Raw genomic sequence first — 45,529 nt, 5'->3', positions numbered from 1 at the left:
GCGGGATATCAGCCATTTTTTGATGCACCGGTACAACTGGATTCGACCGCACCAATTTAATGGTGGGCTGCCACCGGCTCAGGCCGAGAAAAAACTTAATGCAGTGTCCGGGATTAGTTGACCACTACACTGAGCGATCAGGGCAGTCCATTCAACGCAATTCGATAGAGCAAGAACAAAGGACCTTCGGGTCCTTTTTTCGTTTCTCTGATATCCATCTCGGCCCCCCCGTAGCGGGGGGCTTAAGCCCAGAGTCCTGCCCCCAGCGCCATGCCAAGCGCTGCTAAAAGGCTGTATGGCGCCGTCGGGAAAAAGTCAGGGCCTTGATTCGGGTCTGCAAATAGCTGTGCTCGGCAGTGGTTGGCAAGCCGGTCATGACCAGGATATTCAACTGTTCGTCTGCAAGTTCGAGAGTCCCTGACAGCGACTGCACTTTAGAGCCCGCAAACCCTGCCGTTGAGAGGCTGACTGATTGCAATGACAGCCCGCAGGCCCGGGCCTTGATGTCGGTAAAACCGCATACGTCAACTTCTGCGCCAGCCGATGAAAATCGACCCAGAACACAGCCAAAAGCACCGTGGCGGGCGGCGTGGATACGCAGGCTCAAGCAGCTGCCATCGGTGGCCAGCCAGTCACCGCTCAGGGGGGCTGATATCGCGGGCAACGCTGTGGAGGTGGCAGGCGCTGTCCTGGCTGGCTCCAAGGCAACCCGGCGGTACGTCAACTTGTCAGCGTAGGTTCCTTGGTCAACAAGCCCCGGGAAGTCACTGCTGGCCACCAGCAAGTGCGATAGCACCAACGTGTCTTCGCCCTTCACCCGATGGAGCTGCCCGCACAGCCCTGAAGACCAGTTCCAGCTGGGGTCGGCAGCACCCTCGCCCAGGGAGTGCCATTGGATGGCCAGGGCTAGCGGCAGGCCGTGATCGTGCAGGTCGGTGGGCTGCGTTTGATAGCCGGTTACTGCGTATTTGCCCGTCGACCCCGTAGACGATTGATAGGTGCCTGATATCCGCTGCTCTTCGACCGTGAGCGTCATGACTGAACCATAGTCATTCTGCCAGGTGCCCGCAGCCGACAGTGGCAGGGACGGGGTTTCAAGCCCGGTCACAGGGTTGATGATGAACTTGCCGTGGGCTATCGCTCGCGGTTCCAGGTCGAAGTGTTGCGAAGACGGGCGCGTGATGATCTGCGGCCCGTCCGGTCGATTGAATAGCCAGACGCCAACGGGCGCCAATGAGTACGCGCCAGGGCCGCACTGCACAACGCGGTATTCGTAGACGGTGTAGCAGTGCTCCATCACCAGAGAACCCGCCAGCACCATGTCGGGAATGCCCAGTGGTTCGAACTGAGGCAGTGTCTGGCCTTTGCAGGGGCCCTGGTCGATTAATACGTTGTAGGCGTCGGCCCCGAGCGTGATCTCGCCATCGGCAAAGCCAAGTACCACTGGCGGGCAGTCACCTTGGGCGATGCGCGCCAGGGTTTGGCGCATCAGCCGGTCATCGCCCTTGAACCGGGATGAGCCGGAGTCCAGGGCAAAGGTCAGGTCCTTCGCCAGTATTTCGCCGCCGACGGCAAAGGTCGTCAGCGGCGTGGACCAGATGTACTCGACGCCCGCCATTTTGCCGTAGACCGCCCATGGCAAAAACAGATGAGGACCTTGGGTCTTGCTGGCATCTACGGCTCCCAACTGGCAGCTGCCGCGCCCCGACCCGGCGTCCCAGTCGAAGGCGATGAAGGGCTGGTGCGGATCAACCTTGCCGGCGTTCATCAACTCCTGGAACACGAACGAGCTGCGGCCGTCGATACAGGCACTGCTGCAGGGCAGGCCAATACCGCCGTCCCAGTCCAGCTGGCGAAATTGCGCGCCAGTGTAGTCCGTCGCCAGTAGCAGCTGGGTGGGCAGCGTCGTCTGGTCGAGGGTCATTACGTCCGACCCCGACTCGACCTGCATTGTCCCCCATGGGCCAAAGCTGTAGGGTCGTTGCAGGCAGTCGGTGAAGGCGAAGCTGGCGGACGCCCGGTAGTCGAACCGGCCGGCACTGTAATGCCGGCAACCCTCGGGGGCGCAGAGGCTGGACGTCACCCAGGCAATGTTGGTTCCGGTGTCCAGTGCCAGCTTTAACGGTTGCCCCGGAGTGCCGATTTGAACGGTCGAGTACCACGGTGTGGCGCCGTTGTTCTGGAAGGGTCCGCGGTGCATGGCGAGGGTAATACCCCCCGCCAGAGGTTGATTGCTCATGCTGAATTCCATTTCTGATGATTGTGGAGGCTACCCGTGCGGGTGACGCCTTGAGGCAGTGGATGCGGCAGGCATCCATGCGCCTGGCGCCATTCAAGCGCAGTGAGCGGTGGGGTGATGCCAGCCACTGCAGCTCGCATGCGTCTGAAAGCGCTAAAGGAGTCGTGTCAGTTCAGCGTTTTGCCCTCGGTTTCTGGAATGAACAGTGCCAGCAGCACTGCGGCCAGCATGAAGGCATTGATTAGCGTGGTGGTGATGTTGAATGACGCGCCATAGGCCACCAGCGCACCGATCAAGGACGGTGCCAGGATGTTGGCGATGCGCTGGGCCAGAATCGCCCAGCTGTAGCCGATGGTGCGCAGCGGGGTCGGGTACAGTTCGGCGATCCAGGTTCCCCATACACCCCAGGCGCCGAGACTGAAGAAGGCAAGGGCGAAGTTGCTCAGGTAGAGCATTTCCAGGGTCTGGGCATTGGCAAAGCCGTAGCCGGCGATCACCGAGGCACCGATGAAACCGACGATGATTTTTTTGCGCCCGTAACGATGGGTCAGCCATGACGCGGCCATGTACCCGGGGATCATGCACAGCGCCGACAATGCGATAAAGCCATAGCTTTGTGGCAGGCTAAGGCCGCGCTGTTGCAGCAGGGTTGGCAGCCAGGTTTGCAGGCCCCAATAGCCCCAGGAGAAGGTGAAATTGACCAGAATCTGCAGCACGCTGATTTTCAACAGCGCCGGGGCGAACAACTCCCGTTGCCGGCCCCGGCTGGCCTGATCCACTTGCAATTGGCAGGTGTGCGGCACCTGGACGGCGCCACGGCTCAGGCGGGCGATCACTTCGCGGGCCTGGGGCTGGCGCCCGGCACTGGCCAGCCAGTACGGCGACTCCGGCACCCAGCGCGCGACCACCAGCGCCCACAGGCCACCCAGCGAGCTGACCGCGATAATCGTGCGCCAGCCATAGGGCATCAGCCACACGGTGGCACCGAGTGCCAGCAGCATGCCGATCGGCCAGCCCGATGCCAGGTACACCGTCAGCGCGCCTCGATAGCGCACCGGTAGCAGCTCCTGATAGTGGGCAAAGGTGACCACCATCATGCCCACTGCGGCCACGCCCGACAGCAGCCGCAGTGCGTACAGGCTGGTGTAGTCCGGGGCGAATGCGCTGGCCAGCGATATCACCCCGTAACTGGCCAGGCTCCAGATCACCGCGCCCTTGCGGCCGATTCGTTCGGCCAGCTTGCCCCAGAGCAATGAGCCCAGCAGCATGCCGATAAACATGGCGCCAATCAGATGGCCCACGGCCAGGGCATCCAGGGTGAAGTCCTGGGCGATCAGTGGCGCGGTGTAGACGATGATCATCATCTCCCACGCTTCGATGGCGAATACAAAGAACAACGCGAGGCACGCTTTGAGGTGCTCACGGGTCAAGGGCACATGGTTGAAAATATCGCCCACTTGCCGGGGTGGGCTGGCGTCTGTTTCGGGCATGGGCATGGTTTCGCTCATGGGGGATCTCCTAGGCGTTTACGCGATTGCCGATCGGCACCGGGCCCTGGAACAGGCCAAAGGCCTTGATCTCGGTTTCGGGGGGTGGCTCGCAACTGCCGACGCGGCTTGGGGCCCAGCCGAAGCGTCGCTTCATGCCGGCCAGGGCCTCGGCCATCTTGAAGGCCGCCACGACCGGGTCGATGACAGGCACGCCGACCTCGCGCTGCACCTGCTCAAAAAAGCCGAACTCAATGGTGCAGCCCAGAATGACGGCTTCCGCGCCGTCCTCCTCAACGGCCAGCAAGGCCTGTTCAATGATGCGGCGGCGGGTGAGGGCGTGGTCTTTCTGGAACTCATCGACACCCATGCCCAGTGAGCGCAGCGAAGCGAGCCGGTCTGCGGCACCATAGCCGCCTACCCGCTCGCGCATCTGCTCCATCCACTTGTCGCGCCCGACGATGATCGAGTAGCGGTTGGCCAGTTGCGCCGCGACTTGCAGGCTCGCCTGGCAGGGCGCAACCACCAGGCAGTCGCCGGAGATTTCCCGGGCGTCCTCCAGGGCCGGGTCGTAGAAGCAGCCAATCACCAGGGCATCGATGTTCTGCTGCGCGCAATCGCGCGCGATGCGCACTGTCCGTTCATAGGTCAGTGCCTCATAGGCCCGGTACTCCAGGTGCGTCGGGCTGGGCTTCATATCAAAGGACACGACTTCGACCCGGGTCGCGGGTTGTTTGATGCCGTGCAGTAAATCGGCGATCGGCGCATCGAACGTGGGGTGGCCAATCGGGTTGAGCCAACGTACCGACACCGGTACATCCTGTGGCTGGGCGGGGGGTGTGGTTGCAGTATCCATGGAGGTTTCCTTGAATGGAGTGTGCCGGCAGCGCTAGAAAAACTTCACCAGCGCCATGGTCAGTTCATTGGAACGGCGCAGGTTGGCGCTGTGGTAGTAGTCGAAATTCACGTTGGCGGACAGGTAGAGACCCTGCTGGGAAAAACCGGTGTAGGTCATGGACGGCCCTATCTTTCCCACGCGCGATTCCTCAAAACTGGAGGCCGCACGGTTATTGAGGTGGTAGACGTGGTGCACGCCCAGCCACAGGTCGTCGCGCACCAGGTAGCCCGCCGCAATGTCGGCGAACCAATAGCTGAGGCCACCGCGCAGTTTTTGCGGATCGCCGTTGCCCAGGTCGGTGCTGTTGCGATTGCGCGCGGCGTAGTGCACGCCGACGGGGGTGAAGGTGGCGGCAAACTTGCCCACCTGCAGGTAGTTGGCCACGCTGAAACTGGCGGCGTAACGGTTGGCAAAGGCACCGTGGCCGGCGGTGTCAGTGTTGCCATTGGGGAACTCGACCATCAGCGTCGGGTTGGTCCAGAAGCTGACGTAGCCCGCAGAGGCGTAGGCGCTTTTGGGTTGGACCACGTTGTAGTAGTAGGCAAAACCCAGGTTGGGTGACGCGACACCCCAGGGGCTGGCGTCCTTTGCGCCATTGGTGCTGGTGTAGCCGGGCACCGCTCCGACCCAAAATTGCAACTGGTCACGGGTGGTGCCGGTAAAGCCGGTTTGCGAAAAGTACGCCAGCACGGTATTGCCCCCCGCCCGCAGGTTGCCGTCGGCAGTGCGGTTGAATACGGGGAAGGTTTCCACGGCCCAGCGCCCGGGCAACCCGGGTTGAGCAAAGCCGATGAATTGTTCTGCCCGGGTCGAAGTGCTTACACCCAGGGTCATGGCCAGCGTGAACGCAAAACCGCAGCGAGATAGCGGATGTTGCAACATGACGGTTCCCTCTTATTGTTATTAGGTGAACGCGTGGAGACCGCCGAGCGGCGGCAGGTCGGGGTCAGGGCTGGACGCCATACACGGCACGGGCGGTGTCCGGGTCGAGATAGCCGTTTTTCAGGTCGTCGCGCACCGCGTTGTGCTCGCGGTCGGCGGGCGGGCCGTAGCCACCGCCAGCCCCTGTGCGCACCCGCACCAGATCACCGGCTTGCAGCTCGATGTTGCTGGCCATGGCGTAACGCTCCGGCGCGCAGCCATTGCGCAGGACTTCGACGTAGTTGGGAGTCCCGTCCAGCCCCCGCTGCAGGCCCCAGGGCGGCACCACCGAACGGGTGTAGCCGCAGGTCAGGAAGCTGGCGTCGCAGCGCACGCGGTAGTCGATGCAGATACCGCGACCACCCCGGTACTGGCCATGCCCGCCGGGCTCATCGTTCAATGCCATGCGCTCGACATACAGGCCGTAGCGGGCCTCGCAGACTTCTACCGGGCAGTTGTAGGTTTCGCCATGCAGCCCGGAGTAAACGGCGTTATTGCCATCGCGCCCGGCCTGGGCGCCCCAGCCGCCGATTTCCGGCTCCACCAGGGTGAAGGCCCGACCGGTGTCCGGGTGCCGGCCGCCGATGATGGTGGCGCAGACCGAGGCGAAGTTGCCGGCAGGCAAACGGTCGGGGAACTGCTGGGCCAGGCAGCGCAGGATCAGGTCGTGCACGCGGATCAGGTTCTCGAAATAGAACCCTTCGGCCGCCGGTGAAAGGGCATCGAACAGGGAGCCGGGGCGAGTCAATACCGTGAGCGGGCGGAAGGTCCCGCCGTTGGTGATGCCCCGGGGGGCGGTCAGTGCCTTGAAGGCCATTTGCGCGGCGACCACCGCGCCGTCCCGGCTCAAGTTGGTCGGGCCCAGGCACTGGTCGGGGTTGTCGCACAGGTCGACGGTCAGCGCGCGGTCATGGATCTGTACCGATACCTTGAATACGCTGCCATCGTCCTGGGGCTCCTGCAGTGACAGGCGGGTATTGGGCAGCTCGGCCAGGGCCATGCGCGATACTTTTTCCCCCAGGTCCATGAAGTCCTGCATCGCCAGCAGGAACAGATCAGTGCCGTATTTGGCGGTCAATTCGCGCAGGCGCAAGGCCCCGCCGCGCACCGCCGCCACCCCGGCCCACAGGTCGCCTTCCATGAAGTCCGGCATGCGCGTGTTGGCGCGCAGGATTTGCAATACCGAACGGATCGGCTGGCCGCGGCTGATCAGCTTGACCGGGTACAGGCGCAGGCCTTCCTGGAAAATATCGCTGGCCTGGGTCGACAGCGACCCGGGCACCATGCCGCCGACGTCGTTCCAGTGGGCGATGTTGGCGGTCCAGGCCACGCGCCGTCCCTCGGCGAACACGGGCATCGCCAGCACCACATCGTTGAGGTGGGTCACTGCGCCGCTATGGGGATCGTTGCAGATGAACACGTCGCCGTCTTCGATGTCGCCGGGGCCGGGATGCTGGAGCAGGATCTGTTTGACCGCCTTGTCCAGCACCCCGACAAAGGCCGGGATGCCGGCACCGGAGCTGGCGATCTCGCCGTCGGCGTCGGTGATGCCGGTGCCCATGTCCAGCACCTCATAAATAACCGGGCTCATCGCCGCCTTGCGCATGGCGGCGAACATCTCGTCGGCAATGGCCTGCAGTGAGTTCTGGATGATGTCGCGGGTGAAGATGTCGAGGGTATGCATGGCGCGGCTCCGGTCATCCGTTAATCATGATGTGCAGGTTGCCCAGGGTGTCGACGCAAACCTGGTTGTACGGGTGGACGAGCACAGTGGTGCCGGCGTCTTCGATAACCGCCGGGCCGTCAAAATTCATGCCCGGCTCAAGCAGCGCGTAGTCGTAGATGGCCGCGTCATGCAGACCGTCAGTGGCGTAGTCCACCTGCCGCCGGCCCTTGCTCGCGGCTTCCAGCGTGCGCCCGCTTGTGGGCAGCGCCTTGGGGACCCACTTGTCGATTTGAGCGATGGCTGCCAGATGGAAACCGACGATTTCCAGCGGCGCATCCAGGCGGTAGGTGTAATGCAGTTCGTAGAGGGTGTGAAAGCGCTGTGCGATTTGCACCCAGTCGCGGTCGAGCAGCTCATCGGCGTTCAATGGCACCTCCACCGAATGCTCCTGGTTCTGATAGCGCAGCTTGCAATGCACGTGCAGTTCAACCCGCTCCGGGGGTACGGCTTGGGCCACGAACTGCTCGCGGGCCGAGGTCATCAGCTCGTCGAGGAACGCCTGAGCCCGGGTAATTGCCTGGGGTTGCGAGGTCTCGACGAAGCGGTTGACGAACAGGTCGCGGCGCAGGTCCGAGAGCGTCATGCCCCATGCTGAAAAGACCGCGGCCGCACGCGGCACTATGACCTTCCTGACCCCCAGTTCCTGGGCCAGCGCGACCGCATGCAGGGCACCGCCACCGCCGAAGGCCATCAGGGTCAGCTCGCGCGGGTCATGGCCACGGCTCAGCGACACCAGTTTCAGGGCGTTGACCATATTGTTGTTGGCCAGGCGCACCACCCCCCGTGCGACCTCATGGGGGGGCAGTTGTAAGCGCTCGCTCAGGGCACTGAAACCGCGATCGAGGGCCTTGAGATCGGCAATCACTTCGCCGCCACAGAAGTACTGCGGATTGATCCGGCCCAGGGCCAGGTTGGCATCGGTGGTGGTGATGTCGGTGCCGCCATGGCCATAGGCGGCCGGGCCGGGCAGGGCGCCAGCGGACTGCGGGCCGACATGCAGTTTGTCGAAGGCATCGACCCAGGCGATGGAGCCGCCGCCGTTGCCGATTTCCACCAGGTCCACCACCGGCACCATGATCGGGTAACCGGCATTGACCCGGTCGCGCTCGATCCAGTAGTCGGTCTTGATCGAGACCTGGCCGTTACGGATCAGCGCGCACTTGGCGGTGGTGCCGCCGATGTCCAGGCCCAGCAGGTTCGGTTCGTCGATCAACCGGCCCAGCTCGGCGGCCGCCCAGAAGCCGCTGGCCGGGCCGGACTCGACCATGGTGATGGGGATGTCCCGCGCATGGGCAACGCTGTCGACCCCGCAATTGGATTGCATGATGTACAGCGGCGCCCGGTAGCCGCCGCTGCAGAGGCCGGCCTCCAGTTCATCCAGGTAACGCGCGGCGATCGGTTGCACATACGCCGACAGCACGGTGGTGCTGGAGCGTTCGTACTCCCGCCATTCGCGGGTGATCTGGTGCGAGGCAACCACCGAAACTTGCGGCCACAGGCGCTTGACCTCGGCCAGTACGGCCTGTTCGTGGCAGGGGTTGGCATAGGCGTGGAGCAGGCAGATGGCGATGGCTTGCACGCCATCGGCTTTAAAGTCCGTGATCATCGCGGGCAGTTCGTCCAGCACCAACGGCTCGCGCTCGTGGCCGTCGGTGTGCAGGCGCCCCGGGATCTCCCGGCGCAGATAGCGCGGTACAAAGGGCGCCGGTTTGGCCCACTTCAAGTTGAAGTAGTCGGGGCGGTTGGCCCGGGCGATTTCGAGGATGTCGCGAAAGCCGGCGGTGGTGATCAGCGCGGTCTTGACGCCACGGCGTTCAGTCAGCGCATTGATCACTACCGTTGTGCCGTGGGCAAGAAAGTCGACCTCTGACAGCACCACCCGGGCCTTTTTGATGACATTGAGGATGCCTTGGGCAAAGTTCGGTGGCGTTGTATCCACCTTGGCGCTGCGCAATGTTTGCTGACCGGTGGCCGGGTCGTGTTCGAAATAGACCAGGTCGGTAAAGGTGCCACCCACATCGGTGGCCACGCGCACGGTTTTGCGGGTTGGTTGCACAGTGCATCTCCTGGACATTGTTGTTCTTGCACGGAGCCGGAGATGGCCGCCATCGCGACCATCTTTGCTGATGGTCACGATGCTAGGCAGTACGCGGGATGGGGTGCTACAGGAGGCAAGGGTAGTAAGCAGGGCGATCAAGCATTGCGCCTACCCGGTCGGGTAGGTTATTGCCTCAGATGCCCCTGGCGTAGTGCCGCGCTGGCGGCTGCGGTGCGGTTGTCCACCCCGAGCTTGGCGAACAGGTGCTTGAGGTGGAACTTCACCGTGTTTTCGGAGATATCCAGTGCGAGGGCAATGGACTTGTTGGATTGCCCGCTGGCGAGCAGGCCCAGTACCTGGGTCTCCTTTGCACTCAGCGTTGTCCGTGCGGGTATCGGGTGTGCCCGCCAGCCTCGCAGCCGCTTGATAATCGTGGCGAGCATGGGTGACGGCTGCGGGTAGCCTGACAATGCGGGGAGCAGTACCGGGCCGACTTCCAGCAGCAGGCCCGGCAGGGCATGTTGCATGACCGGGGCCAAGGCCTGCGCGGTGTCCTCGGGTTCAAGCGTCCGAGCCTTGCTGCGAGCGGCCAGGGCCATCAGTTTCAGGCGCCAGGCAGGCAGCAGCAGGCCTTTAGTCTCCATCTCGGCAGCCGCACGTTGCAGGCGTAACAGCGCCGGCCCTGAGGCGCCGCTGTGCAACTGCACCCGGGCCAAGGCCAGCGTGGCGGCTTCCTGGCTGCGCCAGTCCCCTGTACACCTGGCGGTCTTCTCCAGATCTGATTGCAAGAGGGCCTGGCGGGCGGAGGGCAGTTGCCCGCCCTGCACCAGTGCATCTACACGCCAGGCTTGCACCAGGCCGGACAGTCGTGGCCATTGACGGGCCTTTGCCAGGCCCGCCACATGGTCCAGTTCCAGCAATGCGGCCTGCAGCCCGTGGCTGCGCAACCGGGTGCGCCACTCCACCTCAGCCGTTACCGCAACCACATCCAGCCAGCCATCGGCATGGTCCAGCGTCGCCCAGCCGTCTTCGAGCCAGGGCCGGGTCTGCGCCCATTCACCTTGCCAGTACAGAAGCCGGGCCTTGAAGCAGCCCGCCAGTGCCCACAACGAACTCTCCTGGCCAAAGTGGTTGCTGGCGAATGCCAGGGCCTCTTCAAGCAGATGAGCAGCGTCGTCGATGCACCCTGAAAGGGCCAGCGCTTGTGCCTCGTGGATATGGCAATAGTTCTCGCCGCGTGGGCTGGCGATTACCCGCATCTTGACGTGCGCATCCCTGATGGTGCGAAGGCTTAGCGCCATGTCGCCGCGAGTCAGGGCCGCCAGGGCATGCACGCACTCCAGCGTGGCTTGTCCGAGGGTCTGCTCCAGCGGGTATGGGCTGCTGTGCAAGGTCAGGCTTTCGGCATCGAGATGCTCAAAACGGTCCTGATAGGCATTCGCCAAAGTCTGGATGACGTGGAAATCCCTAGTCAGCCGAGCGTCCCCGGCCACCGCACTGCGGGCACGATGCAGCAGTTGGGTCGACAGCAGGTGATCGCCCAGCTTGGCGTGCAGATAGGCCTGGAGCAGCAAGAGATCAGGCTGAGTGTTGCAAGTGGCTGCATCGAACTGGCCCAGCAGGCTTTGGGCGTAGCGAATGCCATGGTGCAGCACGAGCTCCCAGCCACCTGCGCTGACCACCAGGCTCACCCCCAGGGGGATGTCTTGAGCCTTGAGTGCATGGTGGACGGCCTGGCTCCAGTCTTTCTGCTGCGCCAGCCAGTGTGCAGCGGCGCGATGGATGGTGCGGGCCTGCTGGCTGTCGACCCGCAGCCGCAGAAAATCACGCAGAAGGGCGTGATAGCGGAACCATTGGTGCTCGGGGTCCAGCGGGATGAGTAACGTATCGAGGTGGGCAAGTTGCCTCAAGTGCTCGGCACTGTCATGACGGCCACGCACCGCATCTGCCAGATCGGCGTTGAAGCGTTGCAACAGGGAGGTTTGCAGCAGCAGTGACTGGCAGTCCCCGGACAAGCTCGTGAATATGTGTGTGGTGAGGTAATTGGCGACATCGGCCACACCGCCGGAGAAGGCGCTCAAGCCGTAGATCGCCCCATCGTTGCCGGTACGCCACAGCCGTGCCAGTTGAACCGCCACGGCCCAGCCTTCGGTGGCCGCGTGTACCCGCGACAAATCGTTGGCGTCCAGCTCATCGCCGAGGATGCCGCGGGCTTCCTGGAGGGACAGGGTCAAGTCCCGGGCATTGACTTCGTGTACCCGGCCCATGGCTTTCCAGCGTGACAGTGGCCAGTCCGGGCAGGTCCGGCTGGCAATCACCCAGTGCAGCCACGGTGCTGCCTGTTCCAGCAGGTGGCCCAGAATGGCACCCACCTCAGGGCTGGCCGCGAGGTGATAGTCATCCAGTAACAGGGTGATTGAACGGTTCTCCCGGGCAAGTGCCTGCAACAAGTTATGCATTGTCCGTTGCGGCTGTACATCCAGTGTTTGCAAGATGGCCAGGCGTGGCAGGTGCGTCAGTTCAATGCCGGCATGGTCCAGGGCCAGAATCAGGTAGGCCAGGAAGCGGTTCGGTTCGGCATCAGCTTCATCCAGCGACAACCAGGCCACTACCGCCTCGGGTGTTTGCTGCTGCAATACCGCGTGCCACTGCATCAGCAAAGTGGTTTTGCCGTAGCCGGCCGGAGCGGTCAACAGCGTCAGCGGAACCTGTGCGTTGGCCTTCATGGATGTCAGCAAGGCTTCGCGCGGGACTGAGGTCGGCAAGGCCTGAGGGGGTGTGAGCTTGCCCATCCAGTACCAGGCGTTCGATGAATGGGCTCGGGATTTCTGAGTCATGGTGCGGGCCACCAGTGAAGTGGTTTTTTGGTGCTGTTGTAACAACAAATTCGCAGGCACGCTGATTGACTGTGTTACAGCTTTTGCATTCGGCGGGTATCTTGCCGGCCGTGCAGATTCGAGGGCGAATAGCACAAGGCGGTGAAGGGCGAATGACAAAGGAATAGTGAACGTGATAAGTGGCGCAGTGTCATGTTCAGGGGAAGTAAGCAGGGCGGTCATGTTTAAAGTATTAGCGATGCACTGGATATTCCAGGCCCTGACTTATATGCAGGCCAAACTCCACAGGCTTGTGTATTTGCTGAAGTATGTTTTGGCGAAGGCAGAGGGCTGGAGGCGCCGTCTTCAATGCCTTGGGTCAGCCAGCGTTGTGAGTGTTCCGGCAACTTGAAAGTGGGTTTGTTACAGCGAATAAGAATGCATGAAGTGTTTAAAAAGTCAGGTTCAATGGGCCGCGCGGATTACCCGGTATTTGCGATCTGAATAAGATGCTCGTCTTGTAGAATTGTCCTACATGTTTAAGTTTGTTTATAGATAACAGTCTGTGGCGCGATGATAAAAAAATTGGTAGTTTCCGCCCCCGTTGATCACAGGAAACTCTAATAATGAAAAAAGTATTGCCCAAGACCGGCCTTGCGCTTGCCGTTGCACTTTCGTCTTCACCGCTACTGGCCAGCGGTCTTGCTATTAATGAACAAAGCATCAGCGGGATGGGTACCGGTTTCGCAGGCCGATCGTCCTCTGCCGATGACGCCAGCACCGTGTATGGCAACCCTGCCGGCATGGCGCGCCTGAAGCAGGAACAGGTCAGCGGGGGGGCTGCTGTCCTCGTCGCGAAATCCGATATCAGCCACACCCGCAGTACCTTCGGCGGCAAGGAAGACGGCGATATGGTTCCGCTCACTGCGGTGCCCATGGGCTACTACGTCAAACCGATAGATGAGCACTGGGCCTTCGGCGTCGGTTTCTACGTGCCCTACGGTTTGATCACCGACTATGACAGCGGTTTTGCCGGTCGTTATTTCGCCAACAAAAGCCTGATCCGGGTGATGACGTTCCAGCCAACGGTCAGCTACGCCTTTAACGACAAGGTGTCTATCGGCTTTGGCCCGACCATCAACCGCATCGACGGCGAATTGACTTCGCAGGTGCCAAACGCGCTCACCCCTGGCAGCAACGACGGCAAGGTGAAGATCAAGGGCGATGACACTGCCTTCGGTTTCAATGCCGGCATTCTGGTGCAGGCCACTGACCGGACGCGTGTGGGCCTGACGTACCACTCCAGGGTCAGCTATCACCTCAAGGGCGACACCAAGGTCACCGGCGGCACGTTCGGCCTGCTGGGCCTGAGCGGGCAGAGCTACGATGCCAGGCTGGATCTGGACACCCCGGAGTCGGTGGACTTCTCGGTCACTCATCAGCTCAATGATGACTGGACCCTGTACATGGGCAGTACCTGGACACGCTGGAGCCGCCTGAAGGACATCACCGTCGAGAACAGCGGTGTCAGCCCGCGCCTGGGGGGCTCGCTGAATACCATCACCGAAGAACAGAACTGGCATGACACCTGGGCCCACGCCATCGGTGCCGCGTATCAGCTGAACGCCAAGTGGGTACTGCGCACAGGTCTGTCGGTCGACCAGTCGCCGACCAACAACACCAACCGCTCACCCCGCATTCCAACCGGGGACCGCACGGCCATCAGCTTTGGTGCCGGCTGGACGCCGGTCAGTAATATCACGGTCGATCTGGCCTACTCCTACCTGTGGGAAGAGAGCGTCAAGATAAACGACAGCTCAGCCACCAAGGGGGCTTACAGCTCCAGCTTCAGGAACAGCGCCAGCGGTTTTGGTTCGTCGATTACCTACCGTTTCTGATCCGTTACCTGCAGCGACTCCGATCCGGGCTGCTGCGCTTCGGGGCAGCCGTACCGGCGTGTTCAAGTCTGTGGCTCTGCGCTCTTGTGATGTGCCAGCAGGTTGTTGATCAGGGCCCGGGTCACCGTGGGCAGCGCTTGCAGGTCACGCACCAGCACACTTCGCTCACGGACCCGCCAGGGTTCGTCCAGCTCGATTACCGCCAACCCCATGGTGCGTTGATGACGCCGGGCTGAAGACTCCGGCAGTACGGCCAGGCCCACTCCCGCTTCGACCATCCGGCACATGGCCTCGAAACTGTAGACCTTGATCCGCATGTTCAGGCTCATGCCGTGCAGGGCGACCTGTTCATTCAAAAAACGCAGCAGGGTGGTGCCTTCGTGCAAACCGATATGGGGGTAGGCCAGGGTCTCGGCCAGTTTGACCGCTTTGCGCCCGGCCAGCGGGTGGTCGAGGGGCGTGACCAGTACCAGCTGGTCGGTACTGAAGTGGATGACCTGCAAGCTGTCGGCCTCGACCGGGCCGGCGATGATGCCCATGTCCGTTGAGCCATCCATGACGCCACGCACAATGTCGCGGCTCAGTCGCTCCTGCAGGTCCACCGTCACCCCCGGTCGTTCGGCGAGAAAACCGGCAAGGATTTCAGGCAGGAACTCGGTGGCCGCCGTGGTGTTGGCAAAGATCCTGATATGCCCGCTGGCCTCGGCGCCATACTCGGTGAACTCGCTTTTCATATAGTCCACCTGGCGCATGATGACCCGCGCATGGTGCAGAAACAGCTGGCCCGCAGGGGTCAGTTCTACGCCCCGGCTATCACGGTACAACAGGCGACTGGCGAGGTTTTCTTCCAGGCTCTTGATCCGGGCACTGGCCGCAGCCGGCGAAATGAACGCCTTGCGCGCACCCTGGGTCATGCTGGGGGACTCGGCGATATGAATGAACAGACGCAGGTCGACTAAATCCAGGTGCATGGCTGATGTCCGTTAGATGTGCCCGGCGTTAAGCAAAACCGAACGCCCCCTTACCGAAACGCAGATTCACAGATCGCCCCGCTTTTGGCAATCATGGCCAAAATAACAAGCCACGGGGACATCACCGATGAGCGATAACACACCGGCCGCCTGGATCGGTCGTACCGAAGAGATCCATGAACATCTGAGCCTTGACCATGTAACCCGTATTGCCGCCACCCTGGGGGAGAGTGCGCCACAGGCCGGTGAGCCCTTGCCGGCGCTGTGGCAGTGGTGTTTTTTCCAGCCGGCGGTGGAGGAAAGCGGCCTGGGAGGCGATGGTCATCCGGCCCGTGGGGGTTTCCTGCCGCCTGCCGACAACCGCAACCGCATGTGGGCGGGTGGCCGTATCGAGTTTCATACCGCGCTCAAGGTGGGCGCCCGGGCGACGCGGGTTTCCACCATCACCGATGTTCAGCAAAAGCAGGGCAAGACCGGCTCGTTGCTGTTCGTCACTGTGCAGCATGACTACCTGCAGGCCGGGCAACTGGCGATCCGCGAAGAGCAGGACATCGTCTATCGCGAGCCGACGCCGCCCAGGCTGGCGGGCGGCGCGCCGTTACCCGAGGGCGCCTGGCGGGAGTCCGTCACGCCCACCCCCACTTTGTTGTTCCGCTATTCGGCAGTGACCTTCAACGGCCACCGCATCCACTACGACTGGCCTTACGCAACCGGGACCGAGGGCTACCCGGGGCTGGTGGTCCATGGGCCGCTGATGGCCACGCTCAGTCTGCGCGCGTTTTGCCGCGCCAACCCCCGGGCGCGGCTACGGCGTTTTGCTTACCGCGGCGTGCGCCCGTTGATTGCGCCGCATCCCTTCGAGGTGGGCGGCCGTGTCGCAGTGGCGGGCAAGGCCGAGCTGTGGGCCGGTAATGCAGAAGGTGTCGCCCAGCAGGCCGAAGTGACATTCGACTGACGGGCCCCCGGTGGCATTGAGCACGATACCGACAACAAGGATCTGAAATGAATCCGTATCTGAACGAAGACTACAACGCCATTCGCGAAGGCGTGCGCGCCCTGTGCGCCGAGTTCCCTGCGCAATACTGGCGCAAGATCGACGAAGAAAAGGGCTTCCCTGAAGCCTTTGTCGCGGCCATGACCGAAGCCGGCTGGCTGTCGGCGATGATCCCTGAAGCGTACGGCGGCTCCGGCCTCGGGCTGGCCGAAGCGTCGGTGATTCTGGAAGAGGTGAACCACTGCGGCGGCAACTCCGGTACCGTGCATGGCCAGATGTACAACATGTTTACGTTGCTGCGCCACGGCAGTGAGGAGCAGAAGCGCTACTACCTGCCCAGACTGGCCAGCGGCGAGTTGCGCCTGCAGTCCATGGGCGTGACCGAGCCGACCACCGGCACCGACACCACCAGGATCAAGACCACCGCCGTGCGCCAGGGCGACAGTTACGTGATCAACGGCCAGAAGGTCTGGATCTCGCGGGTTCAGCACTCGGACCTGATGATCCTGCTGGCCCGCACCACGCCGCTGGCGCAGGTGGAGAAAAAAGTCGACGGCATGTCGATCTTCCTGGTCGATCTGCGCGAGGCCATCGGCAACGGCATGACCGTGCAGCCGATTGCCAACATGGTCAATCACGAGACCAACGAGCTGTTCTTCGACAACCTGCACATCCCGGCCAGCAGCCTTATCGGCGAAGAGGGCAAGGGCTTTCGCTACATTCTCGACGGGCTCAATGCCGAGCGTACGCTGATCGCTGCCGAGTGCATCGGTGACGGTCGCTGGTTCAATGAAAAGTCCGCGCAGTACGCCCGTGAACGGGTGGTGTTCGGGCGCCCGATCGGGCAGAACCAGGGTGTGCAGTTCCCGATCGCCGAAGCCCACATCGAGCTGGAGGCCGCCGACCTGATGCGCTGGCGCGCCTGCGAGGAATACGACAGCGGGCGCAGCGCCGGCGCGGCGGCCAATATGGCCAAGTACCTGGCGGCCAAAGCCAGCTGGGAGGCGGCCAACGCCTGCCTGCAGACCCACGGCGGCTTCGGCTTTGCCACTGAATACGACGTGGAACGCAAGTTCCGCGAGACCCGTCTGTACCAGGTGGCGCCCATTTCCACCAACCTGATCCTGTCCTACGTGGCCGAGCATCTGCTCGAGTTGCCGCGTTCTTTCTAAGCATTGATCCGGATTCAAGTCCGGCACCCAAACGGAGATTGAGCATGCAGATCAGTCATCTCGACCACCTGGTTCTCACGGTGCGTGACATCCCCCAAAGTCTTGATTTCTACAGCCGTGTACTGGGCATGAAGACGCTGGTGTTCGGTCAGGGGCGCCACGCCCTTGCGTTCGGCCAGCAAAAAATCAACCTGCACCAGGTTGGAGCCGAATTCGAGCCCAAAGCAACGCATCCGCTGCCGGGTTCGGCGGATTTGTGCTTTATCGTCAATACCCCGCTGGCAACCGTGATCGAGCTACTGCACGCCCAGGGCGTGGACATTCTCGAAGGCCCGGTCATGCGCACGGGAGCCCAAGGGCCGATCCGCTCGATTTACCTGCATGACCCGGACCTCAATCTGATCGAGCTTTCCAACGCAATGGAGAACGCTGCATGAGTCAGCACACTCAAGCGCTCACGGCTTTTCTGGCCAGCCTGCATTACGAGCAGTTGCCCGAAGCCGTTGTCAGCCGTACCGAAGAGCTGTTTCTTGACTGGCTGGGCTCGGCCCTGGCCAGCCAGGGTTCGCATCCGATCCCGTTGTTCGAGCGTTATGCGGCGAAGATGGGCCCGGCCAGCGGGCCGGCCGGCATCCTGGTCAACGGCACGTCCAGCTCGGCGTATTTCGCTGCGTTGGTCAATGGTGCCAGCTCGCATCTGGTGGAGCAGGACGACCTGCACAACAGCTCCGTGCTGCACCCGGCGACGGTGGTGTTCCCGGCCGTGCTGGCTGCCGCCCAGGACCTGGGCAAAACCGGCCGCGAACTGATCGTTGCCGCCGTTGCCGGGTACGAAGCCGGTATTCGCATCGGCGAGTTCCTTGGCCGCTCGCACTACCGCATTTTCCACACCACCGCCACGGTGGGCACCCTGGCGGCGGCGGTCGGGGTCGGCAAACTGATGGACTTCAACCAGGAGCAGTTCACCAATGTGCTCGGCAGCGCGGGCACCCAGGCCGCCGGCCTGTGGGAGTTTCTGCGGGATGCGGCCGATTCCAAGCAGTTGCATACCGCCAAGGCCGCCGCCGATGGTCTGCTGGCCGCCTACCTGACCGCCGAAGGGTTGAGCGGCGCGAAAAACATTCTGGAAGGCGAGCAGGGCATGGCCGCCGGCATGTCCAGCGACGCTACTGCGGCCTGCCTGTCCGACCGCCTGGGCAGTCGCTGGGCGCTGACTGAAACCTCGTTCAAGTTTCACGCTTCGTGCCGCCACACGCACCCGGCGGCGGACGCTTTGCTGGAATTGATGCAGCGCGGGCAACTGCGGGCCCAGGACATTGCAAGCGTCACCACACGGGTCCATCAGGGCGCCATCGACGTGTTGGGGCGCGTGCAGGTGCCGCAGACCGTCCACCAGGCCAAGTTCTCCATGGGCACCGTACTGGGCCTGATCGCCGTTTACGGCAAGGCCGGCTTGCCCGAGTTCCACCAGCATGCGCTGACCGATCCGCGCATCGCCGATTTTTGCTCAAAGGTGCGCATGGTGCTGGACGAGGAAGTCGACGGCGCGTATCCGCAGCGCTGGCTGGGGCGCGTGGAGGTGAGCACGGTGCAGGGCCGCACCTTGCACGGGCGCATCGATGAGCCCAAGGGCGACCCGGGCAATACCCTGAGCCGCACCGAGCTGGAAGACAAGTTTCGTCGCCTGCTGGCCTTCTCGGGTGCGCGCAATGACGAACAGGCCACTGGCCTCATCGAGCGGGTCTGGCAACTGCGCCACCTTGACGACCTTGGTGTCCTGACCCGCCTCCCGGCCTCTGTGGAGAACGCATCATGACCGACACCATCGCCAAACCCCGCCCGCTGGACGGCATTACCGTTGTCAGCCTGGAGCACGCCATTGCTGCGCCGTTTTGCACCCGCCAGCTGGCCGACCTGGGCGCGCGGGTGATCAAGATCGAACGCCCCGGCTCCGGTGACTTCGCCCGTGACTATGATGAGCGGGTCAATGGTCTGGCCTCGCACTTTGTGTGGACCAACCGTTCCAAGGAAAGCCTGACCCTGAACGTCAAGCAGCCGCCCGCGGGGGAGGTGCTCCACAAGCTGCTGGCCACGGCCGACGTGTTGGTGCAGAACCTTGCACCGGGCGCGGCAGAGCGCATGGGGCTGTCTTTTGCGGCGCTGCATGAGCGCTTCCCGCGGTTGATCGTCTGCGATATTTCCGGCTACGGAGAGGGAGGGCCCTATGAGCAGAAAAAGGCTTACGACCTGCTGATCCAGAGCGAAGGCGGGTTTCTGTCCGTCACCGGCGGGCCGGGGGAACACGACATGGCCAAAGCCGGTTGTTCCATTGCCGATATCGCGGCGGGCATGTATGCCTACACCGGCGTGCTGTCGGCACTGTTGCTGCGCGACAAGACCGGTGAGGGCAGCCGCATCGATGTATCGATGCTGGAAAGCCTGGTGGAGTGGATGACCTACCCGTTGTATTACGCTTACGACGGTGCTGCGCCGCCTCCCAGAGCCGGTGCCGCACACGCCACTATCTATCCCTATGGCCCGTTCCCGGCAGGTGACGGCGGCACGGTGATGCTCGGCCTGCAGAACGAACGTGAATGGCAGCAGTTCTGCAACAAGGTGTTGCTACAGCCGGGGCTGGCGCAAGACATACGCTTTAATGCAAACGCGCGGCGTTCGCAGAACCGTGCCGAGTTGCGGGCCATCATCGTTGATGCCTTTGCGCAGATGAGCGCCGATGAGGTCATCGCGCGGCTCGACGCGGCGTCGATTGCCAACGCCCATGTCAACGACATGGCAGGGGTTTGGGCGCATCCGCAACTTCAGGCCCGCGATCGCTGGCGCGAGGTGGACAGCCCCGCGGGCAAGCTGCCGGCGCTGCTGCCTCCGGGTCGCAACAACGCTTTTGAACCGCGTATGGATGCGGTGCCGCATTTGGGGGAACACACCGACAGCCTGCTGACCGAACTGGGTTATGGGGCGGATGTCATCCAGCGTCTTCACCAACAGGGAGCGGTGTGAGGCTTTTGCCTCGCCTGCCGGCACGGAGCATTTTCATGGATCAAACCATTATTCGTTCAGCGCTGTTTGTCCCGGCTACCCGGCCCGAGCGGATTGCCAAGGCACTGGGCAGCGGTGCCGATGCGGTCATTGTCGACCTTGAGGACGCCGTCGCAGAAAACCTCAAGGTGCAGGCGCGGGCCAATCTGGACGCCTTCCTGGATGCCAACCCCCAGGCGCGGGTGCTGGTACGTATCAATGCACCGGATCACCCACAGCAGGCGGCTGATCTGGCGTTATGCGGTCGTCAGCCGGGGGTGGTGGCCGTGTTGCTGCCCAAGGCCCAAAGCGCCGCTCAGGTCGGGCTGGCTTCGGCGTGCGGCAAGCCCGTCTGGCCGATCATCGAAAGCGCCAGAGGCCTGCTGGAGTTGCCGGCCATTGCCCAGGCGGCCGGGGTCGGGCGTCTGACGTTCGGCGCACTTGATCTGGGGCTGGATCTGGGGCTGGCCAGCGGCACTGACGCTTCGCAACGGATTCTCGACCAGGCGCGCTACGCGATTCTCCTGCATAGCACGCTGGCACATTTGGCGCCGCCGCTGGACAGCGTATTCCCGGACATCAAGAACATGGAAGGCATGACCCGCATGGCTGCCGATGCCAGGGATATGGGGTTTGGCGGCCTGTTGTGTATCCACCCCGGTCAGGTTGCACTGATTCACGACACCTTCATGCCCGGTCATGAAGAGCTCGACCGGGCCCGGCGGGTTCTGGCGGCGGTCGCCAGCGGGGACGGGGTGTTCGTGGTCGACGGGCAAATGGTCGATGCGCCAGTGATCGAACATGCCCGACGAGTTTTGCGACGAGCCGGTTCGCCGTATGCCTGAGTCGTGAGGCGCGGGGCATTTGCATCAAGCGAAGTGAAGGCAACACCAGGCACTACCAAACTTATAACAACAAGAGGTATGTACCCATGTTCAAGCACACCCTAAAGGCGTTGGTCTGCGCATTCCCGTTATTCGCAGGTTTTGCGAGCGCTGCCGATCCCATCAGTATCAAGTTCGCCCACGTCGTCGCCGAGCACACGCCCAAGGGGCAGGGCGCACTGCTGTTCAAAAAGCTCGCTGAAGAGCGTCTGCCCGGGCAGGTCAAGGTCGAGGTCTATCCGAACTCCTCGTTGTTCGGTGACGGCAAGGAAATGGAAGCGCTGCTGCTGGGGGACGTGCAACTGCTGGCGCCGTCGCTGGCCAAGTTCGAGCACTATTCCAGGCCGATCCAGATCTTTGACTTGCCGTTCCTGTTCAACGACATCAATGCGCTCGACCGCTTCCAGCAGAGCCCGCAAGGTCAGGCCCTGCTCAAATCCATGGAGGGCAAGGGCCTGACCGGCCTGGGTTATTGGCACAACGGCATGAAGCAGTTGTCTGCCAACAAGGCGTTGTACGAGCCCAAGGATGCCCGTGGCCTGAAGTTCCGGGTGCAGGCGTCCGCGGTTCTGGATGAGCAGTTCAAGGCCCTTCGCGCCGCGCCGCGCAAGATGAGCTTTGCGGAGGTCTACCAGGGTTTGCAGACCGGCGTGGTCAATGGCACCGAGAACACCTGGTCGAACTACGAGAGCCAGAACGTGTATGAGGTGCAGAAGTTCTTCACCGAGTCCGATCATGGCGCCATCGATTACATGGTGATCACCAACACCAAGTTCTGGAACGGTCTGCCCGCTGACGTGCGCAGCACCCTGGATGCGGTCATGGCCGAGGTCACGGTCGAGGTGAACAAGCAGGCCGAGGCGTTGAACGCGGCTTCCCGGCAGCGGATCGTCGACGCGGGCACCAGCGAAATCATCATCCTTACCCCTGAGCAGCGCGAGATGTGGCGTGAGGCCATGCGCCCGGTGTGGAAGAAGTTCGAGGGTGATATAGGCGTCGATCTGATCAAGGCCGCCGAGCAAGCCAACCAAAGCAGCTAAGCGCGGCCAGGACCGATGACAGTCGTGGGCGGTCCCGTGGGGATCGCCAGCGGCAACGTCTGCAGCGCGAAAGCCGGTGGCTCGCATGCCGCCCGGGCTTCATCGGTCCCATTGCTCGCTTCTCGACCGCTCTTTCTAGGGAGATAACCCATGCACGCTGTCGTTCGTGTCTGGAATCACGCGGAAGAAGTGCTGGTGGCGTTCCTGCTTGCAGGCATGACCCTGGTCACTTTCATGTACGTGGTGTTCAACAACCTTTATGGCGTTTTCTACTCACTGGGGGATTCGCTGCCCTTCGCCAACGAGGCCATGCTCGGCGTCGGCGACTCGATTCTGTACGTCGCCCAGGAAATGACCTGGAGCGTGGCGCTGACCAAGGCCATGTTCGGCTGGCTGATCTTTGTGGGCCTGGCCTGGGGCGTGCGCATTGGCGCACACATTGGCGTCGACCTGCTGGTGCGCCAGTTCAACCCCGCCAACCAGAGGCGCATCGCCTTGCTCGCAGTCGCCATCTGCCTGGGCTACTGCGCCCTGATGGCGTACTCCAGCGAACAGTGGGTCGCCACGCTGTACCGGGTCGGTACCGGTGCAGAAGACCTGGATCGTTTCGGCATTCGTCAGTGGCATATCGTGATGATCGTGCCCATCGGCTTTGCCCTGATGTTCGTGCGTTTCCTGCAAATATTTGTCCGCATCCTGCAGGGCAAACAGCAAGGCCTGGGCCTGCACAGTGAAGTGGATGACGCCGTGAAACTGGCCGAAAACGACAAGTCGGAGCACATCAAATGACGATCGCTTTCCTGTTTGTCGCCCTGTTCGTGCTGATGTTTATCGGCATTCCCGTGGCCATTTCCCTGGGGTTGTCCGGGGCCATGACCATCCTGTTCTTCAGCAACGACTCGGTGCGTTCGCTGGCCATCAAGCTGTTTGAAACCAGCGAGCACTACACGCTGCTGGCCATTCCGTTCTTTCTGCTGTCCGGCGCATTCATGACCAGCGGCGGCGTGGCCCGGCGCCTGATCGACTTTGCCAACGCCTGCGTGGGGCACATCAAGGGTGGCCTGGCCATCGCTGCGATCCTTGCCTGCATGCTGTTCGCGGCATTGAGCGGCTCGTCGCCGGCCACGGTGGCGGCGGTCGGCTCTATCGTCATCGCCGGCATGGTGCGCTCCGGCTACAAGCAGGACTTCGCCGCCGGTATCGTCTGCAACGCAGGCACCCTGGGCATCCTGATTCCGCCGTCGATCGTCATGGTGGTTTACGCCACCGCGACCGAAACTTCGGTGGGCAAGCTGTTCATGGCCGGTGTGGTACCGGGCCTGCTGCTGGGCGTCGTGTTGATGATCACCATCTACATCATGGCCAGGGTCAAAAACATGCCTGCGCTGCCGCGGGCCTCGTTCAAGGAAATCCTGACCGCAGGGCGCAAGGCCGGTTGGGGGCTGATGCTGATCGTGATCATTCTGGGCGGCATCTACTCGGGCATGTTCACCCCGACCGAAGCTGCTGCCGTGGCTGCGGTCTATGCCGCGTTCGTGGCCATCTTCATCTACAAGGACATGACTGTTCGCGAATGCCCGAAGGTGATTATCGAGGCGGGAAAACTGAGCGTGGTGCTGATGTTCATCATCGCCAACGCCATGCTTTTCGCCCATGTGCTGACCACCGAGCAGATCCCGCAGTCGATCACGGCCTGGGTGGTTGAACAGGGCTTTACCCCGGTCGAGTTCCTGCTGGTGGTCAACATTGTGCTGCTGGTGGCAGGCACCTTTATGGAGCCGTCCGCGATCATCCTGATCCTCGCGCCGATTCTGTTCCCGATCGCCATGCAACTGGGCATCGACCCGATCCACCTGGGCATCATCATGGTGGTGAACATGGAAATCGGGCTGATCACACCACCCACCGGCCTCAACCTGTTTGTCACCTCGGCAGTTACGGGCATGCCGCTGACCCGCGTGGTGCGGGCGGTATCGCCGTGGCTGCTGGTGATGCTGGCCTTCCTGGTACTGGTGACCTATGTGCCTTTCGTTTCCCTGGCACTGCCGAACTTTCTGGGGATGTAGAGACACTGTTCGCGGCCAGCCCGAAAGGGTTCGCCCCCCCCACAGGTTTGATGCGTGGCATAAAACCTGTGGGGGCTGGCTTGCCAGCGATTCAGGCGGCGAGATGTTTCAGGTACATCCTCGCTCGGGGTGTGTATCCCAAGGGTATACTCGGCGTCCTCTCTATCAACCGAAACCACACGTACCGAGATACCTCATGAGCAGCTCTCTTACCCTGACACCTGCGCGCAAGCCGCTCGCGCCGCTGGTGGCTTTCGTCATTTTGTTGTTTGGCGCCGTGTTCCTGCAGAACAGCGTCGGCTCGCGCCAGGTGCTGTTGCTGATGGTCGGCGCGGCCCTGGGCTTGACCCTTTATCACGCCGCCTTTGGTTTCACTTCGGCCTGGCGGGTGTTTATCAATGATCGCCGTGGCGCAGGCCTGCGTGCGCAAATGGTGATGCTGGCCGTGGCGGCGGTGCTGTTTTTCCCCGCGCTGGGGGCGGGCACCCTGTTCGGTCAGCCGGTGGTCGGGCTGGTGGCACCCATCGGGATTTCGGTGGTGTTCGGTGCCTTCATTTTCGGCATCGGCATGCAGCTGGGCGGCGGGTGTGCGTCCGGAACCCTGTTCACTGTCGGTGGCGGTAATGCGCGCATGCTGGTGACCCTGTTCTTCTTTATTTGCGGTTCGTTGATCGCCACCCACCACGTGGACTGGTGGTTTGCGCTGCCTTCATTCCCGGCGACGTCCATCGTCAAAAGCTTTGGCGTAATGCCGGCATTGCTCGTGAGCCTGGCCGCGTTCGCGGTTATTGCACTGGTGACCGTGCGCCTGGAAAAGGCCCGTCACGGTGCGCTTGAAGAGGGTGTAACCAGTGAGCACCGGGGCCTGCGCCGCTTTTTGCGTGGGCCGTGGCCACTGGTATGGGGGGCGATTGCCCTGGCCTTGCTCAACTACGCCACGCTGGCGCTGGCCGGGCGGCCGTGGGGCATCACTTCGGCGTTCGCGCTGTGGGGCGCCAAGGCGGCGAGCGGGTTGGGGGTCGATGTTGCCAGCTGGGGCTTCTGGCAGATGCCGGGCAATGCCAAGGCGCTGGCCGCACCGGTGTGGGAAGACATCACCAGTGTCATGGACATCGGCATCATCCTCGGTGCGCTTCTGGCCGCAGGCCTGGCCGGGCGCTTTGCCCCCAGCCTGAAAATCCCGGCCCGTTCGCTGGTAGCGGCGGTGATCGGTGGTCTGCTGCTCGGATACGGCTCGCGCCTGGCCTACGGCTGCAACATTGGCGCGTACTTCAGCGGCATCGCCTCGGGCAGCCTGCATGGCTGGGTGTGGCTGGTGGCTGCGTTCATCGGCAATAGCGTGGGCGTGCGCCTGCGACCGATGTTCTTCGAGGGCGAGCGCCTGAAACCGGTATTGAGCGGCTGCTGAAATTGAAGGGGGCCTTGTACCGTCCCGGCCCCCTTACGCAGATACCGCCCGGCTATTACTGGCAGGGCTGAAAATGCGGGTTAACACCAGCATCGACATAACAACCACAGCCAGCACCCACCAGGCACTGACAAAGCTGCCCGTCAGCTCGCGAAGCCAGCCCGTCATCCAGGGCGATACAGCATTGATCAGGAATCCTGCCCCTTGCACGAAGCCCGCAAGCAGCCCTGCTTCGTGGGGCTTGCGGCAGTGGTCGAGCACCAGGATCAGGCTCAGGGCAAAGCAGGCGCCCAGCCCGAAACCGATCAGCGCGACCCAAAGGTGTGGCGACTGCAGTGGCCACATCACCAGACCGATAAAACCAAGCGCCTGTGCGCCAAGGCTGATGGTCAATAGCGGGCGTCTGTCGATGCTGCGATGGGCCAGGGCGGGCATGACAAGGGCGGCGATAACCTGAAATACGGTCATGAACGCCAGCAGTGAACCACTGCTTGTCGCGTTCCAGTCCATTTCCAGGTAGTAAGCGGGCAACCACGCAATCATGCTCATGTAGCCACAGTTAACGAGGCCGAAGTACAGCGCCAGCAGCCATGCCCGGCGGTTGTGCCACGGGCGCATTGCAGGTCCGTCCACACGGCGGGCAGCCTCGCCAAAAGGCAGCAACCACCACATCGTGAGCGCCACAAGAGCGGGTACCAGCCAGATCCCCAGCCCGCTCTGCCAATGATTGAAGTGCCCGGCCACCAGCGGGCTGACGAGTGCCGCCAGGCCGCCACCCGCCATGAGCGATGCCGAGTACACGCCCAGGGCCGGTGCCACGCGATGCTGGAACTGACGTTTGATAAGTGCCGGAACCAGGGCCTGAATCAGTGCAACACCAGCCCCGCCGAGCAAGGCTGTGGCCAGCAGGCCCCCGGTTTGCTGAGCATACAGGCGCCACAGGCATGCTCCCGCGATCAGCAACAAGCCCAGGGCCACCCCGTGGCGTTCCCCCAGACGCGTTTGCAGGTGAACCCCGAACAAGGCCACCAGGCCCATGCAAATCACGGGCAGGCTGGTCAGCCAGGCGCTGACTTGAAAGCTCATGCCGGTGTCGGCGCGAATCTCCAGCAAGAGCGGGCTGATGGAGCTGAGAATCGGGCGCAGATTCAGGCCAAGGACAATCAACAAGGCCCAATTGGCCAAGGCTCGTGCAGGGAATTTATCCGGGCTCATGCCGAGCCTGCCAGTCGCGATGAATCCCGACCATGGGCGGTTGCGGCAGATACCACAGCACGTTGCTGGTAATGCTCATCGTTGTGCATAAGAACACCAGGCCGCTGATTCAGTGTGCGCCGGCGTCGCGCAGCAATTTTGCAATCTCGTGCTGTCCGCGCTTCTGCGCTTGTTGCAACGGGCTCAGCCCCTGGCTGTCCGGCAGGTTCAGATCGGCCCCGGCGTTGATCAGTTGAGTGACGATTTGCTGATGCGCCGGCCCACCGTCGGAGAGGACGATGGCCTCCATCAGGCAGGTCCAGCCCAGATGATTGACATGGTCCAGATCAGTGCCGGCCGCGATCAGCAGACGCACCGTTTCTACATGGCCACGCTCGCAGGCAGGGATCAAGGCGGTGCCGCCATAACGGTTCGTGCTTTTAAGGTCGGCCCCGTGGGCCAGGGCAAGCTGAAGGATCTCATTGCGACCGCTGGCGCCAGCCAAAAGGTAAGGGCTGTCGCGGATCAGGTTCTTCTGATTGACGTTGGCACCGGCTTCGATCAATGCCCGAGCGATATCTATCTGGTTCGACCTGGTTGCAAGCAGCAGGGCACTGCTGCCATCCAGCGTCCGGACATTCAGGTCCGTACCTGCAGCAACAAGTTGCTGCACCGTGGCCAGGTCACCGTCAGTGACTGCCGCGAGGAGTGTCTTGTCGTTTGCCATTACTGCTCCCGTCATCAATAGCCCAAGTGTCAGCAGGCCGAACTTGCCTGTCAGGCAACCCATGGTCAGTCCCTCTTATGTATTCCATGAAAAGCCAGTATGGTCGGCCATCCAGGTATTCTGAAATTAAATATAACCATGCCTTCCAGTGGCTATATGAATGGTGGCGCTTTTGTTCGATCCAGTGCTGTTACGCAGTTTTATCGCGGTCGTGGACTGCGCCAGTTTCACCCGGGCGGCACAACGTCTGCACCTCACGCAGTCCACGGTCAGCCAGCAGATACGGCGCCTTGAAGAGAGCCTTGGCTGCAAGCTGCTGGACCGCGAGCAGCGGCGGGTGTTGGCCACGCCTGAAGGTGAGCAATTGCTGGCTTATGCCCGACGCATCCTGGTGCTTCATGAAGAGGCCCGGGATGTACTGTTCAATCAGAAAAGTGAAGGCGTATTGCGCCTGGGGGTACCCGAAGACTTTGCTGCCGAACGCCTGATGCCGGTGTTGTCGCAGTTCGGTCTTGAGCACCCGGGAGTACGCCTGGAAGTCACCAGCGGTTTGGGCCCGCAACTGATGGGGCTGTATCGCCAGGGTGGCTTCGACCTGTTACTGGTCAAGCAGATGGGGGCGGGGGATGATTGCCTGGCCTCCTGGCCCGAACCCATGTGTTGGGTGGACAGCCGCTCCACACCCGCCCTGGGAAGGGATCCGCTGCCATTGGTGACCTTTCCGGCAGGTGGGCTGTACCGCAACGAAATGCTTCATCACCTGGAGACGGGCGGGTGGCACTGGCGCATTAACTACTCGAGTGCAAGCCTGGCCAGTGTCTGTGCAGCAGTGGCTGCGGGGCTGGGCATCAGCTTGCTGCCCAGGCGGGTGATCAGCCCGGAGCACCAGGTGCTTGGCGCCAGTAGCGGCTTGCCTGATATCCAGGGGGTATTTCTGGCGCTCTACGGCCAGAGCGGGCTCAGCCACGCGGGGCAGTTGCTGCAATGTCAATTGACAGAGCTGTGCGAGGCCCTTGCAGTCCCCGATTCTGGTGCCGAAATGGCCAAATAAAGCGATTATTTGGCCATTGTTTTGCCATCAGGCTATGATCAAGACGATTTATCAACCGGACGTTCAAGCCTTATGCCTGTTGACCTGCAAGCGCTTTATCCCAAGTTGATCCACTTGATGCTGGACACGGTCTTTGTGGTCGACAGCGACAACCAGATTGCATTTGTGAGTGATGGCTGTGAGGCGTTGCTTGGCTACCGGGCCGTCGAACTGACGGGAACCACGATCACTGACTACATGCACCCTGACGACCTGGCGGTCACGCGGGCCTCCATTGTCCGGGTCATGAATGGTCAGGCCCACGTCGATTTCCGCAACCGTTATATCCGCAAGGATGGAAGCATCGTGCATATCCTGTGGGCTGCCTTCTGGGCCCGGGAGGTGGGCGCGCGGATCGGTGTCGCGCGGGACGTGACGGCGCTCAAGCAGGCCGAAGATGAGTTGCGTTTCCTCGCCCATCATGACCCGCTGACCAAACTGACCAATCGCTCGCTGTTCAATGAACGACTGGACTCGGCCCTGCGCACGTCACGCCGGCACAAAAGCGCGCTGGCGTTACTGTTTCTGGACATCAATGACTTCAAGGACATCAATGACGTTTATGGGCATGCGGTGGGCGATCGTGTGCTCTGCGTGGCGGCGCGCCGGCTGGAAGAGTGCGTACGTGAGACTGACACGGTAGCCCGGATGGGCGGTGATGAGTTCACGGTTCTGTTGACGGATATCCGCTCCCCGGGCGAGATATCCGAGAAGGTGGCCCAGATTGTCGCGGTCATGGCCGAGCCCCTGGGGCTTGAGTTTGGCGGCATCACAATGCCGTCCTGCAGCATCGGCGTGGCCATTTATCCCGAGGACGGGGAGGACGCTGACACACTGCTCAGCCATGCCGACGGGGATATGTACCGGGTAAAAAGGCATCGAAGCGCAGCCCGGTAGCGAAGCCAATGCGCCAACTGCTCATGGTGCAGGCCTTGGAGGCCCCGTTCATGGCCAGGGTGCGTTCGGTCAAGCGTGGCTCGACCGTCGACCATCGTAGATCAGGTGCTCATAGATGTCCCCAGAGAGGATCAGCACCCCTAGAAGTTTTCAGGACTGACCTTGATTCCAGCACGTCCAGCCAGCTCAATAGTCTTTTCCAGCCGATTGGCGTCAACAATGAAACCGTCGTAATTGTCGCCTCCGGAGTCCAGGTGAAGATAACGTTTACCAAACCGTGCCAGCCACTGGTCAAAGTGGTTAAGAACCTCCGGCATTGATGACGCTTCTTCCCGCACGAAGACGTAGGGTTCTTTCAAGCCACTGGCGCTGACCAGTAGGGGAACCTGATACTCAAAAACGTCATAGCCTTTCCAGTCGAGGCTAAGCAGTACGAGGTTTTCGGGCTTTTGTCCCTTTGAGTCATTCAAAAAACCTTCCGTGAGGGCAGTGGCTGGGTCATCTCCCATCGCGTACCTGCGCATGACGCGCCTGACGAGTCGGGCGCCTTCCTTTTCCGGCACTACATCCACCAGCGCCCGGGTAAAAGCCTCGAGTGCTTTTTTCTGGGCGGGATCGAGTCGTTCGGGCCGCATCTCTTTCATGATGGCTGAAGCGCTAAGGTTGGTTTCCTCGGGTGGAGGCATGGTAAAGCGCCCACCAAACAACCGATCTAAAATGCCCATGTCACTCCCTGTATTGCGCTGAAGAAAACCTTCTGGCTGCCGGAGCGTTATCGGCGTCGATGAGTACCGCCAAGCGTTTTTGCACGTTGTTAGCAATAGAGGTAGCCATGGCACGTCCCTGATTGGATGGCCCTACGATACTACAGGCTGCCCGGCCCTGCAGATGGCGTCCGCTTAGATAGAACGCTGGTTTACACGCGCCATCAGTTGCTCTGCCGATTCCTTGCGCTCCGAATAGCGATCCACCAGAAACTCCTGTCGGTCGCGAAGCAGTACGGTGAACTTCACCAGTTCTTCCATCACATCGACGACGCGGTCATAGAACGGCGACGGTTTCATCCGGCCGGCCTCGTCGAATTCCATGTAGGCCTTCGGCACCGAAGACTGATTGGGGATGGTGAACATGCGCATCCAGCGTCCCAGCACGCGCAGTTGATTGACCACGTTGAACGACTGCGAGCCGCCACACACTTGCATCACCGCCAGGGTTTTGCCCTGGGTGGGGCGAACCGCGCCGAGTTCAAGGGGAACCCAGTCGATCTGTGCCTTGAACACCGCCGACATCGAACCGTGGCGCTCCGGCGAACACCAGACCTGACCTTGCGACCATAACACCAGGTCACGCAGCTCCTGCACTTTGGGATGATCGACCGGGGCGTCGTCGGGCAACGGCAAACCGGACGGGTTGAAGATGCGTGTTTCAGCGCCAAAGTGCTCAAGCAAGCGCGATGCCTCTTCCACCAGCAAGCGGCTGAAGGAGCGTTCGCGGGTCGATCCGTAGAGCAACAGGATGCGCGGCTTGTGCGGGCTTGGCGTCGAAGCTTGCGCGCCATCGAACAGGCTCAGGTCCAGATTGGGTAGATGCTCAGACATAAATTCTCCTTAAAGCAGGCCGATGCGATCGAGCCCGGTTTTGAGCTCGTCGCGGCTGATACGGTTGAAGGGCAGTTCGAGAAAGGCTTTGCAGCGTTGTTCGATACGCGCCAGCGTGGCGCGGAAGGCAGCGTCAAGCGCCGCTTCGTCACCCGTCACACCAGACGGGTCTTCCAGCCCCCAATGGGCTTTCAGCGCCGGGCCGAAATACACCGGGCAGCTTTCGCCGGCGGCCTTGTCGCAGACGGTGATCACGATATCCGGCGGGTTGCCTTCAAACGCGTCGTTGCCTTTGCTGTACAAGCCGTCAATCGAGATCCCGGCCTGCTGCAAGGTGGACAGGCTGCGGGGCAACACCTGGCCTTTGGGAAAACTCCCGGAACTCACCGCCTCGAAACCCTGCGGTGCCAGGTGATTGAACATGGCTTCTGAAAGGATGCTGCGGCAACTGTTGGCCGTGCACATGAACAGGACTCGCATGGGTTGCTCCTGCCGCTTTTGGCGGGTATCAGAGGCTCAGGCGCAGGGCCAGGGCCGAAAGGGTGATCAACAGAACCGGGAGGGTCAGCAGGATGCCGACCTTGAAGTAATACCCCCACGTGATGCGCATGCCTTTGCGCTCCAGCACGTGCAGCCAGAGCAGTGTGGCGAGGCTGCCGATGGGGGTGATTTTCGGGCCGAGGTCGCAGCCGATGACGTTGGCGTAGATCATCGCTTCGCGAACCAGCCCTTGGGCGTCGCTGGCCTGGATCGACAGTGCGCCGATCAGCACGCTGGGCATGTTGTTCATCACCGACGACAGTAGCGCCGCCAACAGGCCTGTGCCCAGGGTGGCAGTCCACAGCCCCTGTGCGGCCAGGCGGCTGAGCAACTGGGCGAGCAGATCTGTCAGCCCGGCATTCTTCAGGCCATACACCACCAGGTACATGCCCAGCGAGAACACCACAATCTGCCACGGCGCTTCGCGCAGCACGCGGCGAGTCGAGATTCTGTGGCCCTTGGCGGCGACGGCAAAGAGGATTGCCGCACAGGCTGCGGCCACTGCGCTGACCGGGATGCCCAGCGGCTCCAGGGCGAAAAGCCCGACCAGCAGTATCAGCAGCATCCAGCCGCCGACGATGAAGGTGGCGCGGTCGCGAATCGCGGCTTTGGGTTCCTGTAACGCATCCAGTGCGTAGCGTTGCGGCACGTCTTTGCGAAAGTAGACAAACAGCACCAGCAAGGTTGCCGTGACACTGACCAGACTCACCGGCACCATCACCGACGCGTACTCGGCGAAGCCCAGCTGGAAATAGTCGGCGGACACAATGTTGACCAGATTGGACACCACCAGCGGCAGGCTCGCGGTGTCGGCAATGAAACCGGCAGCCATGACGAACGCCAGGGTCGCGCCCGGTGAGAAGCGCAGTGCCAGCAGCATCGACATGACGATGGGCGTGAGGATCAGCGCCGCGCCGTCATTGGCAAATACCGCCGACACCGCCGCCCCCAGCAGCACGCAAAACGCGAACAACCGGTGGCCACTGCCTTTTGCCCAGCGCGCCACGTGCAGGGCGGCCCACTCGAAGAAACCTGCTTCATCCAGCAGCAAACTGATGATGATGACCGCGATGAAGGTGGCGGTTGCGTTCCACACAATGGCCCACACGGTGGGGATGTCTTGCAGCGATACGGCACCGGCTGCCAGCGCAATCACAGCGCCGAGGGTGGCGCTCCATCCGACGCCCAGGCCTTTGGGTTGCCAGATGACCAGAACGAGGGTGAAGACGAAAACGGCAACTGCGACAAACATTGAAGGCTCGCTCGATCAGGGTTCAACAGCAGGCGGTTTCGCGCACAGGGCGGCCATCCATGTTCCGCAGGCGGGCGGCGTTGTCCTTGAGCCAGTCGGCGTTGGCCTTGAACGTCACCTTCAGGATCTCGTGAACCCAATCCGGCAGGGCGGGGTTGAGACGGTAATAGACCCACTGGCCCTGACGGCGATCGAGCAACAAACCATTGCTGCGAAGCTGTGCAAGGTGGCGGCTGATTTTCGGTTGGCTGTCGCCGAGGGCACACATCAGCTCGCAGACGCAGAGTTCACCCTGATCGGATATGAGCAGGATGGCGCGGGCGCGGGTCTCGTCGGCCAGGCTCTTGAAGACTTCGGGGGGCATGATCATGGGGGTGCGCTTTAAATATATGGATAATCAAATATACGTATTTCCATATGTTTTGTCCAAGGCATAAATCTGATGCCGGTTGGGTCATTTATCGTTTTGCGTGTCAAGTTAACGGTCCCCCGGAGGATGTCCTCGATTCAGGGCGGGAGATGGCGTTGATGCCGGGGCAGAGAGTTTTAAAAATAGCCTGTAAATGGACGAAGCGAGCCCAACTCGAGTGACCGCTTTTGCTCTGGGCTCGTGTTCACCTTCGGTCCAATGTGGGAGGTAGCTTGCGGGTGATGGCATCGACTCGATTTCCGGTTTGTGCAAAATGCTTCTTGGAACTTGCCGGCTTTATGTCGCTTTTGAAGCTTGCTGAAACGTTTCTTCGAGACTATAAAAAGGCACAACTCCAAGAAAGGCTGCTGCCATGACCCCGCTCAAACTCTTTGTTGCCCTCAGCGCACTGTCCGCTGCCTCCCACGCCATGGCCTGGGATTACGTTCTGCTCGACACCGACAAGGCCGCCCAGAACTGGCAGATCACCAGCCAGCAACTCGGCGTAAAAACCGACAAACCCTTCAGCGTCACCCTGCGCACCTTGCACGGCGGTCGACAGGAGGGTGTCAGCATCGTCGACATCGATAACGGTACGATGAATCTCTCGGTAGTGCCGACTCGCGGAATGAACGTCTTGCAGGCCTCGGTCGGTAGTGTGCGCATGGGCTGGGATTCGCCGGTCAAGGAAGTGGTCAATCCGTCCTTCATAGAACTAAATGGCCGTGGTGGTCTGGGCTGGCTTGAGGGTTTCAATGAACTGGTCGCCCGCTGCGGATACGAATGGGTTGGCCACCCCGGCGTCGACAACGGCGAACTGCTGACCCTGCACGGTCGGGCGGCCAACATTCCTGCGAACAAGGTCACCCTGCACATCGATGAAAAACCACCGTACGCCATCACCTTGCGCGGCGAACTGAAAGAGCAGGCGTTCAAGAAGGTCGACTTCTCCGTCGCGACCGAACTGGTCACCGAACCCGGCAGCGTAGTGTTCGCCCTCCGCGATACCCTGACCAATAACGGCGACTATCCGAAGGAATACCAGGCGCTGTATCACAGCAACTTCAGCACCCCGTTCCTGGAGCAGGGCGCTCGTTTCGTTGCGCCGGTGAAACAGGTATCGCCGTTCAACGACAAGGCCAAGGGCGATCTGCCCGACTGGCAAACCTACCGCGCACCGACCAAGGACTACGACGAAACGGTGTACAACGTGGTGCCGTATGCCGATGCCAAGGGCGACACGTTGACCGTATTGCATAACAAGGCCGGCAGCCTGGGGGTTTCGGTCGGTTTCAACACTCAGACTCTGCCCGTGTTTTCCTTGTGGAAAAACACTGATACCCAAGGCCAGGGCTATGTCACAGGGCTGGAGCCGGGGACAAGTTTTTCCGTGAAAAAGGTAATCAAAATTTAGTGTTACTCGCCTTGCAAGCCCATAAATACTAGGCCGAGGGTTATGTGACTGAGTTTCTGTTACAAAATCGCCCCATTTTAGGACGAAAAAAATCACTCCACAATATCAACAACCCGCTTGCAGGTAGACAGAACGCTTGGCCATGTCCAGGCGTAGCCCTTCGCGGGAAAGTTGCATCGCCTCTTTGTGGCGACGACTACGTATCCATTTGATCCACTGAAGCAACTCAACGTACCCCTGTTCCTCAATCAGCAACAAAAACCGCCGCCGCCATTGAATGCTCGTTCTTAGACAAAGACCACTACGCCGCTTCAGGTCATACCCCCCCAGACCATCCAAGACCCCTTGAAGGAATTCCACCCAGAGTTCCGGGTGGCCCAAGTGCGCTAAAGCTGTGCCCGCTAACAGAGAAAAAGTGCTCGGACATTGACGTCGCCAACATTGAAACGTCGGTCGAGGCCGACTTTTCTCGACAAGTCGGGTATTCGTCGAGCCGCAGTTTGGGCAAGTCGCCGTTTGGATCGTCAACATGCTTTTGAGCCAGCCAATGACCGCCTGCCGCTGACTATCTATTTGCTCAGCCGGTTGCAGATTTTGGCGATCCTGCCGGGCGGACCACCACTGATGCAACTCAGGGAACTCCTGCGCCATAACCTCCCTGGCCGCACGTACCCAGCGATAAAACGCGTTACAGGAAATGCCAATGAGCGGTGCAGCAGTTGGGCCGGGCCAACCTGCCAGCAGGTAAACCGCAAAGGTTGACCACAGGTGCATATGTTCCAGTCGGGCAAACGGCGTTCCGGTCAAGCTGTTATAGCCCTTACGGCAGGAACGGCATCTATAAGTCGGCAGGCGAAATCCTGGTTGCGCACCTTTTGAGAAATACACATTGGAACTGTCGCAGTGCGGGCAGCATCGATGCTGCTGATAGGGCAGCTCATGGAGATGGCGGATGAACATATCCGCCACAGGACGCAGATTGACCGGCAAACAAACATCGTAGTCTGGTAACTCATCTTGCCCCGACAGGGGCGGTATCGAGCGAGTTGGCATCATGGTTTCTTCCCGGCCCACAGAAACGCGAACACCGCGCTGCCAGTGGCCATGGGTTAGGAATAGAAAATCAACTTTCCAGTATGAAGGCAGCAAAAGTCCGGCAGCTCAACATCAAGCTCGTTCTCGTGCCGTCTGCGCCGCTAATTCTGCCTCACGCGTGGCGATGGCTTCTTCCAACTCTAGGGAACGCTTGACCCATTGCTCGGGCGGCAGCGGTTTGGACCATTCGATGATGTCGGGATATGGCAGGTCGGGTGGCGGGTTCAGTTTCCAGCGTTCAAGGACATCTATCAGTAGCGTATTAAAAATAAAAATCCCGCAGAAGCCTTCCCACAAAGCAGTTATTAACCAGCCTCTCAACTTCGCAGCCTTGATAAGGTCGTCCAGGTAGGTAGCCCATATTCCTTTAGATCTGTCGAAGCGTGCCGTCTGATCTTCAACAGCGTCCGGCCCAATCTCCATATAGCTACGCATGCACTCCCACAACGCCATGGCCGTGGTGCCACCGCCACAATTGAAGCCAAAGTAAAAATGCTTGTTCTCCTCTTTGGCTTGAGGGTCAGGATTCTCAAAGCCAATGATCAATAAGCCCATCGTAGCTTTACCTGCCTGACTCACCGACGACTTCTGCGTGGCCGCCGCCGTCACGCTTTCCCAAGGGACAATCCAGTACTCGCCATCCTCTCGTGGCACACACACCTCTCGGCGTTGCCGATTAAAGCGCACCGGTAAAGGCACATCGCGAAAGAGGCCCTGAATTAAAAAAAGCGTGGGAATCCCAATGATGAAGGTAGTCATGATCGCAAATATGTGCATATCGTCATGATCATTTCTGAACAGATATCCCATGAATGCAAACAGCATCACCATCGGCCATAGCACCATCACCGCCGAACCGATGCTGTAGTTGCCAATATCGAGAAACACCTCGTTCTTGCGCCAAATGGTGTTGAGCACATCCGAGGGTTTTTCTCCGGTGGGAATGGGCAACGGCGCTAAGTAGTCATTGCGAGAAAACAGCCGTTTTTTCGTGGTGCCTGCCGGTGGCGTACTCATGCGCGGTCCTTGGGTTGCACGGCCAGTTCCGCTTCACGTCTTGCGATGGCGTCCTCCAACTCCGGTGATCGTTTGGCCCATTGCTCGGGTGGTAGCGGCCTGGACCATTCGATGATGTCGGGGTAAAGCAGATCAGGCGGGTAAGACAATTTAAAGTTCTGCAATTTTTCCGCGAAATAGGTTCCCAAAATCGTAATGCAGAATATCCCCCATACAACACCTATCAGGTCTTTCTTACGCAGATCGATGACGAGCGATCCGATTTGCGTTTTCTCATATGGGGCAATGCCTACTCGGCTATCAGGTACGGCGTCCGGCCCTATTTCCATGTAGCTACGTGTGCACTCCCACAACGCCATGGCCGTGGTGCCGCCACCACAGTTAAACCCGAACCAAAAATGCTTGTTATCGCCCTTGGCCTGCGGGTCAGGATTGTCAAAGCCTATGATCAATAAGCCCATCGTAGCTTTACCCGCCTGACTCACCGACGACTGCTGCGTGGCCGCCGCCGTCACGCTTTCCCAGGGGACAATCCAGTATTCGCCGTCCTCTCGTGGCACGCACACCTCTCGGCGTTGCCGATTAAAGCGCACCGGTAAAGGCACATCGCGAAAGAGGCCTTGAATTAGAAAAAGCGTGGGAATCCCAATGATGAAGGTAGTCATGATCGCAAATATGTGCATATCGTCATGATCATTTCTGAACAGATATCCCATGAATGCAAACAGCATCACCATCGGCCATAGCACCATCACCGCCGAACCGATGCTGTAGTTGCCAATATCGAGAAACACCTCGTTCTTGCGCCAAATGGTGTTGAGCACATCCGAGGGTTTTTCTCCGGTGGGAATGGGCAACGGCGCTAAGTAGTCATTGCGAGAAAACAGCCGTTTTTTCGTGGTGCCTGCCGGTGGCGTACTCATGCGCGGTCCTTGGGTTGCACGGCCAGTTCCGCTTCACGTCTTGCGATGGCGTCCTCCAACTCCGGTGATCGTTTGGCCCATTGCTCGGGTGGTAGCGGCCTGGACCATTCGATGATGTCGGGGTAAAGCAGATCAGGCGGGTAAGACAATTTAAAGTTCTGCAATTTTTCCGCGAAATAGGTTCCCAAAATCGTAATGCAGAATATCCCCCATACAACACCTATCAGGTCTTTCTTACGCAGATCGATGACGAGCGATCCGATTTGCGTTTTCTCATATGGGGCAATGCCTACTCGGCTATCAGGTACGGCGTCCGGCCCTATTTCCATGTAGCTACGTGTGCACTCCCACAACGCCATGGCCGTGGTGCCGCCACCACAGTTAAACCCGAACCAAAAATGCTTGTTATCGCCCTTGGCCTGCGGGTCAGGATTGTCAAAGCCTATGATCAATAAGCCCATCGTAGCTTTACCCGCCTGACTCACCGACGACTGCTGCGTGGCCGCCGCCGTCACGCCTTCCCAAGGGACAATCCAGTACTCGCCATCCTCTCGTGGCACACACACCTCGCGGCGTTGCCGATTAAAGCGCACGGGCAAGGGGACATCGCGAAATAGGCCTTGAATTAGAAAAAGCGTGGGAATCCCAATGATGATTCCGCCTCCGACAAGAGTAAACACACTGAGATCGGGGGCAATATTTCTAAACGCAAAGGCCAGCCCCAAAAACAGCATTACCATCGGCCACAGCACCATCACCGCCGAGCCGATACTGTAGTTACCAATGTCCAGGAACACCTCGTTCTTGCGCCAAATGGTGTTGAGCACATCCGAGGGTTTTTCACCGGTGGGAATGGGCAACGGCGCCAAGTAGTCATTGCGCGAAAACATCCGTTTTTTCGTGGTGCCTGCCGGTGGCGTACTCATGCGCTGTCCTTAGGTTGCAGGTAAGTAGAGCATGAACGCTCACTGTGGAGCGGGTAGCTTGGCACACGATCCAGTTCCGGTGTCGGATCGTCCCGCAGGGCAATCACGTCCCCGCTGCCACTCACGGTAAAGGCCACACCGCGTTCGCCGCCGATAAAGTTGCGGGCGCCTAGCAGCGCGGTCAATGGCGTGCGATACCGCAAGCGCAGGGAGACCGTGCTGGGTGGTGCGCTGAGGACTCCCTGCACTGAGCTGAAGGGCCCGCTCAGGCGTAAACCTTGGCCTTCGTTGGCTGGGATCCAGCGACAGGTGCTGCCGGGCAGCCAGTGAGGTGCCATATCCCGCCATGGGCGAGGTGGTTTATAGGCGGAGTACGGGCTGTTTTTGATCAGGTCGCGAGACGCCTGAGTGTCGATCGGATCGCCGACCATGCTCAGTTCCAGATAGGCACTGCCAGGTTCGGCGCCGGGCAAGTCGATGGTCAGGGCATTGATGGCGCTCTGGAAGGCTAGCCCGGAAGGACCACTGGAACCGACCATCACCGAGCTGCTTTCTGCGCTGACGCGGGGGGTATACAGGATGCCGTACAGTTGGTTGAGTTCGTCTTGTTGGGCCTTGGCCGCGATAGGATCTAAATTCCCTGCCCGGGATTTTGACCAGCAGCAATAGTTGAGGAAGTTTTGCAGTGGGGTTTGCTGAAAGAACCAGGTGATCAGGTACAGCACGCCCAGCACGAACATGATCCAGTTCAAGGGGCCCATGCACAGCGAGTAACGCATGATGGCGGTTTCGACTTCCACCAGTCCAGCTAAGGTTCTCATCGTGTAGGTAGCCCCCAACAGAGCCTGACTACCATAAGCCGCTATTTGTCCACCAACCACAGCCTGGCGCATCTCCAGCCACGGATCGATATGTGATTGCGCGCTTTCCATCTGTTTTTGCAGGGATTTAAACTCCGCTCCAGCAGCAACGAACGACAATCCACCAATCACCCCACCAAACAGGGTGAGGGTTGGAGCCATTGCTTGCCCTTTACCAAGTTCCCTAATCCCCAACCCCTGCCGCACCTGACTATCAATCACCGCCGTCAACGCGGCCGCAGCATACAACGACGCAGACACCGTATCGTTGACGCGCTGGCTGTCGATCCCCTCCACGGCTCCGACTTGACTCAAGTAGTTACTCGCATTGAGCGTGTTCAGCAGCAAGGCCGCCAGTGGCACGACCCCGCCGCTATTGGTCACAAAGGAGGAGTTCACGATGCCTGACACGCGTCCGACGCCTATGGCTTCCCCCGTGGTGCGGGCCCATTGGGTCAGCCCTTCCGCTTGTTGGCCCAGTAATCTCCAGACTTGAGTGCCACCCTCGCTTACAGACTGTAAACGGGCCTCGCTGCCCAGACGAGCAGCAACGAAGACGCCCAGCCAGGCACTGCTGAAGGTTGTTCCGCCTTTGAGCAACAGTAACGACGCAGCCAGACGGTTGACCAGCACGCTCCATGCGCCATGGGTATTTCGGGCCATGCTCGCGAGGTCATCCAGAATTGGCGCGGCCAGTGGCGCAAGTGCCTGATGGGTAGCCGCGATATTCTCGGCGGCCAGTGCGGCCATCAGCTCGCCCAGGCGAGTGGTGTTGTTAATGCCCGCATCGAGCGAGGGCGTCCAGGCGCGGAACAATTGTGTCAGTGCGCCGCCATCAGCTGCCCGCACGTAGTCGGCGTATTGTTCGGCGCCCTGGGCTCGAATGCATTGGGCGGTAAGGCAACCGGTGGCCAGTTCGGTTAACCAGTGCCGAGTGTCCAGGTCATAGTAATCGACAAACCAGGTGCCGCTGACTGAACGCTTGAGGTACACGCCTCGGTCGGTAAACGATGCTTTATGGCGTTGTTCGATGTGTTGGAAATGCGCTGGCGCGGTGGTATCGAGCCAGGTGTTCATCGCTGTCAGATCGATATACTTGCCGACCTTGGCACTGAGGAAATCGTTGTCGAGGTTGGCCTGCTTTTCGGCACGGTACTCACGTACCACGAACTCTGCCTCGTTGTACAAATCAGCCGGAATAAAGGCCCGTACGGGCGCAACGATACTGGCAATTCGCGCATCACGGGCGGAGGCTTCGCTCGCGCTCGGCTGACCGCCGTATTGACGGGCCTGGGTTTCATCCTTGAGCGCATCATCCAGTTTGTGCTGAGCATCCAGCATGACCTTACCCTGCTCAGGCGTAAGGGTGATGTCACGGCTTTTGTAGCGATAGCTGAGAGTGCCCGCCAGTTCAGCCCCATCTTCGCTGATCAGGCTGCGAACAAACCCGCCGATACTCAGGCGCAGATTGTTGTCACCGATCCATTGTTCGTGGCGCGCTTCCACCCACTCTTGCTCGTGGTTGATATCGCGCAGTACACCCAAGTCATCATCCAGGCACGCGAAGACCGGGAACAAATCTTTGGCCTGCGCTTTGGCGGTTTCCAGCCAATCCTGAGTGCTCTGACCCTCCCACCGTTCGGCACTCCACTCGCCCGGAGGCTCATCGCTGGCGTCGGGGTGTTGGGCGATGACCTTTTCCCGTTCACGAGAACGGTGCATCGCTTCGGTGTAGGCATTGATGTTCGGGGTCGTTGGGTCTTTCACCGCGGTCGCACCCAGTGCATCCGTATCATCACCGCCCCGTTGTTGGTCAGCCTTCATCGACCGGGCATAGATGGCCGGGATGAGTTCGGCCATGACCTGATCGGCTTTGACCAGCGGTGGGCAATGAGGCGCTTGTAGCTCGTTGGCCACGGTGCGCAAGGCGACGTGGCGCATGTGCGCACTGCGTTTGGCGCTGCTGTCGCTCAGCGCCTTGCAGTGTTCCGGATTCAGTGGAAACTCGCTATAGAGCATCCAGGCGTCATAGATTTTCTTCAGGGCCAGACCTGTCAGGGTGCCATCCAGCACAACGGTGGCATCGGCTTCCAGCGCTTGCTCACTCAGCAAACCATTCGGCCCGATCGCATAGCGCTTGAGAGGACCGTTGTCTTGCCACAAGTACAGAAAACCTCCCCGCAGGCGGCGTGCCGCCATAGGGTGGCTCTGGGTAGTAGCGCCGGGCACGCAGCAAGGATGGGCGGCTTTTTCTTCCGCCAGGGCATACCGCACAGGCACTACGAATATGTCGGGTTGGCGGGCTTGGCAGGGCGTAATTGAACTGTTGATATCTTCGTGTGGTATCCCCGTGGCGGCTCGGTCTGCCTGAGCCAACTGGTCAACCATGGCCAGTTTTTCAGCACTCATACGGATAGTTCCTTATCGGTGAGTTGCTGACGCTTTAGTTCAGCGCTCAGGTTGTCCAGGCGTTGCTCAGGTAAAACCCCAGGTTCGGTGAGAATCTGTCGGTAAACGGCATGGCCGGGAGCGTCAGGAAAGTCATTACCTAGTAAGGCGTGAAAGCTGGCCCAGCGAGTGACTTCATCGGCGGCAGAGTAGCCTTGCCGTTCAGCGCTGAGCTGACAGGTTGTGACCCACTGCTGCTGTGCGGCGTGATCCAATCCTTGCAGGCATTGAGGGAAGTGCTGCTGACAATGTTCGATCAACTGCTGGGCAAGACGTAGCCGCTTGGCTTCGCTCAACTGAGCCAGTTGTTCTGGGGTAAGGCATAACCAAGGCTTTTCCGTATACTGCGCGACGGGCTGCTCAGGGTTTTCCTGACGAATAAATCCGGAGCTGTGAGCCAATTCCGGAAGCAAAATACGTCGGATTGGCCCCATCAATCGATCACGCGCCTGGGGCTCCAGACCTGTCAGCCACAAACGCGTGATACGGGGGTCGTAGTAACGAAAAAGGACTGTGGCATCGCCCTCTACGCGGGCGTGAATCAGGCTGCGCAGGTGCTGAAATACAACGTCTTCACCCGCCTCTGACTCCAACCAGATACCCGCCGTTGCACTCCACTCCTGTGCAAAGATGCGGGCCAACGGGCTGCCGGGAAAAACCGACACCAGTATCGGGCCAATATCCGCCAACTCGTTGTAGGTAGTGTGCTGATACAGCGGCTGAAACTTAGTATTTTTCCCCTGATCCAGCAGGCGCTCGGACAGGTTGTCGATCTGAGCACCATCCAGCAGTAGATAAGCCTGATTCATGCATTCAACTCCGCTAGTTTTTGACACACCGCACAGACCGGTGCGGCGTGACGTGCGGCCTGAATCAACGCAGATGTTTGCGTGGCCAGTGACGGCGCAACCAACGCCTCGGCGACCACAGGTATGACCGAAAGGGCCTGCTGCGCAGGAACCCCCACCATAGGTGCGCCACCCTGGACGATAGGCACGCTGCTGAAAATCCCCGCAGGGGTGATGACGATGTGGTGACCGCCCGCGCTGAGCGTCAGGCTCATGCCGGCACCGACCACCACATTGGTGGCGGTGACGTGAGCGTGTGCCCCGGCCTGAATCACCACCGTACCGTCTGCCATGGTGCTGCTGTTACCGGTAATACTGGTCAGTTCGCTACCACCAATCACCGTGTTGCGCAGACCTTGGGTCGTGTGCAGTTCATCGCCCTTGATCAAGCTGGAACTGTTCTTGTCGACTTGTTCAAAACGATCATTGCCAATCAGGCTGTGGCTGTCGCGGGTTATCTGTTCGCGTCGGTCGTTACCAATCTTGGTGTCGCTGTCGTTGAGGACCAATTGCTCGATGTCGCGCTGGGCACGCAGGTAGATTTTTTCCTGCCCCGCCCGGTCTTCAATCGACAGTTCGTTGTAGCCGCCAGTGCGCGGCGAGCTGTGGCTGCGCAACATGGTTTTAGTTTTGTTCGCGGGCAATGGGTACGGCACAGGCATGACCTTGTTAGGCACGCACCCCGTGATTAACGGGTTGTCAGGATTGCCTTCCAGGTAGGTCACCACCACTTCCATTCCGATGCGCGGGATGGTCACCGCACCGAAGTTCTCACCCGCCCAACTGCTCGACACGCGTAGCCAGCAACTGCTTTTGTCGCTGCCCAGTTCGGCGCGATCCCAGTGGAACTCAACCTTCACCCGACCATATTCATCGCAGAAAATTTCTTCCCCCGCAGGGCCTGTGACGCGGGCCGTCTGGCTGACCAACACCGCTTTACGCGTCACCAACGGCGGACGGTAGAACACGTCCCAGGGAATCGCACTGAAGCTGTTGCGGTAACCTTGGGTGAAGCCGTCGTCGGGGTTGACGTCACTGGTGATCGCTTCCTCCAGAACTTGGGGCTGCTTGCCTGAGTGGGTCACAGTGAGCAACAACCACAGGTCGTTGCATTGTTGACGCGGATGCTCGGTCAGGTCGAAGAAGTGACCGCTGCGCAGGTTCGGCTGGTCGCTTTTGCCCTCGGCCAACTGGTAGTCAGCGCGGTGCCGCTCCAGGGCTTGTCGGGCAAGCTGTTTGCCGAGCTTTTCATTCTCGATCAGCACCGGGTAGCTGTAGTCTTCGAGTGCCGGTGTGAACTCTGCGGTGAATTGGCTTTCCAGCAACAGGCTTGGGCGTTTTAGATCATAGGCCCGTCGCGTGGTCGTGCTGGTTCGGGTGCTGAAGCGCATAGAGAACTGGCTGATGACCGGGTGATCCGCCGCCAGGCCAGAACCTTGCTGATACGGTGTTTCGCCCAACTTGGGGAAATAGGTCTGGTCGTCAGTAAATACCAGATGATGACCATCCTGATCGTGTTGGTGGTGCCACGATATCCCGTCCTCGCTGCACAACCGCTGGACATACCCGTAGTCGGATTCCCCATACTGCGTGCAGTATTCGCGCTCGGGACTGCTGCTGACATGGAATGTATAGGCATCGGCCAGGATGCCGTGGCCTTTGAGTACTTGGGCGATGATTTGCGGCGCCGTCAGATGCTGAAAAATCCGCTGGTTATGGCTGAACTGCAAATAGTGCAGCGCGGGCACCAAAGTCAGGTGGTAGCGGGTCAGGCGTGTACCGGCGTCCCCCACCAACACATCCTCGATGCGTCCATGAATCCCTTCGCCATTCAGGCCGAACTGAAGGAATGCTGACTGACTGAGCAGGCTTTCTAGATCGAAATCAGGGGACTCACTGACCAGTTCAACCTGGATCGCATACAAGCTGCTGATGGCTTCAGTGCCCTTAAAGGCCAGCACCTTGAAATCATTGCGAACAGCGGGAATGAGTAACGCGAAGTGCGCAGTATTGGCAGGCGCGAACATACGCTTATCCTTAAGCTGAGAGAGAAGACAACACAGGCTCTCTGGCCAGATGTGACCGGAGCAAACTTAAAATCCCGATCACGCTAGCAAGCGGATAAAAGAATTTATGTAGGGAATTTCCTAAAGTTCGCACGAACATTGACTGCTCGGAATGTAGTGGTCTAATGAAACCGGACACCCATTTAGGCGAGAATGCTCGCCAGAACGAGGTGTCAGATGACCAAACAACGCCGTACCTTTTCCCCTGAATTCAAACGCGAGGCTGCCGACCTCGTTCTCAAGCAGGATTACAGCTTCATTGAGGCCAGCCGCTCGCTTGGTGTCGGCGAGTCGGCTTTGCGCCGATGGGTCGACCAGGTGCAGCAAGAACGCACGGGCGTCACCCCGCAGAGCAAAGCGCTGACCCCGGAGCAGCAGAAAATCCAAGAGCTGGAAGCCCGAATTACTCGCCTTGAGCGGGAAAAATCGATCTTAAAAAAGGCCACCGCGCTCTTGATGTCGGAAGATCTCGAGCGTTCGCGCTGATTGACCAGTTGAGCATCCACGAGCCGATTGATTGGCTGTGCAAGGTGGATGTAGAACGCCTTCGATTGCGCAGTCGGGTGAGCGAGTTGTTCACCCAAGGCCGCAGTGCTCCCGGTAGCCGTAGCATCATGGCCATGATGCAGGA

General features: G+C 60.5%; 35 protein-coding genes and 4 pseudogenes. 16 read left to right on the top strand and 23 right to left on the bottom strand.

All coding sequences use genetic code 11. From position 1 onward, the window contains the following. Positions 1-121 (top strand): annotated as a pseudogene (locus ACZRMS_RS23385) (IS3 family transposase); the annotation flags it as partial. A gap of 162 nt (positions 122-283) precedes the next feature. Here ACZRMS_RS23385 and ACZRMS_RS23380 read toward each other — a convergent pair. From ACZRMS_RS23380 to ACZRMS_RS23350, 7 genes are all read right to left on the bottom strand, one after another. Continuing rightward, entirely contained in the window at positions 284-2,239 is a 1,956-nt protein-coding gene (locus ACZRMS_RS23380; RefSeq protein ID WP_463997280.1) for an avidin/streptavidin family protein, read from the bottom strand. Positions 2,240-2,406: 167 nt separating this feature from the next. Beyond that, positions 2,407-3,747 (bottom strand): MFS transporter, encoded by a 1,341-nt coding sequence (locus ACZRMS_RS23375; RefSeq protein WP_463997279.1) that lies wholly within the window; start codon positions 3,745-3,747, stop codon positions 2,407-2,409. A 10-nt stretch (positions 3,748-3,757) separates the two neighbouring features. Then, positions 3,758-4,582, bottom strand: coding sequence for an aspartate/glutamate racemase family protein (locus ACZRMS_RS23370; protein WP_463997278.1), 825 nt, complete (start codon positions 4,580-4,582; stop codon positions 3,758-3,760). A 33-nt stretch (positions 4,583-4,615) separates the two neighbouring features. Then, positions 4,616-5,506 carry a hypothetical protein gene (locus ACZRMS_RS23365; RefSeq protein WP_463997277.1) on the bottom strand — a complete coding sequence of 297 codons (891 nt, stop codon included), beginning with the start codon at positions 5,504-5,506 and terminating at the stop codon, positions 4,616-4,618. 64 nt (positions 5,507-5,570) lie between these two features. Further along, positions 5,571-7,229: a hydantoinase B/oxoprolinase family protein gene (locus ACZRMS_RS23360; RefSeq protein ID WP_463997276.1), complete on the bottom strand. Its 1,659-nt coding sequence runs from the start codon at positions 7,227-7,229 to the stop codon at positions 5,571-5,573. A gap of 13 nt (positions 7,230-7,242) precedes the next feature. Next, the gene (locus ACZRMS_RS23355) at positions 7,243-9,327 is read right to left on the bottom strand and encodes a hydantoinase/oxoprolinase family protein (protein WP_463997275.1); all 2,085 of its coding nucleotides are present in this window, start codon (positions 9,325-9,327) and stop codon (positions 7,243-7,245) included. 167 nt (positions 9,328-9,494) lie between these two features. After that, positions 9,495-12,146, bottom strand: coding sequence for a LuxR C-terminal-related transcriptional regulator (locus ACZRMS_RS23350; RefSeq protein WP_463997274.1), 2,652 nt, complete (start codon positions 12,144-12,146; stop codon positions 9,495-9,497). Between the two features lie 605 nt (positions 12,147-12,751). Between ACZRMS_RS23350 and ACZRMS_RS23345 the strand changes: the two genes are divergently transcribed. After that, on the top strand, positions 12,752-14,023 hold the full coding sequence (locus tag ACZRMS_RS23345) for an OmpP1/FadL family transporter (RefSeq protein WP_463997273.1): 1,272 nt from the start codon (positions 12,752-12,754) through the stop codon (positions 14,021-14,023). Positions 14,024-14,085: 62 nt separating this feature from the next. Here ACZRMS_RS23345 and ACZRMS_RS23340 read toward each other — a convergent pair whose 3' ends face one another. Further along, positions 14,086-14,994, bottom strand: coding sequence for a LysR family transcriptional regulator (locus tag ACZRMS_RS23340; protein ID WP_463997272.1), 909 nt, complete (start codon positions 14,992-14,994; stop codon positions 14,086-14,088). A 127-nt stretch (positions 14,995-15,121) separates the two neighbouring features. On the opposite strand from ACZRMS_RS23340, the gene ACZRMS_RS23335 reads away from it, so the two are divergent. From ACZRMS_RS23335 to ACZRMS_RS23290, 10 genes are all read left to right on the top strand, one after another. Next, positions 15,122-15,949 (top strand): HTD2 family dehydratase, encoded by an 828-nt coding sequence (locus ACZRMS_RS23335; RefSeq protein WP_463997271.1) that lies wholly within the window; start codon positions 15,122-15,124, stop codon positions 15,947-15,949. A gap of 47 nt (positions 15,950-15,996) precedes the next feature. Beyond that, positions 15,997-17,160, top strand: a complete 1,164-nt coding sequence (locus tag ACZRMS_RS23330) for an acyl-CoA dehydrogenase family protein (RefSeq protein ID WP_463997270.1) — start codon at positions 15,997-15,999, stop codon at positions 17,158-17,160. A 44-nt stretch (positions 17,161-17,204) separates the two neighbouring features. Further along, the gene (locus ACZRMS_RS23325) at positions 17,205-17,597 is read left to right on the top strand and encodes a VOC family protein (RefSeq protein ID WP_463997269.1); all 393 of its coding nucleotides are present in this window, start codon (positions 17,205-17,207) and stop codon (positions 17,595-17,597) included. After that, positions 17,594-18,976 carry an MmgE/PrpD family protein gene (locus ACZRMS_RS23320; protein ID WP_463997268.1) on the top strand — a complete coding sequence of 461 codons (1,383 nt, stop codon included), beginning with the start codon at positions 17,594-17,596 and terminating at the stop codon, positions 18,974-18,976. Before ACZRMS_RS23325 ends, ACZRMS_RS23320 begins: the two co-directional genes overlap by 4 nt. After that, entirely contained in the window at positions 18,973-20,178 is a 1,206-nt protein-coding gene (locus ACZRMS_RS23315) for a CaiB/BaiF CoA transferase family protein (protein WP_463997267.1), read from the top strand. The genes ACZRMS_RS23320 and ACZRMS_RS23315 overlap by 4 nt, the downstream gene beginning before the upstream one ends. A 35-nt stretch (positions 20,179-20,213) precedes the next feature. Next, a complete protein-coding gene (locus ACZRMS_RS23310; protein ID WP_463997266.1) occupies positions 20,214-21,041 on the top strand; it encodes an HpcH/HpaI aldolase/citrate lyase family protein in 828 nt (275 codons plus the stop codon). 86 nt (positions 21,042-21,127) lie between these two features. Next, a complete protein-coding gene (locus ACZRMS_RS23305) occupies positions 21,128-22,120 on the top strand; it encodes a TRAP transporter substrate-binding protein (protein ID WP_463997265.1) in 993 nt (330 codons plus the stop codon). Positions 22,121-22,270: 150 nt separating this feature from the next. Further along, positions 22,271-22,909, top strand: coding sequence for a TRAP transporter small permease (locus ACZRMS_RS23300; RefSeq protein WP_463997264.1), 639 nt, complete (start codon positions 22,271-22,273; stop codon positions 22,907-22,909). Further along, on the top strand, positions 22,906-24,186 hold the full coding sequence (gene dctM, locus ACZRMS_RS23295; protein ID WP_463997263.1) for a C4-dicarboxylate TRAP transporter large permease protein DctM: 1,281 nt from the start codon (positions 22,906-22,908) through the stop codon (positions 24,184-24,186). Before ACZRMS_RS23300 ends, dctM begins: the two co-directional genes overlap by 4 nt. A 196-nt stretch (positions 24,187-24,382) precedes the next feature. Continuing rightward, on the top strand, positions 24,383-25,594 hold the full coding sequence (locus ACZRMS_RS23290) for a YeeE/YedE family protein (protein WP_463997262.1): 1,212 nt from the start codon (positions 24,383-24,385) through the stop codon (positions 25,592-25,594). 33 nt (positions 25,595-25,627) lie between these two features. On the opposite strand, the gene ACZRMS_RS23285 is transcribed toward ACZRMS_RS23290, so the two are convergent. Together ACZRMS_RS23285 and ACZRMS_RS23280 are read right to left on the bottom strand one after the other, a co-directional pair. Beyond that, entirely contained in the window at positions 25,628-26,809 is a 1,182-nt protein-coding gene (locus tag ACZRMS_RS23285) for a CynX/NimT family MFS transporter (protein WP_463997261.1), read from the bottom strand. Positions 26,810-26,918: 109 nt separating this feature from the next. After that, a complete protein-coding gene (locus tag ACZRMS_RS23280) occupies positions 26,919-27,578 on the bottom strand; it encodes an ankyrin repeat domain-containing protein (protein WP_463997260.1) in 660 nt (219 codons plus the stop codon). 97 nt (positions 27,579-27,675) lie between these two features. On the opposite strand from ACZRMS_RS23280, the gene ACZRMS_RS23275 reads away from it, so the two are divergent. After that, positions 27,676-28,566: a LysR family transcriptional regulator gene (locus tag ACZRMS_RS23275; RefSeq protein ID WP_463997259.1), complete on the top strand. Its 891-nt coding sequence runs from the start codon at positions 27,676-27,678 to the stop codon at positions 28,564-28,566. Positions 28,567-28,638: 72 nt separating this feature from the next. After that, the gene (locus ACZRMS_RS23270; protein WP_463997258.1) at positions 28,639-29,502 is read left to right on the top strand and encodes a diguanylate cyclase domain-containing protein; all 864 of its coding nucleotides are present in this window, start codon (positions 28,639-28,641) and stop codon (positions 29,500-29,502) included. Here ACZRMS_RS23270 and ACZRMS_RS23265 read toward each other — a convergent pair. From ACZRMS_RS23265 to ACZRMS_RS23240, 6 genes and pseudogenes are all read right to left on the bottom strand, one after another. After that, positions 29,486-29,640: pseudogene (locus tag ACZRMS_RS23265) on the bottom strand (aspartate transaminase); the annotation flags it as partial. The gene ACZRMS_RS23270 and the pseudogene ACZRMS_RS23265 overlap by 17 nt on opposite strands. A 2-nt stretch (positions 29,641-29,642) precedes the next feature. Beyond that, a complete protein-coding gene (locus ACZRMS_RS23260) occupies positions 29,643-30,227 on the bottom strand; it encodes a DUF6630 family protein (RefSeq protein WP_463997257.1) in 585 nt (194 codons plus the stop codon). Positions 30,228-30,401: 174 nt separating this feature from the next. Further along, positions 30,402-31,100 (bottom strand): arsenical resistance protein ArsH, encoded by a 699-nt coding sequence (arsH, locus tag ACZRMS_RS23255; protein WP_463997256.1) that lies wholly within the window; start codon positions 31,098-31,100, stop codon positions 30,402-30,404. Positions 31,101-31,109: 9 nt separating this feature from the next. After that, positions 31,110-31,580, bottom strand: a complete 471-nt coding sequence (locus ACZRMS_RS23250; RefSeq protein ID WP_463997255.1) for an arsenate reductase ArsC — start codon at positions 31,578-31,580, stop codon at positions 31,110-31,112. Between the two features lie 28 nt (positions 31,581-31,608). Continuing rightward, on the bottom strand, positions 31,609-32,892 hold the full coding sequence (locus ACZRMS_RS23245) for an arsenic transporter (protein ID WP_463997254.1): 1,284 nt from the start codon (positions 32,890-32,892) through the stop codon (positions 31,609-31,611). A 22-nt stretch (positions 32,893-32,914) separates the two neighbouring features. Continuing rightward, entirely contained in the window at positions 32,915-33,262 is a 348-nt protein-coding gene (locus ACZRMS_RS23240; protein WP_463997253.1) for a metalloregulator ArsR/SmtB family transcription factor, read from the bottom strand. 412 nt (positions 33,263-33,674) lie between these two features. Here ACZRMS_RS23240 and ACZRMS_RS23235 point away from each other — a divergent pair. Beyond that, positions 33,675-34,700 (top strand): annotated as a pseudogene (locus tag ACZRMS_RS23235) (aldose 1-epimerase family protein); the annotation flags it as partial. 120 nt (positions 34,701-34,820) lie between these two features. Here ACZRMS_RS23235 and ACZRMS_RS23230 read toward each other — a convergent pair. The 7 genes from ACZRMS_RS23230 to ACZRMS_RS23200 form a co-directional block, all read right to left on the bottom strand. Further along, positions 34,821-35,771, bottom strand: coding sequence for a transposase (locus ACZRMS_RS23230; protein WP_463997252.1), 951 nt, complete (start codon positions 35,769-35,771; stop codon positions 34,821-34,823). A gap of 111 nt (positions 35,772-35,882) precedes the next feature. Continuing rightward, positions 35,883-36,827, bottom strand: a complete 945-nt coding sequence (locus ACZRMS_RS23225; RefSeq protein ID WP_463997251.1) for a hypothetical protein — start codon at positions 36,825-36,827, stop codon at positions 35,883-35,885. Further along, on the bottom strand, positions 36,824-37,750 hold the full coding sequence (locus ACZRMS_RS23220) for a hypothetical protein (RefSeq protein WP_463997250.1): 927 nt from the start codon (positions 37,748-37,750) through the stop codon (positions 36,824-36,826). The genes ACZRMS_RS23225 and ACZRMS_RS23220 overlap by 4 nt, the downstream gene beginning before the upstream one ends. Further along, a complete protein-coding gene (locus ACZRMS_RS23215) occupies positions 37,747-38,676 on the bottom strand; it encodes a hypothetical protein (RefSeq protein WP_463997249.1) in 930 nt (309 codons plus the stop codon). Before ACZRMS_RS23215 ends, ACZRMS_RS23220 begins: the two co-directional genes overlap by 4 nt. Further along, the gene (locus tag ACZRMS_RS23210) at positions 38,673-41,945 is read right to left on the bottom strand and encodes a toxin VasX (protein ID WP_463997248.1); all 3,273 of its coding nucleotides are present in this window, start codon (positions 41,943-41,945) and stop codon (positions 38,673-38,675) included. Before ACZRMS_RS23210 ends, ACZRMS_RS23215 begins: the two co-directional genes overlap by 4 nt. Next, positions 41,942-42,793 carry a DUF4123 domain-containing protein gene (locus ACZRMS_RS23205; protein WP_463997247.1) on the bottom strand — a complete coding sequence of 284 codons (852 nt, stop codon included), beginning with the start codon at positions 42,791-42,793 and terminating at the stop codon, positions 41,942-41,944. The genes ACZRMS_RS23210 and ACZRMS_RS23205 overlap by 4 nt, the downstream gene beginning before the upstream one ends. After that, the gene (locus ACZRMS_RS23200) at positions 42,790-44,859 is read right to left on the bottom strand and encodes a type VI secretion system Vgr family protein (RefSeq protein WP_463997246.1); all 2,070 of its coding nucleotides are present in this window, start codon (positions 44,857-44,859) and stop codon (positions 42,790-42,792) included. The genes ACZRMS_RS23205 and ACZRMS_RS23200 overlap by 4 nt, the downstream gene beginning before the upstream one ends. A 216-nt stretch (positions 44,860-45,075) precedes the next feature. Between ACZRMS_RS23200 and ACZRMS_RS23195 the strand changes: the two are divergent. After that, a pseudogene (locus ACZRMS_RS23195) lies at positions 45,076-45,529 on the top strand (transposase); the annotation flags it as partial.

The organism is Pseudomonas sp. B424, assembly GCF_055408345.1.
Note: the sequence above shows the minus strand (reverse complement) of the source record. Positions and strands in the feature narration are given on the sequence as shown.

Excerpts from the sequence above, each read along its gene's own strand:
- ACZRMS_RS23375 (WP_463997279.1), bottom strand. The coding sequence starts at position 3,747 with ATGAGCGAAACCATGCCCATGCCCGAAACAGACGCCAGCCCACCCCGG.
- dctM (WP_463997263.1), top strand. The coding sequence starts at position 22,906 with ATGACGATCGCTTTCCTGTTTGTCGCCCTGTTCGTGCTGATGTTTATC.
- ACZRMS_RS23285 (WP_463997261.1), bottom strand. The coding sequence starts at position 26,809 with ATGAGCCCGGATAAATTCCCTGCACGAGCCTTGGCCAATTGGGCCTTG.
- ACZRMS_RS23370 (WP_463997278.1), bottom strand. The coding sequence starts at position 4,582 with ATGGATACTGCAACCACACCCCCCGCCCAGCCACAGGATGTACCGGTG.
- ACZRMS_RS23300 (WP_463997264.1), top strand. The coding sequence starts at position 22,271 with ATGCACGCTGTCGTTCGTGTCTGGAATCACGCGGAAGAAGTGCTGGTG.
- ACZRMS_RS23280 (WP_463997260.1), bottom strand. The coding sequence starts at position 27,578 with ATGGGTTGCCTGACAGGCAAGTTCGGCCTGCTGACACTTGGGCTATTG.
- ACZRMS_RS23225 (WP_463997251.1), bottom strand. The coding sequence starts at position 36,827 with ATGAGTACGCCACCGGCAGGCACCACGAAAAAACGGCTGTTTTCTCGC.
- ACZRMS_RS23380 (WP_463997280.1), bottom strand. The coding sequence starts at position 2,239 with ATGAGCAATCAACCTCTGGCGGGGGGTATTACCCTCGCCATGCACCGC.
- ACZRMS_RS23230 (WP_463997252.1), bottom strand. The coding sequence starts at position 35,771 with ATGATGCCAACTCGCTCGATACCGCCCCTGTCGGGGCAAGATGAGTTA.
- ACZRMS_RS23345 (WP_463997273.1), top strand. The coding sequence starts at position 12,752 with ATGAAAAAAGTATTGCCCAAGACCGGCCTTGCGCTTGCCGTTGCACTT.
- ACZRMS_RS23200 (WP_463997246.1), bottom strand. The coding sequence starts at position 44,859 with ATGTTCGCGCCTGCCAATACTGCGCACTTCGCGTTACTCATTCCCGCT.
- ACZRMS_RS23310 (WP_463997266.1), top strand. The coding sequence starts at position 20,214 with ATGGATCAAACCATTATTCGTTCAGCGCTGTTTGTCCCGGCTACCCGG.
- ACZRMS_RS23215 (WP_463997249.1), bottom strand. The coding sequence starts at position 38,676 with ATGAGTACGCCACCGGCAGGCACCACGAAAAAACGGATGTTTTCGCGC.
- ACZRMS_RS23330 (WP_463997270.1), top strand. The coding sequence starts at position 15,997 with ATGAATCCGTATCTGAACGAAGACTACAACGCCATTCGCGAAGGCGTG.
- ACZRMS_RS23270 (WP_463997258.1), top strand. The coding sequence starts at position 28,639 with ATGCCTGTTGACCTGCAAGCGCTTTATCCCAAGTTGATCCACTTGATG.
- ACZRMS_RS23365 (WP_463997277.1), bottom strand. The coding sequence starts at position 5,506 with ATGTTGCAACATCCGCTATCTCGCTGCGGTTTTGCGTTCACGCTGGCC.
- ACZRMS_RS23205 (WP_463997247.1), bottom strand. The coding sequence starts at position 42,793 with ATGAATCAGGCTTATCTACTGCTGGATGGTGCTCAGATCGACAACCTG.
- ACZRMS_RS23305 (WP_463997265.1), top strand. The coding sequence starts at position 21,128 with ATGTTCAAGCACACCCTAAAGGCGTTGGTCTGCGCATTCCCGTTATTC.
- ACZRMS_RS23360 (WP_463997276.1), bottom strand. The coding sequence starts at position 7,229 with ATGCATACCCTCGACATCTTCACCCGCGACATCATCCAGAACTCACTG.
- ACZRMS_RS23240 (WP_463997253.1), bottom strand. The coding sequence starts at position 33,262 with ATGATCATGCCCCCCGAAGTCTTCAAGAGCCTGGCCGACGAGACCCGC.
- arsH (WP_463997256.1), bottom strand. The coding sequence starts at position 31,100 with ATGTCTGAGCATCTACCCAATCTGGACCTGAGCCTGTTCGATGGCGCG.
- ACZRMS_RS23260 (WP_463997257.1), bottom strand. The coding sequence starts at position 30,227 with ATGGGCATTTTAGATCGGTTGTTTGGTGGGCGCTTTACCATGCCTCCA.
- ACZRMS_RS23250 (WP_463997255.1), bottom strand. The coding sequence starts at position 31,580 with ATGCGAGTCCTGTTCATGTGCACGGCCAACAGTTGCCGCAGCATCCTT.
- ACZRMS_RS23340 (WP_463997272.1), bottom strand. The coding sequence starts at position 14,994 with ATGCACCTGGATTTAGTCGACCTGCGTCTGTTCATTCATATCGCCGAG.
- ACZRMS_RS23350 (WP_463997274.1), bottom strand. The coding sequence starts at position 12,146 with ATGACTCAGAAATCCCGAGCCCATTCATCGAACGCCTGGTACTGGATG.
- ACZRMS_RS23315 (WP_463997267.1), top strand. The coding sequence starts at position 18,973 with ATGACCGACACCATCGCCAAACCCCGCCCGCTGGACGGCATTACCGTT.
- ACZRMS_RS23210 (WP_463997248.1), bottom strand. The coding sequence starts at position 41,945 with ATGAGTGCTGAAAAACTGGCCATGGTTGACCAGTTGGCTCAGGCAGAC.
- ACZRMS_RS23290 (WP_463997262.1), top strand. The coding sequence starts at position 24,383 with ATGAGCAGCTCTCTTACCCTGACACCTGCGCGCAAGCCGCTCGCGCCG.
- ACZRMS_RS23325 (WP_463997269.1), top strand. The coding sequence starts at position 17,205 with ATGCAGATCAGTCATCTCGACCACCTGGTTCTCACGGTGCGTGACATC.
- ACZRMS_RS23335 (WP_463997271.1), top strand. The coding sequence starts at position 15,122 with ATGAGCGATAACACACCGGCCGCCTGGATCGGTCGTACCGAAGAGATC.
- ACZRMS_RS23275 (WP_463997259.1), top strand. The coding sequence starts at position 27,676 with ATGGTGGCGCTTTTGTTCGATCCAGTGCTGTTACGCAGTTTTATCGCG.
- ACZRMS_RS23245 (WP_463997254.1), bottom strand. The coding sequence starts at position 32,892 with ATGTTTGTCGCAGTTGCCGTTTTCGTCTTCACCCTCGTTCTGGTCATC.
- ACZRMS_RS23220 (WP_463997250.1), bottom strand. The coding sequence starts at position 37,750 with ATGAGTACGCCACCGGCAGGCACCACGAAAAAACGGCTGTTTTCTCGC.
- ACZRMS_RS23320 (WP_463997268.1), top strand. The coding sequence starts at position 17,594 with ATGAGTCAGCACACTCAAGCGCTCACGGCTTTTCTGGCCAGCCTGCAT.